The sequence below is a fragment of the Pseudactinotalea suaedae genome, from assembly GCF_009733815.1.
Lineage (GTDB): Bacteria > Actinomycetota > Actinomycetes > Actinomycetales > Beutenbergiaceae > Pseudactinotalea > Pseudactinotalea suaedae.
Genome location: NZ_WNXY01000010.1, coordinates 57,672 through 115,342 on the forward strand (window position 1 = coordinate 57,672; position 57,671 = coordinate 115,342).

At 71.3% G+C, this 57,671-nt stretch carries 48 protein-coding genes (1 of these 48 only partly in view); 23 read left to right on the forward strand and 25 right to left on the reverse strand.

The features are described from left to right. Positions 1–366: the 5' portion of a CoA-binding protein gene (locus GPA04_RS16495; protein WP_156225308.1), read on the reverse strand. Its footprint begins 51 nt before the window's first position; 366 of the gene's 417 nt are visible here — the first part of the coding sequence; the start codon lies at positions 364–366; its stop codon lies beyond the left edge, outside the window. A 43-nt stretch (positions 367–409) separates the two neighbouring features. Between GPA04_RS16495 and GPA04_RS16500 the strand changes: the two genes are divergently transcribed. Next, on the forward strand, positions 410–1,000 hold the full coding sequence (locus GPA04_RS16500; RefSeq protein WP_156225309.1) for a phosphotransferase-like protein: 591 nt from the start codon (positions 410–412) through the stop codon (positions 998–1,000). Here the strand turns inward: GPA04_RS16500 and GPA04_RS16505 are convergent. The 5 genes from GPA04_RS16505 to GPA04_RS16525 form a co-directional block, all read right to left on the reverse strand. Then, positions 990–1,691 carry a DUF624 domain-containing protein gene (locus GPA04_RS16505; RefSeq protein WP_156225310.1) on the reverse strand — a complete coding sequence of 234 codons (702 nt, stop codon included), beginning with the start codon at positions 1,689–1,691 and terminating at the stop codon, positions 990–992. The genes GPA04_RS16500 and GPA04_RS16505 overlap by 11 nt on opposite strands. Continuing rightward, positions 1,688–2,587, reverse strand: a complete 900-nt coding sequence (locus tag GPA04_RS16510; RefSeq protein WP_436277922.1) for a carbohydrate ABC transporter permease — start codon at positions 2,585–2,587, stop codon at positions 1,688–1,690. The genes GPA04_RS16505 and GPA04_RS16510 overlap by 4 nt, the downstream gene beginning before the upstream one ends. Further along, the gene (locus tag GPA04_RS16515) at positions 2,587–3,498 is read right to left on the reverse strand and encodes a carbohydrate ABC transporter permease (RefSeq protein WP_156225312.1); all 912 of its coding nucleotides are present in this window, start codon (positions 3,496–3,498) and stop codon (positions 2,587–2,589) included. Before GPA04_RS16515 ends, GPA04_RS16510 begins: the two co-directional genes overlap by 1 nt. A gap of 80 nt (positions 3,499–3,578) precedes the next feature. Next, positions 3,579–4,862 (reverse strand): ABC transporter substrate-binding protein, encoded by a 1,284-nt coding sequence (locus tag GPA04_RS16520; RefSeq protein WP_206674263.1) that lies wholly within the window; start codon positions 4,860–4,862, stop codon positions 3,579–3,581. A 112-nt stretch (positions 4,863–4,974) separates the two neighbouring features. Beyond that, entirely contained in the window at positions 4,975–5,982 is a 1,008-nt protein-coding gene (locus tag GPA04_RS16525) for a hydroxyacid dehydrogenase (protein WP_156225314.1), read from the reverse strand. Positions 5,983–6,152: 170 nt separating this feature from the next. Here GPA04_RS16525 and GPA04_RS16530 point away from each other — a divergent pair, with 170 nt between their 5' ends. After that, positions 6,153–7,277, forward strand: coding sequence for a substrate-binding domain-containing protein (locus GPA04_RS16530; RefSeq protein WP_156225315.1), 1,125 nt, complete (start codon positions 6,153–6,155; stop codon positions 7,275–7,277). On the opposite strand, the gene purE is transcribed toward GPA04_RS16530, so the two are convergent. Next, complete coding sequence (gene purE, locus GPA04_RS16535; RefSeq protein WP_156225316.1) at positions 7,267–7,803, reverse strand: 5-(carboxyamino)imidazole ribonucleotide mutase; 537 nt, start codon at positions 7,801–7,803, stop codon at positions 7,267–7,269. The two genes, GPA04_RS16530 and purE, sit on opposite strands and share 11 nt — an antisense overlap. Continuing rightward, entirely contained in the window at positions 7,800–8,939 is a 1,140-nt protein-coding gene (locus tag GPA04_RS16540; RefSeq protein ID WP_156225469.1) for a 5-(carboxyamino)imidazole ribonucleotide synthase, read from the reverse strand. The genes purE and GPA04_RS16540 overlap by 4 nt, the downstream gene beginning before the upstream one ends. 100 nt (positions 8,940–9,039) lie before the next feature. Between GPA04_RS16540 and GPA04_RS16545 the strand changes: the two genes are divergently transcribed. Beyond that, the gene (locus tag GPA04_RS16545; RefSeq protein ID WP_241680865.1) at positions 9,040–9,663 is read left to right on the forward strand and encodes a GtrA family protein; all 624 of its coding nucleotides are present in this window, start codon (positions 9,040–9,042) and stop codon (positions 9,661–9,663) included. Between the two features lie 468 nt (positions 9,664–10,131). Here GPA04_RS16545 and GPA04_RS16550 read toward each other — a convergent pair whose 3' ends face one another. The 4 genes from GPA04_RS16550 to GPA04_RS16565 are packed head-to-tail and all read right to left on the reverse strand — an operon-like array spanning position 10,132 to position 14,063. Next, positions 10,132–11,427, reverse strand: coding sequence for an ATP-binding protein (locus GPA04_RS16550; protein ID WP_366464871.1), 1,296 nt, complete (start codon positions 11,425–11,427; stop codon positions 10,132–10,134). 37 nt (positions 11,428–11,464) lie between these two features. Beyond that, positions 11,465–12,148 carry a response regulator transcription factor gene (locus GPA04_RS16555; protein WP_156225319.1) on the reverse strand — a complete coding sequence of 228 codons (684 nt, stop codon included), beginning with the start codon at positions 12,146–12,148 and terminating at the stop codon, positions 11,465–11,467. 37 nt (positions 12,149–12,185) lie between these two features. After that, positions 12,186–13,235 (reverse strand): adenylate/guanylate cyclase domain-containing protein, encoded by a 1,050-nt coding sequence (locus tag GPA04_RS16560; protein ID WP_156225320.1) that lies wholly within the window; start codon positions 13,233–13,235, stop codon positions 12,186–12,188. A 9-nt stretch (positions 13,236–13,244) separates the two neighbouring features. Further along, positions 13,245–14,063, reverse strand: coding sequence for a biotin--[acetyl-CoA-carboxylase] ligase (locus GPA04_RS16565; protein ID WP_156225321.1), 819 nt, complete (start codon positions 14,061–14,063; stop codon positions 13,245–13,247). Between the two features lie 121 nt (positions 14,064–14,184). On the opposite strand from GPA04_RS16565, the gene GPA04_RS16570 reads away from it, so the two are divergent. Genes GPA04_RS16570 through GPA04_RS16580 form a run of 3 tightly spaced genes read left to right on the forward strand, consistent with a single transcriptional unit; the run spans position 14,185 to position 17,766 of the window. Continuing rightward, positions 14,185–15,771, forward strand: coding sequence for an acyl-CoA carboxylase subunit beta (locus GPA04_RS16570; RefSeq protein ID WP_156225322.1), 1,587 nt, complete (start codon positions 14,185–14,187; stop codon positions 15,769–15,771). Beyond that, complete coding sequence (locus GPA04_RS16575; RefSeq protein ID WP_156225323.1) at positions 15,768–16,037, forward strand: acyl-CoA carboxylase subunit epsilon; 270 nt, start codon at positions 15,768–15,770, stop codon at positions 16,035–16,037. The genes GPA04_RS16570 and GPA04_RS16575 overlap by 4 nt, the downstream gene beginning before the upstream one ends. Before the next feature lie 49 nt (positions 16,038–16,086). Further along, a complete protein-coding gene (locus GPA04_RS16580; protein WP_156225324.1) occupies positions 16,087–17,766 on the forward strand; it encodes a DUF885 domain-containing protein in 1,680 nt (559 codons plus the stop codon). A 148-nt stretch (positions 17,767–17,914) separates the two neighbouring features. Here GPA04_RS16580 and GPA04_RS16585 read toward each other — a convergent pair whose 3' ends face one another. Further along, the gene (locus GPA04_RS16585) at positions 17,915–18,877 is read right to left on the reverse strand and encodes an NAD-dependent epimerase/dehydratase family protein (RefSeq protein ID WP_156225325.1); all 963 of its coding nucleotides are present in this window, start codon (positions 18,875–18,877) and stop codon (positions 17,915–17,917) included. A gap of 114 nt (positions 18,878–18,991) precedes the next feature. Here GPA04_RS16585 and GPA04_RS16590 point away from each other — a divergent pair, with 114 nt between their 5' ends. From GPA04_RS16590 to GPA04_RS16605, 4 genes are all read left to right on the forward strand, one after another. Next, positions 18,992–19,738 (forward strand): TetR/AcrR family transcriptional regulator, encoded by a 747-nt coding sequence (locus GPA04_RS16590; protein WP_156225326.1) that lies wholly within the window; start codon positions 18,992–18,994, stop codon positions 19,736–19,738. Beyond that, the gene (locus GPA04_RS16595) at positions 19,735–20,904 is read left to right on the forward strand and encodes a nucleotide sugar dehydrogenase (protein ID WP_241680866.1); all 1,170 of its coding nucleotides are present in this window, start codon (positions 19,735–19,737) and stop codon (positions 20,902–20,904) included. Before GPA04_RS16590 ends, GPA04_RS16595 begins: the two co-directional genes overlap by 4 nt. Positions 20,905–21,192: 288 nt before the next feature. Next, complete coding sequence (locus GPA04_RS16600; protein ID WP_206674264.1) at positions 21,193–21,828, forward strand: hypothetical protein; 636 nt, start codon at positions 21,193–21,195, stop codon at positions 21,826–21,828. Positions 21,829–21,831: 3 nt separating this feature from the next. Then, positions 21,832–22,242 (forward strand): hypothetical protein, encoded by a 411-nt coding sequence (locus GPA04_RS16605; RefSeq protein ID WP_156225328.1) that lies wholly within the window; start codon positions 21,832–21,834, stop codon positions 22,240–22,242. Between the two features lie 167 nt (positions 22,243–22,409). Here GPA04_RS16605 and GPA04_RS16610 read toward each other — a convergent pair whose 3' ends face one another. Then, positions 22,410–22,757, reverse strand: a complete 348-nt coding sequence (locus GPA04_RS16610) for a DUF4342 domain-containing protein (RefSeq protein WP_156225329.1) — start codon at positions 22,755–22,757, stop codon at positions 22,410–22,412. Positions 22,758–22,919: 162 nt separating this feature from the next. Here GPA04_RS16610 and GPA04_RS16615 point away from each other — a divergent pair, with 162 nt between their 5' ends. The 7 genes from GPA04_RS16615 (at position 22,920) to GPA04_RS16645 (ending at position 30,262) form a co-directional block, all read left to right on the forward strand. Next, positions 22,920–23,354, forward strand: coding sequence for a nitroreductase family deazaflavin-dependent oxidoreductase (locus tag GPA04_RS16615; RefSeq protein WP_156225330.1), 435 nt, complete (start codon positions 22,920–22,922; stop codon positions 23,352–23,354). Further along, complete coding sequence (locus GPA04_RS16620; RefSeq protein WP_156225331.1) at positions 23,354–23,980, forward strand: Maf family protein; 627 nt, start codon at positions 23,354–23,356, stop codon at positions 23,978–23,980. The genes GPA04_RS16615 and GPA04_RS16620 overlap by 1 nt, the downstream gene beginning before the upstream one ends. Positions 23,981–24,252: 272 nt before the next feature. Beyond that, positions 24,253–26,076 carry an acetyl/propionyl/methylcrotonyl-CoA carboxylase subunit alpha gene (locus GPA04_RS16625; RefSeq protein ID WP_156225332.1) on the forward strand — a complete coding sequence of 608 codons (1,824 nt, stop codon included), beginning with the start codon at positions 24,253–24,255 and terminating at the stop codon, positions 26,074–26,076. Between the two features lie 57 nt (positions 26,077–26,133). After that, complete coding sequence (locus tag GPA04_RS16630; protein ID WP_162458649.1) at positions 26,134–27,513, forward strand: serine hydrolase domain-containing protein; 1,380 nt, start codon at positions 26,134–26,136, stop codon at positions 27,511–27,513. A 25-nt stretch (positions 27,514–27,538) separates the two neighbouring features. Next, positions 27,539–28,432: an NUDIX hydrolase gene (locus GPA04_RS16635; protein ID WP_156225334.1), complete on the forward strand. Its 894-nt coding sequence runs from the start codon at positions 27,539–27,541 to the stop codon at positions 28,430–28,432. A 10-nt stretch (positions 28,433–28,442) separates the two neighbouring features. Next, positions 28,443–29,417 (forward strand): 2,3,4,5-tetrahydropyridine-2,6-dicarboxylate N-succinyltransferase, encoded by a 975-nt coding sequence (gene dapD, locus GPA04_RS16640; protein WP_156225335.1) that lies wholly within the window; start codon positions 28,443–28,445, stop codon positions 29,415–29,417. After that, complete coding sequence (locus GPA04_RS16645; RefSeq protein ID WP_156225336.1) at positions 29,414–30,262, forward strand: hypothetical protein; 849 nt, start codon at positions 29,414–29,416, stop codon at positions 30,260–30,262. The genes dapD and GPA04_RS16645 overlap by 4 nt, the downstream gene beginning before the upstream one ends. A 123-nt stretch (positions 30,263–30,385) precedes the next feature. Here GPA04_RS16645 and GPA04_RS16650 read toward each other — a convergent pair whose 3' ends face one another. After that, positions 30,386–31,684, reverse strand: a complete 1,299-nt coding sequence (locus GPA04_RS16650; RefSeq protein WP_156225337.1) for a citrate synthase — start codon at positions 31,682–31,684, stop codon at positions 30,386–30,388. A gap of 265 nt (positions 31,685–31,949) precedes the next feature. Between GPA04_RS16650 and GPA04_RS16655 the strand changes: the two genes are divergently transcribed. Together GPA04_RS16655 and GPA04_RS16660 are read left to right on the forward strand one after the other, a co-directional pair. Next, positions 31,950–37,517, forward strand: coding sequence for a glutamate synthase-related protein (locus GPA04_RS16655; RefSeq protein WP_156225338.1), 5,568 nt, complete (start codon positions 31,950–31,952; stop codon positions 37,515–37,517). Further along, a complete protein-coding gene (locus GPA04_RS16660; protein WP_156225339.1) occupies positions 37,514–39,262 on the forward strand; it encodes a diflavin oxidoreductase in 1,749 nt (582 codons plus the stop codon). The genes GPA04_RS16655 and GPA04_RS16660 overlap by 4 nt, the downstream gene beginning before the upstream one ends. A gap of 161 nt (positions 39,263–39,423) precedes the next feature. Here GPA04_RS16660 and dapC read toward each other — a convergent pair whose 3' ends face one another. After that, positions 39,424–40,545, reverse strand: coding sequence for a succinyldiaminopimelate transaminase (dapC, locus tag GPA04_RS16665; protein WP_194238967.1), 1,122 nt, complete (start codon positions 40,543–40,545; stop codon positions 39,424–39,426). Between the two features lie 27 nt (positions 40,546–40,572). Beyond that, a complete protein-coding gene (gene fdxA, locus GPA04_RS16670) occupies positions 40,573–40,893 on the reverse strand; it encodes a ferredoxin (protein WP_156225340.1) in 321 nt (106 codons plus the stop codon). 70 nt (positions 40,894–40,963) lie between these two features. Here fdxA and GPA04_RS16675 point away from each other — a divergent pair, with 70 nt between their 5' ends. Next, positions 40,964–41,176 carry a putative acetyltransferase gene (locus GPA04_RS16675; protein WP_156225341.1) on the forward strand — a complete coding sequence of 71 codons (213 nt, stop codon included), beginning with the start codon at positions 40,964–40,966 and terminating at the stop codon, positions 41,174–41,176. An 11-nt stretch (positions 41,177–41,187) separates the two neighbouring features. On the opposite strand, the gene GPA04_RS16680 is transcribed toward GPA04_RS16675, so the two are convergent. The 5 genes from GPA04_RS16680 to GPA04_RS16700 all read right to left on the reverse strand — a co-directional run bounded on the left by GPA04_RS16680 (position 41,188) and on the right by GPA04_RS16700 (position 49,015). Next, positions 41,188–43,257 (reverse strand): VanW family protein, encoded by a 2,070-nt coding sequence (locus GPA04_RS16680; protein WP_156225342.1) that lies wholly within the window; start codon positions 43,255–43,257, stop codon positions 41,188–41,190. An 81-nt stretch (positions 43,258–43,338) separates the two neighbouring features. Beyond that, positions 43,339–43,833 (reverse strand): flavin reductase family protein, encoded by a 495-nt coding sequence (locus tag GPA04_RS16685; RefSeq protein WP_156225343.1) that lies wholly within the window; start codon positions 43,831–43,833, stop codon positions 43,339–43,341. Then, positions 43,833–45,200 (reverse strand): PIG-L family deacetylase, encoded by a 1,368-nt coding sequence (locus GPA04_RS16690; protein ID WP_156225344.1) that lies wholly within the window; start codon positions 45,198–45,200, stop codon positions 43,833–43,835. Before GPA04_RS16690 ends, GPA04_RS16685 begins: the two co-directional genes overlap by 1 nt. Before the next feature lie 4 nt (positions 45,201–45,204). Further along, positions 45,205–47,127 carry a translational GTPase TypA gene (gene typA / locus GPA04_RS16695; protein WP_156225345.1) on the reverse strand — a complete coding sequence of 641 codons (1,923 nt, stop codon included), beginning with the start codon at positions 47,125–47,127 and terminating at the stop codon, positions 45,205–45,207. A 76-nt stretch (positions 47,128–47,203) separates the two neighbouring features. Next, positions 47,204–49,015, reverse strand: coding sequence for an ABC transporter ATP-binding protein (locus GPA04_RS16700; RefSeq protein ID WP_241680868.1), 1,812 nt, complete (start codon positions 49,013–49,015; stop codon positions 47,204–47,206). Positions 49,016–49,110: 95 nt separating this feature from the next. Here GPA04_RS16700 and GPA04_RS16705 point away from each other — a divergent pair, with 95 nt between their 5' ends. Continuing rightward, the gene (locus tag GPA04_RS16705) at positions 49,111–49,689 is read left to right on the forward strand and encodes a PH domain-containing protein (protein WP_156225346.1); all 579 of its coding nucleotides are present in this window, start codon (positions 49,111–49,113) and stop codon (positions 49,687–49,689) included. Positions 49,690–49,709: 20 nt separating this feature from the next. On the opposite strand, the gene GPA04_RS16710 is transcribed toward GPA04_RS16705, so the two are convergent. The 3 genes from GPA04_RS16710 to GPA04_RS16720 form a co-directional block, all read right to left on the reverse strand. Beyond that, positions 49,710–50,780 (reverse strand): ABC transporter permease, encoded by a 1,071-nt coding sequence (locus GPA04_RS16710; RefSeq protein WP_156225473.1) that lies wholly within the window; start codon positions 50,778–50,780, stop codon positions 49,710–49,712. Between the two features lie 65 nt (positions 50,781–50,845). Further along, a complete protein-coding gene (locus GPA04_RS16715; protein ID WP_156225347.1) occupies positions 50,846–52,387 on the reverse strand; it encodes an ABC transporter permease in 1,542 nt (513 codons plus the stop codon). A gap of 171 nt (positions 52,388–52,558) precedes the next feature. Next, entirely contained in the window at positions 52,559–54,472 is a 1,914-nt protein-coding gene (locus tag GPA04_RS16720; protein WP_156225348.1) for an ABC transporter family substrate-binding protein, read from the reverse strand. A gap of 289 nt (positions 54,473–54,761) precedes the next feature. On the opposite strand from GPA04_RS16720, the gene arfB reads away from it, so the two are divergent. Then, a complete protein-coding gene (arfB, locus tag GPA04_RS16725) occupies positions 54,762–55,211 on the forward strand; it encodes an alternative ribosome rescue aminoacyl-tRNA hydrolase ArfB (protein WP_156225349.1) in 450 nt (149 codons plus the stop codon). Between the two features lie 70 nt (positions 55,212–55,281). Then, the gene (locus GPA04_RS16730; RefSeq protein ID WP_156225350.1) at positions 55,282–57,618 is read left to right on the forward strand and encodes a glycoside hydrolase family 65 protein; all 2,337 of its coding nucleotides are present in this window, start codon (positions 55,282–55,284) and stop codon (positions 57,616–57,618) included. Positions 57,619–57,671: the final 53 nt, after the last annotated feature.

The following is a 57,671-nucleotide window of genomic DNA, read 5'->3' on the forward strand; positions in this document are numbered from 1 at the left end:
GACGTCGAGACCCGCGTCGAGCGCGCGCTGCGCCGCGGCGTGGTCGATGACGCCCAGCTGCAGCCACACCGCACGGGCGCCGCGGGCGATGGCCTCGTCCACGACAGCGCCGGCGAGGTCGGCGTTGACGAACACGTCGACGACCGCGATCTCGCCCGGCACGTCGGCGAGCGTGGCGTAGCCGGTCGCGCCGTGCACGGGCTCCGCCTTCGGGTGCACCGGCACGATCGTCTGTCCGATGGACTGCAGGTAGGCAGCCACGCGGAACGCGGCGCGCCGGGCGTTGGTGGACAGGCCCACCACCGCCCACGTGGCCGGGGTCCGGATGAGGCGCTCGATCACTGCCGGGTCGTTGATCTGGCTCATGTCGCCAGCCTAGGCCGGGCAGCCGCCGTCGTAGCCTCGGAGGGTGAGCCGACAGCCCGGGCAGGTCGTCATCCTCAACGGAGCGCCGCGTGCGGGGAAGTCGAGCACCGCGCGTGCCCTGCAGGCCGCGGTCGAGGGGTCGTGGATCCACCTCGGCGTCGATGCGGTGATGGCGTCGACCCCCGAGCACCTGCTCCCGGGGATCGGGCTCCGCCCCGGCGGCGAGCGTCCCGATCTGGAGCCCGTGGTCGCGACGATGACGACGGCGCTCTACGGCTCGGTCGCGGTGCACGCCCGGCTCGGGCTCGACGTCGTCGTCGACGCCGCCCACCACCGTGACTACGCGACGCCGTTGGACACCTTCGCCATCGCCCAGCACCAGCTGGGCGACCTGCCGGTGCTCGTCGTGGGCGTGCGCTGCCCGCTCGAGGTGATCCGCGAACGCCGCCGCGCGACCTGGGGCGGTCAGGGATACGTGGGCAGCACGACCCTGGAGGACCCGGTGGAACGCTGGCAGCGCGCCGTGCAGGTCCTGCGGTGCGACCTGGAGATCGACACCCATGCCATGACGCCGCCGGAGTGCACCCGCGTCATCGGCGAGGCGTTGGGCCGCACGGTCAGAGTCAGGTCGTGATGGTCGAGCCCACCGGCAGGATCGGGCCCAGCGTGAAACGGGCGTTGCTCCACAGCGCGTACAGCAGCGGTGTCGCCGACAGCCCGATCGCGAGCGCCGGATGGAGCGTGAACAGCGCGGCCTGCAGCCCGAGGATCACGAGCGCGGCGACGCTGAGGTACCAGCGCTTCACGGCGAGATAGAGGCACGCGCGGAGCACGTCGCGCAGCCGCGCATCCGGTCGCTCGACGCCCGCGACCAGGGCGAGCACCGCCGTCGAGACGGCAAGGGCGAGCACGACCATGAGGAGCCCGCCGAGGAGCACGGCCCAGCGGCTGGTGCCGAGCACGGCGAGGTCGACGACGATCACCACCGACAGCGCCACCACCCCCGCACCGATCGCGAGGGAGCGGCGCAACGTGCGCCACCAGCCGGACCAGAAGGCCACGACCACGCTGCCGCTGCGCGCCTCGGTCAGGTGCCGGAACACCGCGAACAGCGCAGGCAGCGCCGGGACCGCTGCGACGGCGGCGACCGCGAGCGCGGGCCAGGATCGGCGCGGGTCGGTGGTGATCAGCAGCACCAGCAGCGGCGCCGAGGCGATCGCCAGGCAGAAGTTCGCGACCAGCGCGCCGGCGACCGTGCTGAAGATCGACTCCCACGCGATGCCCGAGATCCGCAGCAGCGGGCGCCGCTCGGTGACCGCCGTCATCCCTTCACACCCGTGGTCGCGATGCCCTGCACGAAGTAGCGCTGCCCGAGCATGAAGATGATGGCGATCGGCAGCACCGAGAGCACCGATCCGGTCATGATCAGCGCGTACTCGGCGTTGTACTGCGACACCAGCGACTTCAACCCGATCTGGATGGTCCAGATCTCGGGTGACCGCAGGTAGATGAGCGGGCCGAGGTAGTCGTTCCACACGTTGACGAACGTCAGCAGCGACAGCGACGCCACCGCGGGTCCCGACAGCGGCAGCACCACGCGGCGCCAGATGCCGTACTCCGAGAGCCCGTCGATGCGGGCGGCCTCGGACAGCTCCTCGGGGATCGACTCGTAGTACTGCTTCATGAGGAACACGCCGAACGCCCCGAAGGCCTGCAGCGCGATCATCGCCCACAACGTGTTCGAGAGCTCGAACCGAGACATCAGGATGAACTGCGGGATCATGTACGCCTGCCACGGCACCGCGATCGTGCCGACGTACGCCAGGAACAGCACGTCCCGGCCGGGGAACCGGATCTTCGAGAAGCCGTAGGCCGCGAAGCTGCCGGTCAGCACCTGCAGGAACGTGATGACCACCGAGAGCAGCAGCGTGTTGCGCAACCACGTGGTCATGTTGGCCTTGGTCCAGATGTCCAGGTAGTTCTGCCAGACGACGGGGTCGGGCAGCCACTGGATCGGCACCGTGAAGACCTGGGTGTTGTTCTTCAGCGACGACGTGACCATCCACACGAACGGCACCAGGATCGCCGCGGCAGCGACCAGCATCACCGCATAGAGCAGCACCCGGCCGACCATGTGCAGACCGCTCCGCCGGCCTGCGCGGCCGCGGTTGACCGGGCTGCCGGTGTCGGTGCTCGGCGGGTCGAGTGTCAGGGTGGCCATCATCGGTCCCTTCGCTTGTTCACCAGGAACTGCAGCACCGTGACGCCGATGCAGATGAGGAACAGCACGATCGCCACCGTGGAGGCGTACCCGAAGTCCCGCTCCACGAAGCCGGTGTCGTAGATGTACTGCGACAGCACCAAGGTGGCTGTGCCCGGGCCGCCGTTGGTCATCACGAGGATCAGGTCGAAGACCTTGAAGCTGCCGATCGTGAGCATCACGGTGACGAAGAAGGTCGTCGGGCGCAGCCCGGGCATCGTGACGTTCCGGAACCGCTGCCAGGCGTTGGCGCCGTCGATGCGTGCGGCCTCGTACAGCTCGCTCGGGATCGCCTGCAGACCCGCGAGGAACAGCAACATGTAGTAGCCCATGTCGCGCCAGATCGAGACCAGGATGATCGCGGGCATCGCCCAGTCGGTCGAGGTGGTCCAGCCCGGCGGGTTCGCGATCCCGATCGCCTCGAGGAACTGGTTGACCGGCCCGGCCTCGGGCGAGAACAACATGTTCCAGACGACGGCGATCGCCACGATCGAGGTGATGTAAGGGAAGAAGGCGACCGTGCGGAAGAAGGCCACCCCGCGCAGCTTCTGGTTGAGCAGGACCGCCAGTCCCAGCGCCGCCCCGAGCGTGAGCGGGATGTGGAAGACCGCGTAATACAGGGTGTTGAGCAGCGCGGTGTGGAAGGTGCTGTCGGCCAGCAGTCGCTGGTAGTTCTCCAGGCCGGTGAACTCGGCCGCCCCGAAGGCGTTCCAGCTCGTGAACCCCAGGTACATGAGGATCAGCACCGGGACCAGCGTGAAGGTGGCGAACCCGAGGAAGTTCGGCAGGATGAAGGTCCAGCCCACCAGGGCGCGCCGGCGCCTCAGTCGCCTGCCGGGGGCGCGGGGGCGCTCGATGGTCGTCGCTGACATGCGTGCTCCTTGCAGCGTGTGGCGTGGTATGCCGATCGGGGTGGTGCCGGCAGGTGCCGGTCACCACCCCGACGGTCGGATCAGCCCAGGACCTCGTCCTGAGCGCGGGCGATGGCAGCGGCGATGCCCTCGGCCGGGCTGATGTTGCCGGTCATGATCTCCGAGTGAGCGTCGTCGAGGATCGTCTGCAGCGGCGGCGTGCCGGAGTTCACCGGGGCCTCGGGCACCGGCTGCTGCGAGGAGAACGCGGTGCGGGCCACGTCGTCGGTCGGAACACCCTCGAGCCCGAACATCACCTCGGCCACGGCCTCGGTGGTGTACGCGGGCATGATCCCGATGGCAGCCAGCTCGCTCGCTGCCTCCTCGGAGCCGATGTAGGCCAGGAACTCCTTGGCGGCGTCGAGCTTGTCCTCGTCGATCGCGGCGTTGATGCCGATCGCGGTCGGGTTGCCCTGCGTGATCGGGGCGTCGAGCGTGCTGTCGTCCAGCTGCGGCATCGGCGCGAAGCTCCAGCCGAAGGTGTCGGCGTCACCGCTCTCCTGCTGCGCGAGCAGCGTCGCCACGTACCACGAGCCCATCGGCATCATCGCGACCTTCTGCGTGCCGAACTGGCCCTGGTAGGTGAGCGAGTTGGTCGTCACGGTGCCGTAGCTCTCCTGCGCGCCCGCCTCCTGCAGCTCCATCGCACGCTCGTAGAACGGCACCATGTACTCCCAATCGGCGGCGAGGAACTCCTCGTCGGAGCCGGCCTGGGCGTTCGCGAAGCCGGTCACCAGGCTCGTCCAGCCGTGCTGGTACGTGGCCTTCGCCTCGGTGCCTGCCAGCCCCTCCTGCAGCGCCATCGACGCGGCCACGTAGTCGTCCCACGTCCACGTGCCGTCCGGGATCTCGACACCGGCCTGCTCGAAGAGGTCCACGTTGTAGTAGAGGAACCAGGCGTCCTGCCGGTACGGGATGGCGTAGGTGGCGCCATCCACGGCGTAGGCATCGACGCCCAGGATGTCGCCGCTCAGCTCGGACGCGACGTCGCTGACGTCGACCAGCTGGCCGCCCTCCTGGTAGGTGGGCAGCGTCGTCACCGTCTTGAGCGGGTACAGGTCCGGCGCCGAGCCGGCGGCGAGATCCGCCGTCAGCTGGGTGTCGTAGTTCGCCGCGTCGTACTCGAGCACCGAGATCGAGACCTCGGGGTTCTGCTCGGTGAAGCCGTCCACGAGCACCTGGAACTCCGGGGTCGTCGAGAGCGACCAGCCTGCGAGCACGAGGTCGGTCGAGCCGCCCTCACCGCCGCCGTTCGAGCCACCGGAGCCTCCGCCGTCGTCGGAGCAGCCCGCGAGCACGAGCATCGCTCCTGCCAGTACGGCCACGCCTGCCTTCGTCGTTCGCCTCATTGCGTTGTTTCCTCCTGCTGGGGTCGAGGCCCGCGGATCGGGCCTGCTGTGCGGGTCCCGAGCTGAGACAGCTCGGCCGTGGTGAAGCTCATGCGCTGACGCCGACGGTCTCGACGGACACGGCGCCGCGTACCGGTGCGCCCGCGACCAGATCCGCCAGCGCGTCGAGCGCGTGGTGGGCGAGCCGCCTGGTCTCCGAGCCCAGCGAGCCGGCGAGGTGCGGGGTGACCATGACGTTCGGCAGCGCGAGCAGACCGTGACCGCGCGGGAGCGGCTCGGGCTCGGTCACGTCCAGGATCGCGTCGATCCTGCCGGCGGCGCACTCGCGCAGCAGCGCGTCGTGGTCGACCAGCCCACCGCGCGCGGTGTTGATCAGGGTCGCGCCGTCCGGGAGCAGCGCGAGCTCGGCGGCGCCGATCATGCCCCGGGTCGCCTCGCCGAGCGGAGCGTGCAACGAGAGGATCTCGCTGCTGCGCAGCAGCGAGGGCAGCGACACGAGCTCGCCGCCCGCAGCGGCCACGTCGGCCGCCTGGGCGTAGGGGTCGGCCACGAGCACGCCTGCCGGCTGCAGCACCCGGTGGATGAGCTCCAGAGTGCGTCGCCCGATCCGTGAGAACCCGACGAGCCCGATCGTGCGGCCGAGGTTGGACAGCTCCCCGTCGCTCACCGCACCCCACGACACCGGCCGTTCGCGGTTCGCCGCCGCGAGGGGGACCGCCCGCTTGCCGGCCAGGATGATCGCGGCGAGCGCGAACTCGGCCACCGGGATCGCGTTGGCGTCGGCGCCGGAGACCACCGTGATGCCGCGCGCGTACGCCTCCGGCGGCACCAGCGACCGCACGCTCCCCGCGGCGTGCAGCACGGCGCGCAACCGCGGCGCCCCGTCCAGCACTTGCGTCGTGATCGGCGGGCATCCCCAGGAGGTGATGAGCACCTCGACGTCGGCGAGCCGCGCCATCGTGGCGTCATCGAACCGGTCCGACCATGCAGGGTCACCGAGCACGGCGAGCGCGCGGAGCCGCTCGAGCTCGGCGCGACCGAACAGCTGCTGGTGGACGCGCCCGTCCATCACCAGCAGAACCTGCGGGTCGTCCATGACTCGATCTCACTCACCGTCGAGGGCCAGATGTTCGTTCCTGATCGTTTACGTGCCTATGATGCGGCCTGACGGTAAGCGAACAGGTTCGATCGTGTCAACACGACATGATCGAACATCCCTGACCGGCGTGGTGGACGGCACACTGTGGGCACGAGGGAAGGTGAGCGATGAGCGAGGACGGCACCGCGTCGGCCGAGAGCCGGGCGCTCGGCGCGTCACGACGCTCCGAGGTCCTCGCCGCGGTGCGCCGCCACGGCACCGTCCGGGTCGCCGAGCTGGCGGCCCAGTTCGACGTGACCCCGGTGACCATCCGTCGCGACCTGGCCGACCTCGACGAGGCCGGGCTCGTCACGCGCGTGCACGGAGGCGCGATCGTGGCCGCCGAGGGACCCCGCGACGATGCTCCTGCAGCCCGCCGCATACCTCAGCCGGGCCGCGGTGACGGCGCGATCGGCCTGCTGGTGCCCTCACTCAGCGTCTACTGGCCCGACATCGCGCGCAGCGTCGAGAGCGAGGTCCGCCGGGCCGGCCTGCGGCTGCTGCTGCGCGAGTCCCGCTACCGCGCAGCCGACGAGCGGCCCGATCTCGACTGGCTCGTCGACTCCGGCTGCCTCGGCCTGCTGGCCGCTCCCACGATGGACGGCGTCGGCGGCGAGCGCGCACGGGAGTGGCTCCGCGACGCCCCGGTGCCGGTCGTGCTCGTCGAGCGCACCGCCGTCGTCGACGACTACCAGCGTGCGATCGAGTCGGTGGTCTCCGATCACGCCCTGGGTGGCGAGATGGCCACGCACCATCTGGCGAATCTCGGCCATCGGCGGATCGGCGCGGTGCTGTCGCGGACGTCGCCGCACTTCGAGGAGATCCGGCTCGGCTGGGACCGCGCTGTCGCGGAGCTGCGCCTGGCGAGCGACGTCACCGTCGACGAGGTGCCCGAGCGCGCGAGCGAGGACTTCGACCCCGCCCTGGAGGTCGCGGTCGACCACGCGGTCGCGAACGGCACCACCGGTCTGCTCGTCCACTCCGACCCCGAGGCCGTGCGGCTGGCCCAACTGGCCACCACGCGCGGCCTGCGCATCCCGGAGGACCTCTCGATCGTCTCCTACGACGACGAGGTCGCCGCGCTCGGCACCCCGCCGCTGACCGCGCTGCGACCGCCGCGCCAGGAGGTCGGTCGGACCGCCGTGACGATGCTGCTCGAGCGTCTCGCCGACCCGGATCGTCCGACGCATCGCGTCGCGATCAGCCCCACGCTCGTGGTGCGGGACTCGACCGGCGCGCCGGTCACGCGTTGAAGCCGGGCTTCTGCGCGCGTTGCGCGCGCAGCCTCACACCCTTCTCGACGGCGGTCTGACGCAGCTGTTCCTGGAACGTCGCCATCTGCTCGCGCAGGCCGGCGCCCAGGTCGTCACCGCCGGCGGCGAGGATCCGCACCGCCAGCAGCCCGGCGTTGCGGGCACCGCCCACGCTCACGGTGGCGACCGGCACCCCGGCGGGCATCTGCACGATCGAGAGCAGCGAGTCCATGCCGTCGAGGTGCTGCAGCGGCACCGGAACGCCGATCACCGGCAGCGGCGTCACGGCTGCCAGCATGCCGGGCAGGTGAGCGGCGCCGCCGGCGCCCGCGATGATGACGCGCAGCCCCCGCGCGGCGGCCTGCTCGCCGTAGAAGATCATCTCCTGCGGCATCCGGTGCGCGCTGACGACGTCCGCCTCGTAGGGCACGCCGAACTCCTCCAGCGCCTTGGTCGCCTGCTCCATCACGGGCCAGTCGGAGTCGGAGCCCATCACGACTCCGACCAGGGGTTGACCGTTCGTCATCCGGCTTCCTCTCGCTCGGTCGGGCTCTCGCCCCGCAGGATCGCGACGGCCGCGGTGGCGCGCTCGCGACAAACCTCTAGGTCGGCACCGGTCACGGTGACGTGGCCCAGCTTGCGGCCCGGCCGGACCGCCTTGCCGTACAGGTGGACCTTGGCCTCGGGACAGCGCGCCATCAGCGCGGGATAGGCGCTCGCGGGGTCCTCCAGCTCGGAGCCGAGCAGGTTGACCATCACCGCCCACGGCGCGGTCGGTGCGGTGTCGCCGAGCGGGAGGTCCAGCACGGCCCGCAGGTGCTGCTCGAACTGGCTGGTGACCGAGCCGTCGATCGAGAAGTGGCCCGAGTTGTGCGGCCGCATGGCGAGCTCGTTGACGAGCACGCCCTCCGCCGTCGCGAACAGCTCCACGGCGAGCACGCCGGTCACGCCCAGCCCCTCGGCGACGGTCCGGGCGATCTTCTCGGCCTCGCGCGCGAGCGCGGGGTCGAGGCCGGGCGCGGGTGAGAGCACCTCGGCGCAGACGCCGTCACGCTGGATCGTCTCGACGACCGGCCACGAGCGCATCTCGCCCGAAGGGCGCCGCGCGACGAGCGCGGCGAGCTCGCGCACGAACGGGACCTTCTCCTCGACCAGGAGCGGTCCGCCGTCGGCCATCCAGTCGGCGACCTCGACGGCGTGGCTCACCACGCGCACGCCCTTGCCGTCGTAGCCGCCCACCGGGGTCTTGACGATGACGGGGCGGCCGACGGTCTCGGCGAACTCCTCGAGCTCGGCCGCGGTGCTCACGCGTGCCCAGCGCGGGCACGGCACGCCGAGGGCGCCCAGCCGTTCGCGCATGTGGAGCTTGTCCTGGGCGCAGGCCAGCGCGTCGGGGCCGGGCTGGACGCTGACGCCCTCGGCCTGCAGCGCGCGCAGGTGGTCGCCGGGGATGTGCTCGTGCTCGAAGGTGAGCACGTCGGCGCCTGCGACGAGGGCGCGCAGGTCGGCCAGCTCCTTGGGGGTGCCCACCGGGCTGTCCGGGAGCACCTGGGCGGCAGCGCCGTCAGGGTCCTCCACCAGGGCTCGGAGCCTGATCTGCAGCGCAGCGGCAGGCTCGGCCATCATGCGGGCCAGCTGCCCGCCCCCCACCACAGCGACCACGGGACCCACGGGTGGCAAGCCTAGTGGTGTACGGGGGCTGGTCAGCACTCCCCGCGTCGCCGGACCGCGCCCCCCGGGCGGCGCATGCGATCCTCGTCCTGTGGAACGGCTCAGGCACTGGCTGCTGGTGCGGCACCGCAGCAACTGGATCCAGCTGTTCCGGTTCGCGCTCGTGGGCGGCTCCGGCGTGCTGGTCAACCTGCTCGTCGTGGTGATCTGCAACAGGCTGGGCGCGCACCCGGAGGCGATCGCGGTCGATCTGCCGCTCACGGAGTTCAACGTCCGCTGGTACCACGTGTTCTCCACGACCGCCTTCCTCGTGGCCAACCTGTGGAACTTCCAGCTGAACCGGTGGTGGACGTTCCGCAGCGCGAAGCACGCCGCCTGGTGGCGCGAGTACCCGCCGTTCCTCATGGTCGGGTTCGCCGCCCAGGTCGTGGGTCTGGGCATCCTCACCCTGCTGATGCACCCCCACTCCCCCTTGGGACTGCCGAACGAGATCTTCGACGACTCCACCGGCCTGCGCACCAAGGTCTACTGGGCGCAGCTGATCTCGGTGGTCCTCGTGACACCGGTCTCGTTCGTCCTCAACAAGATCTGGACCTTCCGCCGCGTCCGCACCCGCGACGGCCGCTCCCTCGCCGAGGCCGCCCACCTCAGCCCCGAGCCGGGGCCAGCTCCCGGCGCCTCGGACCCGAGCGAGAACGAAGCTCAGCGAACCTGACCGGCGATCACCAGGCCGACCGCGCCACGACGTTGCCCTTCACGCCCCGTGGTCACTTCCGCAACGCCCCGCCCACCGCGGCGTTGCCCTTTACGCCCCGCGGTCACTTCCGCAACGCCCCGCCCACCGCGGCGTTGCCCTTCACGCCCTGCGGTCACTTCCACAACACCCAGCCCGCCGTCGCGTTGCATCCCACGCCCCGTGGTCACCTCTGCAACGGGCCTGCCAGCCGTCCACGACCTCGGCCCGTGCCGACCACGCACTGGCGCCCGAAGCGTTTGCACGTCCCCTGACCTCCAGCCACCAGGAGGTGAGGCACCGACGCCGATGCGCGGGCTCGTGCGCGCGAGAATGGCTGGGTCTGGCGGGAGCACGTGAGGAACGAGCGTGCGGATGGTTCTTCTCGCGCGCACGAGGCCGCGGAGCGGCCCCACGGATCGGCGCGAGCCGATCCTCCGCGCAGAGCCGTCAGCGGCGCCGCCGCCGCCGCCCCACCACCACCATCGACCCCGGCGGCAGCACGTCCATGGACTCCAGCCGCTTGGGGACGGCGGCGAGGAAGATCGCGAACACCGGCGGCCGCCGTTGCGCGAGGTCGAGCCGGCCGCCGTCGGCCTTGACGAGGTCGCGGGCGAGGCCGAGACCGAGCCCGGTGCCCTTGCCGGAGGTGACGTGGCGCTCGAAGATGCGGGGCGCGAGCTCGTCGGAGACACCCTCGCCCTCGTCGGAGACCTCGATGATGACGCCGACGTCGGGGCCCGACTTGGAGGGACGGGCGGCGACCGTGGTGGTGCCGTCGCCGTACTTGAGCGAGTTCTCGAGCAGCGTCGACAGGGCCTGGGTGAGCGCACCGGGGGTGGCCAGCACCTTGATGCCGTCCGGGTCCTCGAACCGCAGTGGCCGCCCGGCGCGCCGGAACGTCGGCCCCCACTCGCGCTGCTGCTGGTCGAAGACCTCGGCGAGCTCCAGCGGTTCGGTGGTGCCGCCGTCGGTGCTGCGAGCCGAGGACAGCAGGTCGTCGACGACCCCGACGAGCCGCTCCACCTGCTCGAGCGAGATCCTGGCCTCCTCCGCGATGTGCGGGTCCTCGGCGGTCATCTCGATCTCTTCGAGCCGCATCGTCAACGCGGTCAGCGGCGTGCGGAGCTGGTGGCTGGCGTTCGCGGCGAACTCGCGCTCGGCGACCATGCGCGTGGCCATCCGCTCCCCCGAGCGGACCAGCTCGCTGGCCACCAGGTCGATCTCCTCGACGCCGGAGGTCATGATCGAGGGCTGCGCGCGCCCGGCGCCGAGCTGCTCGGCGCTCGCGGCGAGGTAGATCATCGGCGCCGCCAGCCGGCGCGCCTGCCGGCCCGCGACCAGCGCGCCCACGCCGAACGCGACCAGCGAGGCGACCACGACCAGGATGACCACCTGCGCACCGCGCCAGAACAGGCTGCTGGCGGGCACCTCGACGACAACCAGGGCACCGGACGCCGTGCCCTGCCGGACCTCGTAGGTGTTGCCGTCGAACTCGTCCCCGACCGTGACCTCGACGCCGTCAGGTGTCGTCACGGTCACCCGCATCGGGATGTTGACGGTCTCGTCGTCGGTCCATCGCCTGAGGGACTCGTCGGTGATCTCGAGGTCGAACGTCAGCCGGGTCTCCACGGCACGCGCGACGCTCTCGGTCCGCAGCCGCAGGTCGGAGAGCACCGAGTCCTGCACGAGCACGACGCCGAAGATCGCCATCGGCACGCCCAGAAGCAGCACCGCGACGGTCACCGCCGCGATCGTCGCGGTGAGAACCCGCCTCCGCAGCTCAGTGCTCCTCGGTCTCGAACCTGAAGCCCATGCCGCGCACCGTCGAGATGTACCGCGGCGAGTTCGCGTCGTCGCCGAGCTTGCGGCGCAGCCACGAGACGTGCATGTCGAGGGTCTTGGTGGAACCGGTGGGGTCGGAGGCCCAGACCTCGCGCATCAGCGACTCGCGGGAGACCACCGAGCCGCCCTCGCGCACCAGCACGCGGAGCAGCTCGAACTCCTTGGCGGTCAGCGAGAGCTCACGCTCGCCCTGGAACGCGCGGTGGGCTGCCACGTCGACCTTGACGTCCTGGGCCGCGATCTCCTCGTCCTCGTCGCCGTCGCTGCCGGCCCGCCGCAGCAGCGCCCGCACGCGGGCGAGCAGCTCAGCTAGCCGGAACGGCTTGGTGACGTAGTCGTCGGCGCCGGCGTCGAGCCCGACGACGAGGTCGACCTCGTCGGCGCGCGCGGTCAGCACCAGGATCGGCGTGGTCATCCCCTGGTTGCGCACCCAGCGGGCGACGTCGAGGCCGTCCATGTCGGGCAGGCCGAGGTCGAGCACCAGCAGATCGGCCGAGCCGGCCTGGTCGATGGCACCACCGCCGGTGCCGTGCACGGACACCTCGTAGCCCTCTCGCGACAGCGCGCGAGCCAATGGCTCGGCAATGGCAGGGTCATCCTCAGCTAATAGGACTCGGGTCACTCGGCCATGCTAGTGCCATGCGCTGGGGTGGCGAGCGTCAATCCAGCCGCGTCGCACCGCCGTCGACCTGGCGCGCCCGACCCAGCCGCACGGGTCGCACGACGCCCAGCCCCTGGACCGCGACCGGCGCCTCGGGCGCCAGCGCGACGCCCGGCTCGGTGGCCTCCAGCAGCGCGGCGCTGACGTCGTCGAGCACGATCGAGCCGGCGACGGCGACGTCCGCCAGCCGGGACGCGAGGTTCACGCTGGGCCCGAACACGTCCCCCGACAGCGAGAGCACCCGCCCCCACACCAGCCCGCCACGCACCTCGAAGCTCTTGCCGTGCATGGCCTCCAGCAGCTGCAACGACACCTCGGCACCGGTGCGCAGGTCGTCGGCGACGAACAGCACCGCGTCACCGATCGTCTTGACCACCCGGGCTCCGTTCCCGGCGATCGTGTCGCGCGCAGCGGTCTCGAAGCCCTGCACGAGGTCGGCGAGCTCGCCGGACGACAGCCCTGCGGTGCGCTCGGTGAAGGAGACCATGTCGAGGAAGCCGACCGCTCGCTCCAGCGGCAGCTCGCCGGAGCCGGGCAGCTGGGGCGCGTGCGCCTGCGCGATGTCCCGGTCGAGCCGCCCCATCAGCGCCACGAGCTGCCGCCGCCACGTGTGCACCATCTGCTGCTCGAGCACCGGGGCCAGCGCGGCCAGCCGGTCGAGCACCACGAGTCGGGCCGAGGTGTCGTCGAGCTCGTACCGCACCGAGGCGTCCTCGACCAGCGCCTCCAGCTGCCAGAGGGCGAGCCGGTCGGCGCTGTGGCCCTGGGCGCGCACGAGCGTCTGGGCTGCGGGCAGCCCGAGCGTGCCCGACTCGACGAGCTCGGCCATCAGCGCCAGCGCGGCGACGTCACCCTCGGTGAAGTGCGGGTCGTCGTCGGGCACGTCCGCGAACCCGAGCGAGCGCCAGAAGCCGCGCACGATCGTCAGGCTCAGCCCGGTGCGCTCGGCCACCTGATCTGTGGTCAGCAGCGGCTCGTCGCCGAGGAGCCCGAGCGCCAGCGCCCGATAGGTCGACCCGCCGGCTGCGGAACCCTCTTGCTCGACCACGCTGTGAAACTACCGCCCCTCGCCCGCCGCTGCCCGGAGATGCTCGACGTCCCCGGCCATGACGACCCGCTCGGTGCCGCCCGGCTCTCGGATCACGAGGCCACCGCCGTCGTCGATCGCCCGGGCGGTGCCGGTCACGCGAGCCCCGCCCGGCAGGTGCGCGACGACCTGCGCGCCGATGCTCACGCATCGCCGCTCGACGGCGGCCCTCCAGGTCAGCGGGTCGCTCACCAGGGCCTCGGCGAGGCGGGCACGCACGGCCTCGAGGAGGTCCGACGCGGCGACGTCGATGCCGTACGCCTGCAGCGTCGCCGCCCACGGGACCGGCGCGGACCCGGCGAGGTTGACGCCGATCCCCAGCAGCACGCCCTGCTGGCCGGGCAGCACCTCGGCGAGCAGGCCGCCGACCTTGCGCAGGTAGCCCCAGCCCTCGATCTCCGACGTCGCGGGCAGCACCACGTCGTTCGGCCACTTCACGCCGGCCGGGCCGTGCGGCGAGGGGTGCGGCGGCACGGCGTCGGGTGGCGGGCTGCGGAGCTCGTCGATCACGTCGGCCACGGCGCACCCGGCGAGCATCGGGATCCACGGCCACCGCTGCACCGGCAGCTCGGGCCGCAGCACCAGGCTCGCGGTCAGCGCGGTCAGCTCGCCGGTCTCCCAGGTGCGGTCGCCACGCCCCCGACCGGCGAGCTGGCGCACGGCGCGCAGCCCGGACAGGTGCGGCCAGCCGGGCGCGTCCGCCGCGAGCGCGCGCAGGTCCTCCTGGGTCGACCCGGTCTCCTCGACGGTCACCACCGCCGAGCGCCCCGGGGCCGGCATCTGAGTCATCCCGCCAGCGTGCCACGGAACAGGCTCCGCGCTCGATGTCTCGAAGGCGCCGGAGCAACCGGTTGCCACGCCGTCGGACGCGGCGGCTGTTCCACCATCGCGACCAGCGGCACCCTCTACCCTGCTGAGCGTGACCACTTCCTCCACCGCCGACAAGCTGGCCGATCTGGACCGACGCATCGCCGAGGGGCCGCAGGCCCTGGCGAGCGCCGCCGTCGAGAAGCAGGGCAAGCGCGGCAAGAAGTCCGCACGGGAGCGCATCGACGCGCTGCTGGACCCCGGCAGCTTCGTCGAGCTCGACGCGTTCGCCACGCACCGCTCGACCAACTTCGGGCTGGACAAGCGTCAGATCCCGGGCGACGGCGTCGTGGTGGGCTACGGCACGGTCGACGGGCACCAGGTGGCCATCTACAGCCAGGACTTCACCGTGTTCGGCGGCTCGCTCGGCGAGGTCCACGGTCAGAAGATCAGCAAGGTGATGGACCTCGCGCTCCGCACCGGGGTGCCGCTGATCGGGATCTCCGACGGCGGGGGCGCTCGCATCCAGGAGGGTGTCGCCGCGCTGACCCAGTTCGCGGAGATCTTCCGCCGCAACGTCGCTGCCTCCGGCGTGATCCCGCAGATCTCGCTGATCCTCGGCCCGAGCGCGGGCGGTGCGGTGTACTCCCCCGCGCTGACCGACTTCATCGTGATGGCCGACCAGACCTCGAACATGTTCATCACCGGACCGGACGTGATCCGCGCGGTCACCGGCGAGGACGTCGGCTTCGAGGAGCTGGGCGGCGGCCGCACGCACAACGAGCGCTCCGGCGTGGCGCACTACCTCGCTGCCGACGAGGACGACGCGTTCGACTACGTGCGCGCGCTGCTGCACTACCTGCCGGCCAACAACCTCACCGACCCCGAGACCTTCCCGACCGAGGTCGACCTCGAGAGCACCGACGTCGACATGGCGCTCGAGACCCTGATCCCGGACTCGGACAACCAGCCGTACGACATGCACGCGCTGATCGAGGCCGTGGTCGACGACGGCGAGTTCCTCGAGGTACAGGCGCTCTACGCCCGCAACGTCCTCATCGGGTTCGGGCACGTCGAGGGGCACCCCGTCGGGATCGTCGCCAACCAGCCGCAGACGATGGCCGGCACCCTCGACATCAACGCCGCCGAGAAGGCAGCCCGGTTCGTGCGCACGTGCGACGCCTTCAACATCCCGGTGCTGACCTTCGTCGACGTGCCGGGGTTCCTGCCCGGCACCGACCAGGAGTGGAACGGCATCATCCGCCGCGGCGCGAAGCTGATCTACGCCTACGCCGAGGCCACGGTGCCGCTGATCACGGTGATCACCCGCAAGGCCTACGGGGGCGCCTACATCGTCATGGGCTCCAAGCAGCTCGGTGCCGACCTCAACCTCGCCTGGCCCACCGCGCAGATCGCCGTCATGGGCTCGGGCGGCGCCGTCAACATCCTGCACCGCAGCACGCTCAAGCGCGTCGCGGAGGAGGGCGGCGACGTCGAGGCCGAACGGGCGCGCCTGACCAACGAGTACGAGGAGGCGATCGTCAACCCGTGGGACGCGGCGGCCAAGGGGTACGTCGACGCGGTGATCAAGCCTTCCGAGACCCGCTCGCAGATCGTCCGTGGGCTGCGCGCGCTGCGCACCAAGCGGGCGCAGCTGCCGGCGAAGAAGCACGGGAACATCCCGCTGTGAGCAACGGCAACGACGACGACGTCGCGGGCCTGCAGGGCGAGATCGGCGAGGTCGCAGGTCTGGTCCGCGTGGTGCGCGGCGAGGTCGACGAGGAGGAGCTCGCGGCACTGGTCGCGGGCATCGTCGCCGCCCGGATGGCATCCACGGGCGACGAGGTCGACGACGGCTCGCGGACCTCGATCTGGGCCGACCCGCGCCGTCGGTGGGGGGTGCCGCGAGGCACGCAGCGCGCGGCCTGGCGGTGGAGCACGCACCAGGCCTGGTGAGCTTCCCAGCGAGGCGGAGCAGCGCCGGCCGCGGAGTATCGTCTCGCCGATGAGCACGAACCCCCGCCCCGCCACCGCGGTCGACGCGATCGCCGACGCCTTCGTCGACGACCTGGTCCGCCTCAGCCCGATCAGCGCCACCGAGCTCGGCCTGCCCGGAGCCGAGACCGAGCTGGACGACTTCTCCCCCGACGGCCGGGCCGCCGTCGCCGACACCGTCCGGGGGACGCTCACGAAGCTGGCTGCCGCCGAGGTGGCCGACGACGTGGACCGCGTCACGGTGGCCGCGATGCAGGAACGGCTCGGTCTGCACCTCGAGCTGTACGAGGCGGGCGAGCAGCACGGCGCGCTCAACGTGATCCACTCGCCGCTGCAGGCGCCGCGCGAGATCTTCGACCTGATGCCCACGGCGACCGCCGCCGACTGGGAGCAGATCGCCGAGCGGATGCACGCGGTGCCCGGCGCGATCGAGAGCTACATCGCCTCCCTCCGCCACGCCGCCGACGCCGGTCACCTGTCGGCGCAGCGGCAGTTCGAGGAGTGCATCAAGCAGGCGGAGGAGCTGGCCGGGACCGAGTCGTTCTGGTCGACGCTGGCCGAGAACGCGCAGCCCGACGACGGCGCCCCCGCCGCGGCGCTCGCGGCTCACCTGGAGGAGGGTGCCGGGCAGGCCAAGGCCGCCTACGGCAGGCTGACCGAGGTGCTGCGCGAGCTCGCCCCGCGTGCGCCGCAGGCCGACGCGGTCGGGCGGGAGCGGTACAGCCTGTGGTCGCGGCAGTTCCTCGGCGCCACGATCGACCTCGACGAGACCTACGAGTGGGGGCTCGAGGAGCTCGCGCGGATCGTCGCCGAGCAGGAGGAGGTCGCGGAGCAGATCGGCGGGCCCGGCACCACGCCGGAGCGCGCCATGGAGCTCCTCGACGCCGACCCGGAGCGCCAGATCCACGGCACGGACGCGTTGAAGGAGTGGATGCAGAAGACCTCAGACGCCGCCGTGGCCGAGCTCGCCGGCACGCAGTTCGACATCCCGGAGCCGGTGCGCCGGCTCGAGTGCATGATCGCCCCGACCACCTCAGGCGGCATCTACTACACGGGTCCGAACAACGACTTCTCCCGACCGGGCCGGATGTGGTGGGCCGTACCCGAGGGCGTCACCGAGTTCGGGACCTGGCGCGAGACCACGACCGTCTACCACGAGGGTGTCCCCGGGCACCACCTGCAGATCGGTCAGACCGTCTACCGCGCCGAGCTGCTGAACACCTGGCGCCGGCTCTCGAGCTGGGTCAGCGGGCACGGCGAGGGCTGGGCGCTCTACGCCGAGCGGCTGATGGCCGATCTCGGCTACCTCGACGACCCGGGCGACCGCATGGGCATGCTCGACGGCCAGCGGCTGCGCGCGGCGCGTGTGGCGCTCGACATCGGCGTGCACCTCGGCAAGGACTGCCCCGAGCAGTGGGGTGGCGGCACGTGGGACGCCGAGAAGGCCTGGGGCTTCCTCGACGCCAACGCGAACATGGCCGAGGGCTTCCTGCGCTTCGAGCTCAACCGCTACCTCGGCTGGCCGGGCCAGGCGCCCTCGTACAAGGTCGGGCAGCGGCTGTGGGAGCAGATCCGTGACGAGACCCAGGCGCGCGAGGGCGCCGCGTTCGACCTCAAGGCGTTCCACCGCCGTGCGCTCGACGTCGGCTCGGTCGGGCTGGACGTGCTGCGCGAGGCGCTGCTGCCCTGACGCGTCCTTGGGTGGCGGGCCTCGCCTGACGCGACGCGACCATGCCCGGTCGAACCCGCCCACCGCCGTCGGGATTGAGGGGTGATGCCGAGACCGGGGCGTGCACGGCCCGGTCCCGGCGGTCGACCTCGGTCTCGGTCTCGGTGGGTCAGCGCACCGACGACGGCGACGCGGCCGGGTGCGTCGTCGCGGTCCTGGCAGCCGCGACGGTCGCGGCGATGACCTCGCGCCACGGGGTGGCGGCCACGCCGAGGAGCTCGGTGGTCTCGGAGCCGTCGGAGACGAACGGCTCGTCGTGCTGGTACAGGACCTCGCGCAGCCCCCGCATCATCGGGTCGACCAGCCCGAGCGCGCGCACGATCGCCCGGGGGTGCCGGCGCACGGTGGCGCGCGGCAGGCCCGCGACGTCCGCGAGGTCTCCCGCGACCTGGCGCAGCGAGCGCGGCGCAGCCGTGGGGACCACCCAGGCCCTGCCCCAGCCGTGCTCGGAGGCGATCGCCGCGGCGGTGGTCGCGGCGATGTCGCCGACGGCGGTCCAGCTGTGCGGCGCGTCGGGGTCGCCGATCACCCAGGCGGTGCGACCCGCCAGGAGCGGCATCACGAAGCGCTTGCCGAGGTGGGCGCTGTCGGTGCTGAGCGACTCGGGGCCGTAGTAGTCGGAGGCACGGATCTCGGTGACCCGCACGCGACCCGCACGATGCACCTCGGTCAGCTGCTCCCACATCCTGGCGCGGACGGCGCCCTTGCGGGTCGTCGGGCGCAGCGGGGTCGACGCCGTCATCGGTGAGGTGCCGGGCGCGTGGCCGTAGAGGTTGCCGATCAGCGCCAGGTCCGCGCCTGCAGCGGCGGCCGCGTCGATCGCGTTGGAGATCAATGGGGGCCACTCCTCCTCCCAGGACTGGTACGGCGGGTTCGTCGCGACGACGAGGCTCGCTGCGCCGTCGAGAACCTCGCGCAGGCGCGGGTCGGTGCCGGCGAGCCGGACGGCGGCGGCGCCGGGCACCTCGGTGCCCGAGCGGGTGGCGACCGTGACCTGGCCGCCGTCGGCGAGCAGTCGGCTGGTGACGGCGCGGCCGATCGGGCCGGCTCCGAGGACGACGTGACGGGACATGAGATGACCTTCCTGCTGATGGGGAGAACACCGTTCTCGGCGTTCGTGAACAGTGTTCTCTCGATGGTGCCCGTTTGTCAAGAACACTGTTCTCGGCTGTGGCATCCTGGGTGCATGACCGCCGCTGCCCCGCCGATGCTCACCGCCGTGCTCGATGTCGCGAGGCGCCAGCTCGGGGAGGTGGGGCCGGCGGCGCTGTCGCTGCGGGCGATCGCCCGCGAGGTCGGGGTGGTGCCGTCGGCGCTGTACCGGTATCTGCCAGGCAGGGAGGCGATCCTCACCGAGCTGATCCGGAGCGGGTACGAGCGGCTGGCCGGCGCGGTCACCGAGGCGGAGGCCGCGGTGCCCCGCGCGGACCACCTGACGCGGTGGCGGACCACCTGGCGAGCCACCCGCGAGTGGGCGGTGGCGCACCCCCATGAGTACGCGCTGCTCTACGGCACGCCCGTGGTGGGATACCGCGCCCCTACCGAGACGGTCGGTCCCGCCACCCGCGTGGTGCTGACCCTCGCGCAGGTCGCGGTGGACGCCCAGATCGCGGGGGCGCGCGCGCCGGCGTCCGAGGAGCTCGGACCGGAGGTCATGGCCGACGCGGAGGCGGTCCGAGCGCTGCTCCCCGAGCTCGGGCTGGCCGTCGAGGTGCCGATCGACCCTCGGCTGGTGATGCTGGTCATCGACGGCTGGACCACGCTGTTCGGCGCGATCTCGTTCGAGCTGTTCGGTCACTACGAGCGGTCGGTGACCGCGCGCGCCGAGCACCTGGACCTGCTCGCCCGGCGGCGAGCCGCGGCGCTCGGGATCGTCGCGCTGGGTGGTGCCACGGGGCGCGACCACGATGGTGAGGCACAATCGCAGGCGTGACGACGATCTCGGTAGCCGGGCTCGGCTACGTCGGCCTGTCCCTGGCGGTCCTGCTGGCTCGCCGCCACACCGTGCGGGGTCTGGATCTCGACACCGTCCGGCTGGAGATGCTGCGCCGCGGGGTGAGCCCGATCCACGACGACGACATCGCGCGCGCTCTGGGCGAGGAACAGCTGGACCTCAGCTACACCAGCAGCGCCGAGGAAGCCCACCGCGACGCCGAGTTCGTCATCATCGCCACGCCGACCAACTACGACCCGGTCACCAACTACTTCGACACCACCTCGGTCGAGGCGGTGATCGCCGACGTCACGCGCGTGAACCCGTCGGCCACGATGATCGTGAAGTCCACCGTCCCGGTGGGTTTCGTCCAGGATGCCCGCGCCCGGCTCGGCACCGACAACGTGATCTTCTCGCCGGAGTTCCTTCGCGAGGGCCGGGCGCTGCACGACAACCTGCACCCCTCGCGGATCGTGGTGGGCGAGGACTCCGAGCGGGCGCGCACCTTCGCCTCGCTGCTGGTCGAAGGCGCTGTCGACGACGACGTCCCGGTGATCTTCACCGAACCCACCGAGGCCGAGGCGATCAAGCTCTTCGCCAACACCTACCTCGCGATGCGGGTCGCCTACTTCAACGAGCTCGACTCCTTCGCGATGGCGCACGGCCTGGACACCCGGCAGATCATCGAGGGCGTCGGCCTGGACCCGCGGATCGGCACGCACTACAACAACCCCTCGTTCGGGTACGGCGGCTACTGCCTGCCCAAGGACACCAAGCAGCTGCTCGCCAACTACACCGACGTGCCGCAGACACTGATCAGCGCCATCGTCGACGCCAACAGCACCCGCAAGGACGTCGTGGCCTTCGACATCCTGGCCCGCAAGCCTCGCGTGGTGGGCGTGCACCGGCTGCTGATGAAGGCCGGCTCGGACAACTTCCGCGAGTCCTCGGTGCAGGGCATCATGAAGCGCATCAAGGCCAAGGGCGTGCCCGTGCTCCTCTACGAGCCGGAGCTAGGCGAGGAGGAGTTCTTCGGCTCCCCGGTGGTGCGTGACCTCGAGGAGTTCAAGGCCGCCGTCGACGTGATCGTCGCGAACCGCATGGTCCCAGAGCTCCACGACGTCGCCGACAAGGTCTACACCCGAGACCTCTTCGGCTCCGACTGACCAGGCGGGCCCGTGCCCGGCCCCTCCCGCAGCACCGGTGACTGAGCGCCCACCCTCCTGCAGCGCCGGTGACCTACCGCCCACCCACCCCCAGCGCCGGACTTACCGCCCACCCCCCAGCGCCGGTGACTTAGCGCCCACTTTCCGACCGCGTCGGTGACTTTGCGCCCACCGGGGGCCTCTGCGTGGGCACAAACTCACCGACGCTGCAGGGGTGTGGGCCCAGACGCACCGGCGGAGGGGTCGGGGACCGCCACCTGACCCCTGGCTGTCCACAGATGCGCGCTGATGCAGCGGTATCCACAGCAGGGGTCGGTGTTCCCGACGGACCTGGGCGCCTGGCGGGTGTGCTGGGGCATGCCTCGTCGACATGAGATCGCGCCACAGTTCTTGGCCGGCCCGTTCAGCACCGCAAAATTCGTCGAGCAGGGCTACTCGACGAAGATCCTGCGAGGTCAGCGGTTCCGCCGCGTGTACCCGCGCGTCTGGGTCGCCGCCGAGCACCCCATGACAGCGGCGGACACGATCGAGGCCGGCCGGCTGTGCATGCCGCCTCCCGCGCGGATGACCGACATCACCCGGATCCAGAGCCTCGGCCTGGTCCTGGGCTCGGTGACACCGCTGCACTTCGTGGTGGAGTCGGATCTGCACATCGACATCGCGGGCATCGTGCTGCACCGCACCGTCGCGATGCCTCCGACCGACGCGGTCGGGGTGACGCCGGCGGCCGCCTTCGTCGCGTTCTGCACGCATGCGAGCCTGATCGACGCGATCGCCGTCGGGGACTGGCTCCTTCACCGCGGCCACATGAGCAGGCACGAGCTGCACGAGCTGATCAGCGACCAACCCTGGCGTGCTGGCGCACGCGAGGTGAGGTACCTGTTCAACAAGCTGGTCCAACGCTCACGATCGATACCGGAGTGACAGGTGCGGATGCTGCTGCTGGCCGCCGGGATCGAGGGGCTGGAGGTGAACGCGCTGCTCGTCTCACCGGAGGGACGCCCGCTCGAGATCGACCTGCTCGCGCGTCGATGGAACTTGGCGATCGAGTACGAGGGCTCGCACCACCAGGAGGACCGCGGTCAATATCTGACGGACATCGAACGTCACGCCGCGCTGCGGGCGATGCACATGGAGTACACGCTGATCACCAAGGAGCATCTCCGCGACGCACAGGGACTGGTGCGCAGCGTCCACCGCCGGCTCCTGACCCTGGGCTACGACGGCGGCGAGCCCAGGTTCGGCGCCCGCTGGCGACGACTCTTCCGACCGGTGCGGGATCTCGTTCGCCGCACGAGCCGCGGCGGCACACCGCCCGCACGCCGCCAGAAACGGTGAGCTCGCACCCCACCCCACGGCGAGGAGCGGTGAGCCAGGGCCCACCGCGAGCCGCAGCGTGGGCCTTAACTCACCGCCACCGCAGGACCGTGGGCCCTAACCCACCGCCACCGCAGGGACGTGGGCACTAACTCACCGCCGCCTGCGGGCGGCTCGCGAGGGTGGGATCAGAGGGTGCCGGTGGGGGTTCCGAACGGGTCGCCATCCTCGACGGGAGCGTCCTCGACCGGGGTTTCGGTCGGCTCGCCGCGGCGCTCGACGCCGAGGGTCGCCTGGGTCAGCAGCGCCGCAACGGCACCGACCGCCACGAGCACCGGTGCGACGGCCGCGGTGATGGCGGTGATGGCCACCCCGGCGGTCAGCGGGATCTCCAGCACGCTGTCGCCGTCGCTGTTCTTGATGATCACCCGGCGGACGTTGCCCTCCCGGATCAGCTGCTTCACCTTCTCCAGTAGCTCCGACCCGGAGACGGTGATCTCCTCGTACCAGGTCTTGCCCTCGTCGTGCTCGGTCATGCTTGCGCTCCTTCACCGGACTCGCCTGCGGCCGTCGAGCCGCGCCTCCAGCGAGAACCTGTGCTCACCACTGTGCCGCACGGTCCGGGCACCGGCCACCCCGCCAACCCCCGCCCCCAGCCCGGGTCCGCCCCCGGGGTGCACGGGACCTAAGGTGCAGGCATGAGTGAGGAGCGTCAGTACCGACCACCCGCCAGCGAGTGGGTCCGCGACCAGGTGAAGACGATCGAGGCCACCGGCGACACCACGGGTGTGCTGGTGCAGGGTCGACCGGTCGTCGTCGTCGAGATCCTCGGCGCGCGGTCCGGGCTGTGGCGCAAGGTCCCGCTGATGCGGGTGGAGCACGACGGCGTGTACGTCGCCGTCGCGAGCAAGGGTGGGGCGCCGGAGCACCCGGCGTGGTTCCACAGCCTCACGGTGAACCCGGACGTCACCATCCAGGACGGCACCGAGTTCCACGAGGCACGTGCGCGCCTGGTCACCGGTGCGGAGCGTGCGGAGTGGTGGCCGCGCTGCGTCGAGGCCTTCCCGTCCTACGCCAGCTACCAGTCCAAGACCGAGCGCGAGATCCCGGTCTTCCTGCTCGAACCCCGGTGATGCGCCTGCTCCTGGCCTCCTCCTCGCCGGCGCGTGCTGCCACGCTGCGCGCCGCGGGTATCGAGCCGCTGCTGCAGCCAGCCGATCTCGACGAGGACGCGCTGCTGCGCGACGCTGCCGCAGCAAGCGGTTCGCTGACCGTGACCGACGCCGTGCTGCTGCTCGCCCGTGCCAAGGCCGAGGCCGTGGCGGCGACCGCCGCCGGCCGGAGCGCCGACGTCCTGGTGGGCTGCGACTCCCTGCTCGATCTCGACGGCGACCCGATGGGCAAGCCCGGGACGGCGGACCGCGCCCGCGCGCGGTGGCTGCGGATGCGTGGGCGGTCTGGGGTGCTGCGCACCGGGCACTGGGTGCGCACGCGCGACGGGCGCACCGCCGGCGCGGTCTCCGCCACCACCGTGCACTTCGCCGACGTCACGCCCGAGGAGATCGACGCCTACGTCGCGACCGGCGAGCCCCTGCAGGTCGCCGGCGCGTTCACGCTCGACGGTCTGGGTGGTGCGTTCGTCACCGGTGTGGACGGCGACCCGCACGGAGTCGTCGGGATCAGCCTCCCGCTGCTGCGGGAGCTGCTGATCACGCTCGGCGTGCGGTGGACCGACCTCTGGCACCCGGTCCGGCCTTGACCCTCTCATTGTCCGCCATCGACAATCTGGCCGGCAGACGGCCCTGAACCTACGGCACCGTTTGTGTGGTTCGCACAATTCGCGGCACCTAGCGTTGCCTCCCCTCACAGACTTCCTCCAGGCGGTGCGGCGTGGCACTGCGGTCCCTGAGACGGGTACTAGCGTGGGCCGACAGACCTCGCGGCGTCGCGCGCCCGGGCAGCCGCCCACCGTGACCGCCTCCCGCCGTGAACCCGACCCGACCGGCCCGCTGGACTGACTGGAGCAACTGGATGACGAGCACGATCCCTCCGGCACGGCCGTTGCGGAAGGTGCTCATCGCCAACCGGGGCGAGATCGCGATCAGGGTCGCCCGCGCGTGCCGCGACGCCGGCATCGCCTCGGTGGGTGTCTATGCCGACCCGGACCGCACCGCGCAGCACGTGGCGCTCGTCGACGAGGCCTACGCCCTCGGCGGTGCGCGCGCCGCCGACACCTATCTCGACGCCGCGAAGATCCTCGACATCGCGCGCCGCTCCGGAGCCGACTCGATCCACCCCGGCTACGGCTTCCTGTCGGAGAACGCCGCGTTCGCCCAGTCCGTGATCGAGGCCGGCCTGGTCTGGATCGGTCCGCCACCGGCCGCGATCGACGCTCTCGGCGACAAGGTCAGCGCCCGCCACATCGCCCAGCGCGCCGGCGCGCCGCTGGTCGCCGGCACCCCCGAGCCGGTCGCGGACGCCTCCGAGGTGGAGGCATTCGCGGCCGATCACGGCCTGCCGATCGCGATCAAGGCAGCGTTCGGAGGCGGCGGCCGCGGCCTCAAGGTCGCCCGCACCGTCGAGGAGATCCCCGAGCTGTACGCCTCCGCGGTCCGTGAGGCCACCGCAGCCTTCGGCCGCGGCGAGTGCTTCGTCGAGCGGTTCCTCGACCGCCCCCGGCACGTCGAGACCCAGTGCCTGGCCGACGCGCACGGCACCGTGGTGGTCGTCTCCACCCGCGACTGCACCCTCCAGCGCCGCCACCAGAAGCTCGTGGAGGAGGCGCCTGCGCCGTTCCTGACGCCCGAGCAGGATGCCGAGCTGCGCCGCGCCTCGATCGCCATCCTCACCGAGGCCGGCTACCAGGGTGCCGGGACCTGCGAGTTCCTTCTCGCCGTCGACGGCACCATCTCCTTCCTCGAGGTCAACACCCGGCTCCAGGTCGAGCACCCCGTGACCGAGGAGATCAGCGGCATCGACCTCGTGCGCGAGCAGCTACGGATCGCGGCCGGTGAGCCGCTGGGCTACGACGCGGTCGCCACCCGAGGTCACTCCATCGAGTTCCGCATCAACGGTGAGGACCCCTCGGCGAACTTCCTCCCGGCGCCCGGCACGATCGAGACGCTGCGCTGGCCCAGCGGTCCCGGAGTCCGTGTCGACTCGGGCGTGGTCGCGGGCGACACCGTCTCCGGCGCCTTCGACTCGATGCTCGCCAAGATCATCGTCACCGGCGCCACCCGCACCGAGGCGCTCCAGCGCGCCCGCCGCGCCCTCGCTGAGACCGAGGTCGCCGGGATGCCGACCGTGCTGCCGTTCCACCGCGCCGTCCTCGACGACCCGGCTTTCGCCGCCGACGACGCCGAGGCCTTCACGGTCTACACGACCTGGATCGAGTCGGAGCTCCTCGGACGGCTCGAGGTGCCCGCGGCCCGGCCGCCCGCACCCGCCGCCGACTCACCCGAGGAGCCGGAGATGGAGCGGGTCGTCGTCGAGGTGGGGGGCAAGCGGCTCGAGGTCGTGCTGCCTGCCGGTCTGGGGCTCGGGCTCGGCAAGCGCCGCCCGGCGAAGCGCCCCGTCCGCCGGTCCGCCGCGCGACTGGGTGCCCGCGCCACCGGCAACGCCCTCGCCTCCCCCATGCAGGGCACGATCGTCAAGGTTGCGGTCGCCGATGGTGACGTGATCGCTGAAGGTGATCTCGTCGTCGTGCTCGAGGCGATGAAGATGGAGCAGCCGCTGGTGGCCCATCGTGCCGGCAAGGTGCACGGCCTGGTCGCGACCGTGGGCCAGACCGTGAGCTCGGGCAGCGTGATCTGCCAGATCGACGAGGTCGACCAGGTCGATCAGGCCACCGCGTAGGTACCGCGGGCCGGACGCCCTTCCGTAGCGCTGCGCGCCGGGGCTAGGGTCGCGAGCGTGCCTCTGCCGACGACGGACCCCAGCCAGGTCGATCTCGACGCCCAGGGCGTCCTCGACTTCCTCGACGCCGCCGCGCACCTCGACCTCCACAGCATCGCGATCGCGCGTGGCGGCCGCGCGGTCGTGCGCGGCTGGTGGGTGCCCTATGCCCCCGAGCGCCGGCACCTGCTCTACTCGGTGTCCAAGAGCGTGACGGCGACGACGGTCGCCACGCTCGCGGCCGAGGGTCTCCTCGGTCTCGACGACCCGGTCCTGACGCACCTCCCGCCGGCCGCCCTCGCGGGCGTGCCCGAGATCGCCGACGTCTGGCACCGCGTCACCGTGCGGCACTGCCTGACGATGACCGTGGGGCACACCGCCGAGGCCTGGTCGGCTCCCCTCCGCGACGCCGACGAGCCGCTCCACGCCATCCTCGCGAGCCCTCCGGATGCCGGGCCTGGCACCGTGTTCGCCTACAACCAGGTGGCCACGTACCTGCTCTCGCGCGCGGCCGAGCACCGCGGCGGGGCCCCGCTCGACGTGCTCGCCCGCGAGCGCGTGCTCGCCCCGCTGGGCGCCTCGGACCTGGTGTGGGAGACCGACCGTGCGGGGCACCCGTGGGGATTCAGCGGCGCCCGGATGCGCACCGACGACCTGCTCTCCCTCACCCAGCTGTGGCTCGACGGCGGCCGGTCCGGGGATCGTCAGGTGGTGCCGGCCGCGTGGGTCGAGGAGGCCAGCGCCCCGTACCTGCCGGTCGAGGCGGACGAGGACTCGGACTGGGCGCAGGGATACGGTCAGAGCTTCTGGAACGCCCGGCACGGCTATCGCGCGGACGGCGCGTACGGCCAGTACGGGATCGTGCTTCCCGAGCACGGGCTCGCGGTCGCGATCACCTCCGAGATCAGCGAGATGCAGGAGGTCCTGGACCTTCTCTGGCAGCACCTGCTGCCCGCCGTCGGCCGCGCCGGTGCTCCGGGAGCGGACGAGCGGCTCCGCACCCGGCTCGCCGCGCTGAGCATCCCGCCGCTGGGCGTCACCGCCGACGCGCCCCAGCCGCGCGGCAGCCTCGCGATCGACCCCGCCTCCGACGTCACCGGTGTGCACGGCGTGCAGATCGACGCGGACGGCGCCACGCTCACACTGGTCCGAGACGGCGAACCGATCCAGGTCGAGGTGGGCGACGGCACCTGGCTCACCGCCACCCCCACCGTGGACGGGCGCAGCCTGCCGGTCGCCGCCAGCGGGGGCTGGACCGAGAGCGGCTATGTCGCCGAGATCCGCATGGTCGAGACCCCGCACTCGTTCCGGGTGGCGACCGGGCCATCGGGTGCGCTGCTGAGCTGGCGGCTGGCACCGCTGGGAGGCGGCGACCCGCTGGTGTGCGCGACCCCGTGAGCCTCCCCCACCCGGACCGAGCACCGTGACCGAGAGCGCTGACGGCTGGGTGGAGTGCCGGTGCGGCGCGCGCCACTGGGGCCGCAGCGGCGCAGCGGGTCTGCTGCTGACCGACGGCGCGCGCGTGGTGCTGCAGCACCGTGCGGAGTGGAGCCACCAGGGCGGGACGTGGGGGCTGCCGGGCGGCGCGCTGCACGCCGAGGAGACCGCGGTGGCCGGAGCGCTGCGCGAGGCGGCCGAGGAGGCCGGCATCGACGCCGGCCGGGTGCGTCCGGTCGCTACCTCGGTGCTCAGCCACCCCGACTGGAGCTACACCACGGTGCTCGCGCGCACCGATCCTGGGCTGCACGTCGAGGCCACCGACGCCGAGAGCCTGGAGATCCGCTGGGTGCCGATGGCCGACGTCGCCGACCGCCGGCTGCTGCCCGCGTTCGGCGACGCCTGGCCGGACCTGCGGGCGATGCTCGACGTCGACCTGCAGGTCGTGGTCGACGCCGCCAACGTGGTCGGCAGCCGCCCGGACGGCTGGTGGCGCGACCGCCGCGGCGCCGCCGAACGGCTCCTCGGCAGCCTCGAGACCCTCGCGGCGACCGGCGTCCCTGCCGCCTTCGCAGGCCTGCCAGGTGAGCGGTGGTGGCCTGCCTGGCACGTCGTGGTCGAGGGCGCCGCCCGCGGTGCCGAGACCAGCGGCACCGGCCGCTCCGCCGTCGAGGTGGTTCGTGCCTCCGGCTCGGGCGACGACACGATCGTCGAGGTGACGACCGGCCTGGTCCAGGGCGGTGCCCGCGCGATCGTCGTCACCGCCGACCGCGAGCTGGCGGTGCGGTGCGGGACGGCGGGAGCGACCGTCGTCGGCCCGGGGAGCCTGCTCGCTCTGGTCGCGCCGCCCAGCCCGGGTGCGCCCAGCCCGCTCGCGTAGGCTTCGCGCCATGGCAGCGCAGAACTCCGACCGACGGGCCTGGGGAGTCGGGCTCGCCACCTCCACCCATGACGGCCGCGTGCTCGACACCTGGTACCCGCGGCTCGGCCTGGGCGCGGCGCCGGACGACGTCCGCGGCCCCTACGGCACCCCGGCCGACCTGGCCGCGCTCGCGACCGAGTCGCCCGCGCGCCGCACCCGGTCGGTGGTCGTGCACGCCGAGATCGACCTCGACGCCGCCCCGGCGGACGCCTCCGACGCCTACCTGCGGCTCCACCTGCTCTCGCACCGCCTCGTCCTGCCCAACTCGGTCAACCTCGACGGGCTGTTCGGGGTGCTGCAGAACGTCGTGTGGACCTCGGAAGGGCCGTGCGCACCGGAGGACTTCGAGGAGGTCCGGCTCGCGCTGCTGGCCGGCTCGCACGGTCGACCGGTCACCGTGCACGGCGTCGACAAGTTCCCCCGCATGACCGACTACGTGGTCCCTGCCGGCGTGCGCATCGCCGACGCCGACCGGGTCCGCCTCGGCGCCTACCTCGCCGAGGGCACGACCGTCATGCACGAGGGCTTCGTCAACTTCAACGCCGGCACGCTGGGCTCCTCCATGGTCGAGGGGCGGATCAGCCAGGGTGTCGTGGTCGGCGCGGGCAGCGACATCGGCGGCGGCGCCTCGATCATGGGCACCTTGTCCGGCGGCGGCTCGCACCGGGTCTCGATCGGCACCGGTTGCCTGCTGGGCGCCAATTCCGGCATCGGCATCTCGCTGGGTGACGACTGCGTGATCGAGGCCGGCCTGTACGTGACCGCCGGGACCAAGGTGACGATCCGCACCTCCGCCGCGCCGCACCCCCAGATCGTCAGCGCCCGCGAGCTGTCCGGCGTCGACAACCTGCTGTTCCGCCGCAACTCGACCACCGGCGTGGTCGAGGCCATCGAGCGCAGCGGCTCCGGCGTCACGCTGAACGCGGCCCTGCACGCCCAGTGAGCGCACGCCGCGGTCGCCGCTTTCTCGGGGCGCTGGTGGGACTGACGTTGCTGCTGGCGGTGGCCGTCGGCGGCGTGGTGCTGCTGCTGCGCACCATCGACGTGCGAGGGCCGCTGGTCTCGCAGTGCACCGCGAGCGCCGACGGCGGCTCCGCGACCCTGTCCCCCGAGCAGGCGGCCAACGCTGCGCTGATCGCCGTGATCGCCGTCGAGCGCGGGTTGCCGGCCCGGGCGGCGACCATCGGCATCGCGACCGCGATGCAGGAGTCCCGGCTGGAGAACATCGACTACGGCGACCGCGACTCGATCGGGCTGTTCCAGCAGCGTCCTTCGCAGGGGTGGGGGACGATCGAGGAGATCATGGACCCGGTCTACTCGACCAACATTTTCTACGACGCGCTGGTGCAGGTCGAGGGGTATGAGGACATGGAGATCACGGACGCCGCGCAGGCTGTCCAGCGGTCCGGGTTCCCAGAGGCCTATGCCCAGCACGAGCAGATGGCGCGGCTGTTCGCCTCGGCGCTGACGGGCTGGTCGGAGGCCTCGCTGACCTGCCGACTGACCGCCGAGGACCCGACGGCGAGCTACGCCGTCGTCGATCTCCTCGCCCGCGACCTCGGCACCGCGACGGCCGAGCCCTCGGGCGACCTCACCCACCTCCGCCTCGACGGCGACCCGGGCCGTTCCGCCTGGGTGCTCGCCCACTGGGCCGTGGCGACGGCGGAGCTCACCGGGGTCCAAGAGGTCACGATCGGGGACCTCACCTGGTCACGCACCGACGGCAGCGACGCCGCCTGGGCGACGGCCGAGACCGCCGCTCCCGCAGGCACCGTCACCGTCCGCTGACCACCGACCGCTTTCAACACGATCTCGTCCACGGACAGGTTTCAACACGATTTCGTCCACGGACAGGTTTCAACACGATTCCGTTCGTGCACGGAATCGTGTTGAAAGCTGGGGTGAGGCGGCTCAGCGCTGCTCGAGCGGCACGTACTGGCGCTCGGGCTCACCGGTGTAGACCTGGCGCGGGCGGCCGATCTTGGTGGAGGGATCGGTGATCATCTCGCGGTACTGCGCGATCCAGCCGGGGAGCCGGCCGAGCGCGAACAGCGGTGTGAACATCTGCGTCGGGAAGCCGATCGCCTTGTAGAGCAGCCCGGTGTAGAAGTCGACGTTCGGGTAGAGCTTGCGCTCCACGAAGTAGTCGTCGGACAGCGCGATCTCCTCGAGGCGCATCGCGATGTCGAGCATCGGGTCCGACTTGCCGAGCTTCTCGAGGATCGTGTGCGCGTACTTCTTGACGATCGCCGCACGCGGGTCGTAGTTCTTGTAGACGCGGTGGCCGAACCCCATCAGGCGGACGCCGGCCTCCTTGTTCTTGACCTTGGTCATGAACGTGTCGACGTCGTCGTCGGAGCCGTGGATCTCGTCGAGCATCTTGAGCACGGCCTCGTTGGCGCCGCCGTGCGAGGGGCCGGAGAGGGCTCCGATGCCGGCGGAGACCGACGCGAACAGGTTCGCCTGCGCCGACCCGACGATCCGCACGGTCGAGGTCGAGCAGTTCTGCTCGTGGTCGGCGTGCAGGATCAGCAGCATGTCGAGGGCGTCGACGATGTCCTGGTCCGGCGTGTGGTCCTGGTACGGCAGCCCGAACGTCATCTTGAGGAAGTCCTCGACGTACCCCATGTTGCTGTCGGGGTAGAGCTGCGGCATGCCCTTGGAGCGCTTCGCGATGTTCGCGATCATCGTCGGCATCTTCGCCAGCAGCAGCACCGCGGCGAGGTCGAGCTGCTCGGCGTCGAACGGGTCGAGGGTGTGCTCGTAGTAGGTCGCGAGGCCCGCGATGCCCGCCTGCAGCACCGACATCGGGTGCGCGCTCAGCGGGAACGCCGTGAAGAACTTCTGGAAGTTCTCGTGCAGCAGCGAGTGCTTCTTGACCCGTGCGGCGAACGCGTCGAGCTCGCCGCCGGAGGGCAGCTCGCCGTAGATGAGCAGGTAGGCGACCTCGAGGAAGTTCGAGCCCTCGGCGAGCTGGTCGATCGGGTAGCCGCGGTACCGCAGGATCCCGGCGTCGCCGTCGATGTAGGTGATCTGCGACTCGCAGTTCGCCGTGTTCATGAAGCCCGGGTCGAGCGTGACGAGCCCGGTGTCTTTGAGGAGGTTCGGGATCAGCACGCCGTCGTTGCCCTCCACGGCTTCGACGCGGGGGAAGGAGAGCTCCTTCCCATCCACGCTGAACGTGGCAGGGCTAAGGGTGGCGTCCGACATCGGTGACCTTTCTGAACGTGGCGCAGATCAGCCTGGTGAGTCTATCTCGCCGTCACGGCGTCATCATCCGGCGGTCCACCCAGCCGCCGGTCCACGATCCGAGACGCTGACCCCTTGAAGGTTGTCATGGCTCCAGGTTGACCGTATCTTTGCTTCGTTGCGCGTGAGGCGGCCGATCCGTGCGCCGATCGCAGCGAGAGCTCCAGCGTGGCAGCGCTCGTCCCACAGCCCGTAGCAGGCGGGAAGACGAACGGCAGGACCACACATGGACCTCAGGCGAGCCACCCTCTACGACCCCTCCCTCGAGCACAGCGACTGCGGCGTCGGCTTCATCACGCGCAAGGACGGCCGCCCCTCCCACGACGTCATCAGCAAGGGCGACGAGGCGCTGTGCGCGATCCCCCACCGCGGTGGCCGGTCCTCGGAGGGCGTCGGCGACGGCGCGGGGGTCAGCGTGGACCTGTCGGTCGAGCTCTTCTCCGCCATCACGGGCCAGGCGCTGCAGGCCGGGCGTTTCGGTGTCGGCAACTTCTTCATGCCCACCGACGAGCAGGCCTGGCCGGCGGCTCGCCAGCTGGTCGACGACGTGCTCGCGACGGTGGGCGTCGAGGTGCTCGCCGTCCGCGACGTGCCGGTCGAGCGCAGCGTGCTGCGGCCGGCCGCGCTCGCCTACCAGCTGCCGATCGTGCAGTGGGTGTTCCGCGCCGCACCCGGTTGGGACCGCACCGACCTCGACCGAGCCACCAACGCCGCGCTGCTGCGCATCGAGTCGGCCGCCTTCGCCGACCCGGCGCTCGCCGGCCTCTACCCGCTCTCCCTCAGCGCCCGCACGCAGGTCCTCAAGGGGCGTCTGAACTCCGGTGAGGTGATCGCCTACTTCACCGACCTGACCGACGAGCGCCACTCCGTGCGCACGCTGTACTTCCACACGCGCTTCTCCACCAACACCGAGCCGCATCCGAGCATGGCGCAGCCGTTCCGCATGATGGCGCACAACGGCGAGCTCAACACCGACCGCAAGAACCGTCTCTCGGACGAGGCGCTCGCGAGCTCGCGCCACCGCAGCATCGTCCGGCCGCCCGGTCAGTCCGACTCCAGCCGCCTCGACCAGACCCTGCAGAGTCGAGTGTTCGACGACGGCCTGGGACTTCTCGAGGCGGTCGTCTCGTTGATGCCGCCCGCCTGGGAGAACGACCGCACGCTGCCCGCCAACGTGCGCGACATGCTCGAGTACTTCTCGCTGTACGAGGAGAAGAACGACGGCCCCGCAGCGGTGATCTTCAGCGACGGCGACATCGTCGGCGCGCGCCTGGACCGGCTCGGGCTGCGCCCGCTGCGCACGGTCGAGACCGACACCTACCTGATGGTCTCCTCCGAAGCGGGGCAGGTCGACTTCCCCGCCGAGGAGGTCACCGGCCGCGGCCGCATCGAGGCCGGCGGCATGCTCTACCTCGACCACCGCACCGGGATCATCCACCGCACCTCCGAGGCGCTGGCGGTGCTGGCCGCGCGCCGCGACTACGGCGCGCTGCTCACGCGCGCGCGGGTCAAGCTCGAGGACCTGGAGCTGCCGGGTCGCCTCGAGCGTGGCAGCACCACCCTGGGGTACGACGGCGACCTGCCGCTGCCTGCTCGGTATGTCGCCTACGCCCTCAACTCCGAGAGCTTCCGGTTCATGATGGACCCGATGCTCGCCTCGGGAGCCGAGCGCATCTCGGCGATGGGGTACGGGAACGCGATCAACGCGCTCTCCGACACCGAGGGCGGCATGGCGAAGTACTTCTCGCAGCGCTTCGCCCAGGTGACCAACCCCTCGCTCGACAGCATCCGCGAGGCCGACGGGATGAGCATGCACGTCGCGCTCGGCGCCAAGCCGGGCAGCGGCGCCGACATGACGCAGATCGTCGTGCCCTCGCCGATCCTGGGCCACCTGGAGATGCTGCGGCTGCGCGAGCAGCAGGTGACGCCGCTGCAGCGGTTCGACATGCTCTACACCCCGGCGCCGGGCGACGCCGAGGCGAACGCCGCGGCGATGCGCACGGCGCTGACCACGCTCTGTGACGAGCTCGAGCAGTTCGCGCTGTCCTCGGGAGGCATCGCCGTGGTCAGCGACCGCGCCATCTCGAGCACCCGCGCGCCGCTGCCGCTGCCGCTCGCCCTCGCCGCCGTGAACCGGCGCCTGATCGAGACCGGGCTGCGGCTGCGGGTCTCGGTGGTGGCCGAGAGCGGTCAGCTGCCTTCCTCCCACCACATCGCGGTGGCGCTGGGCTTCGGCGCGTCCGCGGTCTACAGCATCTCCGCGCGGCTGCGCGCCGAGCAGAAGTACCCGGCGCCGGCCGCTCCTGCCGAGACCGTCACCGAGACGGACCTCGCCGTCGAGAAGTACCGCAAGGCGGCCCTGAAGTCGCTCGCGAAGACCATGGGCCGGGTCGGCCTGTGCACGGTCGAGAGCTACATCGGCGGCGAGTTCTTCGAGCCCAACTACCTCGACACCCGTGACGAGGTGCTCGCCCAGTGCTTCCCGCACATGGACGCCCCCGTGGGCGGCGTCGGTTTCGAGCGCATCGCGGGTGCGGCGACCGCGTGGCACAGCCGCGCCCTGGAGGTCACCGAGGAGAGCCAGATCCCGCTGCTCGGCCTGTTCAAGGAGCGCGCCGAGGGGGCCGGCCACTCCTACGGGACGGTCGTGGTGCGCGGCTTCGGCGACATGACCGAGGAGCAGGTCAGCTTCGCGCCGCCGCAGACCGATCCCGCCCTCCGGCTGCAGACCCTCCACGGTCTCGGGGACGCGTTCGGGCTCACCGACGAGGCGTACACCTACGCCGGTTTCGACGCGCTCACCGACGCCGAGATCGACGCCTTCACGATCACGCCGGGCTACCGCGACTTCGTGTCGCAGACCCGCGCGGAGCGGGCGACCCGGCCCTCCGCGCTGCGTGACGTCCTCACGTTCCCGGCGGACGTCACCGGGCTGCGCACGGCGACCGAGTTCGCCACCGAGCTCGACCGGTTCGCGCTCGAGGGCAACGACAGCATCCTGGTGCGCGGTCTCGACATCGTGGAGACGCCGGACGCCGGAGGCGCGAGCGGGACCGACGCCGATGCGGCAGCGGTCACCCGGACCTTCCGGCTGCGGTTCACCGATGTCTCGGGACCGCAGCCCGCACGCTACGAGGCGCTGGTCGGCGCCCTGGAGAGCACCTACCCGCAGGACGTCCACGAGCACCACCTCGCCGGTGACGAGCTCGTGCTGACGGTCTCCGGCCGGACCGCGCGGTTCCTGCGGTTGCTGCGTCCCGCGCCCGCACCGGTCCCGCTCCCGCTGGTGCAGCCCGCGCACGAGATCACCCGCAGCCTCACCTCGGGGGCGATGAGCCACGGCGCCCTGGTCGCCACCGCCCACGAGGCGGTCGCGCACGGCACCAACATGGCCGGCGGGCTGTCGAACTGCGGTGAGGGCGGCGAGCACCTCTCGCGCTACGGCACGATCCGCGGCTCCCGCATCAAGCAGTTCGCCTCGGGGCGGTTCGGCATCTGGGCCGGCTACCTGGCCGACCCGATGCTGCAGGAGCTCGAGATCAAGATCGGTCAGGGCGCCAAGCCCGGCGAGGGCGGCCAGCTCCCCGCGCCGAAGGTGACCGTCGAGATCGCCGCGGCGCGCGGCGGCACGCCCGGCGTCGAGCTCGTCTCGCCGCCGCCGCACCACGACACCTACTCGATCGAGGACCTCGCCCAGCTGATCCACGACTGCAAGGCGGCGCGCGTCCGCGTGATCGTCAAGCTCGTCTCCTCCGAGGGGATCGGCACGATCGCCGTCGGGGTGGCCAAGGCCGGTGCGGACGTCATCAACGTCGCCGGCAACACCGGCGGCACCGGTGCGGCCCCGGTGACGAGCCTCAAGTACGCCGGCCGGTCCGCGGAGATCGGCGTGGCCGAGGTGCACCAGGCGCTCACCGCGAACGGGCTGCGCCAGAAGGTGACGCTGCGCTGCTCCGGCGCGCACCAGACCGGACGCGACGTGGTGATCTCGGCCCTGCTCGGCGCCGACAGCTTCGAGTTCGGCACCACCGCGCTGATGATGCTCAAGTGCGTGATGGCGAAGAACTGCAACATCAAGTGCCCCGCCGGCCTCACCACCAACCCTGAGGCGTTCGACGGCGACCCGCGCGCGCTCGCGCAGTTCCTGCTCAACATCGCCCACGACGTCCGCGAGCTGCTGGCCCGGCTGGGCCTGTCCTCGCTGCGCGAGGCGCGCGGCCGGGGTGACCTGCTGCAGCTGCTCGAGCACCCGGCTGCGGTCGGCAAGCTCGACGTGCGACGCATGCTTGCGGCCGTCCCCGAGAAGGTCGTGACCGACCCGGTCTACCTCGAGAAGGACTTCGCCACCGACGACGCTCTCATCGACCAGGTGCGGGCTGCGCTCGTGCTGGGCCGCCAGGAGCAGGTCAGCATCGACGCCGGGCAGCTGCGCAACTCCGACAAGACCGTCGGCGGGCAGCTGTCGATCGACGTCGAGCGGCTGCTCAACCACGAGCTGGAGCAGGACGTCCTCGCCGCGATGCCTGCCGTCGCGGCAGACGAGCGCGGCCGCAGCTACCTGCTCCCCGACTCGGTGCTGGTCACCACGACCGGCTCGGCCGGGCAGTCCTTCGGCGCGTTCTGCAACGACGGCATCTCGCTGACGCACATCGGCACGGCGAACGACGGCGTCGGGAAGTCGGCCTCGGGCGGCCAGATCACGGTCCGCACGCCGGGCGGGGGCAACCCCGGGCTGCCCGGCGGCAACGTGCTGATCGGCAACTTCGCGCTGTTCGGAGCGACCGGTGGCCGGCTCTTCGTCCAGGGCGAGGCCGGTGACAGGTTCGCCGTGCGGAACTCGGGGGCGACCGCCGTCGTCGAGGGTCTCGGCGAGTTCGGGTGCGAGTACATGACCAACGGCGCCGTGCTCAACCTCGGTGGTGCCGGCAAGGGGCTGGGCAACGGCATGAGCGGCGGGTTCGTCTACCAGTACGACCCGGCCGGCACGATCGCGGGCCGGGTGAGCGAGGACTCGCTGCTGGTGCTGCCCCTCATCGACTCCGAGCACGGGCCCTTCCACGAGCTCGCGGTCCGCACGATGCTGCAGTGGCACCTCGAGGCGACCGGTTCGCCGCTCGCCGAGCGGCTGCTCGAGGACTGGTCCACGGCGCGCGAGCACATGGTCGTCGGCATGCCACGCGCGCTCCTGCTGTACCAGGACGCCGACGCGATCGCCGCCCACAAGTCGCGCAAGGAGCTGCTGGAGGAGCTCAACACGGCGATCGCCGCCGACAAGCTGCGCGAGTTCAAGGAGCACTACCGCGACGGGACCCCGATCGCCGGTGGCCGGGTGCCGGTGATCGGCGGCACCGACGCCGGCGACATGTACGGCCTGCTCAGCTCCTACACGGTGCTGAGCGCGGCTCAGGAGATCGCGCTCGACCGCGTGGGCGGTGGCGCGGCGATCGACGACCCCCGGGTCGTCGAGACCGCACGCACCCTCGTGCTGACCGAGGACTTCTTCGTGATGCAGCGGCTCGTCAAGTACATCCGTGGGCACCTCGAGGTCTTCGAGGACCATGAGCTCGCGACGCTCGTCGCAGCCAAGCGGCTCGACGACTACCGGCGTTCGTTGCAGCTGCGCAACGTCCGCGGCATCGACGCGCCCGGCACGTACGGGTGGATCCTGTACCAGCAGAGCAAGAACAGCCGCCGCGCGCGTGCGGCCCGGTTCGACGAGATGCTCGCGACGGCGGCGCTCGACGACCTGGCCTCGCTCGCCGGTGCGCTCACCTCGAAGGTGGTGGCTCCATGACAGCCCTGTTCATCCCACCGGACGCACCGTTCAGCACCGCTCAGCAGAGCTGGCTCGGTGGCTTCTTGGCCGGGCTGGCCTCGGCCCACCGCGACGTCCCCGCCGGTCCGGCGCCCTCGCTCACGGTGACCGTGCTCTACGGCAGCCAGACCGGGAACTGCGAGCTGCTGGCCGAGGACCTCGCCGCGGCGTCGCGGGAACGCGGCGTGCTGGCGCAGGTGCGCCCGCTCGACTCGGCGACACCCGAGACGCTGGCCGAGACCGGGCATCTGCTGATCATCACCTCGACCTACGGCGAGGGCGACATGCCCGACAACGCCGAGCTGTTCTGGGATGCGCTGAACGACGAGAACGCGCCGCGGCTGGAGTCGCTGCAGTTCTCCGTGCTGGGCCTGGGCGACACCGGCTACGACAACTTCTGCGAGGCCGGGAAGCTCTTCGACATGCGGCTGGAGCAGCTCGGCGCGCAGCGGCTCGCTCCGCGCGTCGACTGCGACGTCTCCTACGAGGACGACGCCGCCGCGTGGATCGCGACCGCCGTCGACGCGCTGGCCAAGCAAGCCCCGGGAGGGGCGAGCGGACCGGCCGAGGGTGCGGCTGCGCCGTCGAGAACCCGCTCGAGGTGGAGCCGGAAGACGCCGTTCCCGGCCGCGCTGGTGGCGAACCGCGTGCTGTCCGGCCCGAGCAGCGCCAAGGAGATCCGGCACCTCGAGCTGGCGCTGGGCGACTCCGGGATCGAGTACGCCGCCGGTGACGCGCTGGCCGTGATGCCGCGCAACGACCCGGCTCTCGCGGAAGCGCTGGTCGCGCGGCTCGGGCACGACGCCGCGGCCGCGGTCGCCGGCACGAGCCTCGAGGACGCGCTGCTGCACGCCTGGGAGATCCGGACGCCGTCCAGAGACCTGATCGGTGCGCTCGCCGAGCGCAACCCCGACGGCGAGCTGGCCGCTCTCGTTCAGCGCGAGGACCGTGCGCCGCTCGAGAACTGGCTGTACGGCAAGGACACGCTGGACCTGCTCGACCTCAACCCGTCGCACTCCTTCGAGCTGGAGGAGCTGGCGCGGTTTTTCCGGCCGCTGCGGCACCGGGCCTACTCGATCTCCTCCAGCCCGCTCGCCAGCCCGGACCGGATCCACCTGACCGTGGCGTCGGTGCGCCACGGTGCCGACCGCGTGCGGGGTGGCGTGTGCTCGACGTTCCTCGCCGACCGCATCGGTGAGGGCGACGTCGCCGGCATCTTCCTGCAGCCCAACCAGGCGTTCCGGCTACCGGAGGAGGGCGACCGTCCGGTGATCATGATCGGTCCCGGGACCGGGGTGGCGCCGTTCCGGGCCTTCCTGCAGGAGCGCGCCGCGACGGGCGCTCGTGGCAAGAATTGGCTGTTCTTCGGGGACCAGCACCGCGGCAGCGACTTCATCTACTCCGACGAGCTCGAGGCGCACGCCTCCGCAGGGCTGCTGACCCGCCTCGACCTCGCGTTCTCACGCGACCAGGCGCAGAAGGTGTACGTGCAGACGCGCATGCGCGAGCAGGCCGCCGAGCTGTTCGCCTGGCTCGAGGAGGGCGCCTACCTCTACGTCTGCGGCGACGCCACCCGCATGGCGAAGGACGTCGACGCCGCCCTCCACGAGATCGTGGCGAGCCAGCTCGGCGCCGGCCCGGACGGGACCGACAGGTCTGAGCGTGCCGCCGAGTACGTCAACGACCTCAAGCGCGCCAAGCGCTACGTCCGCGACGTCTACTGACCCCCGGTTTCAACACGATTCCGTTCACGCCCGCAACCTCGGTTTCAACACGATTCCGTGCACCGGCGCCGCCCGGGGTGAGTGAACGGAATCGTGTTGAAACCGGAGAGCGGACGGAATCGTGTTGAAACCGGAGAGCGGACGGAATCGTGTTGAAACCGTCAGCGGGCGGTGAGGCGGGAGGCGGCGGCGGCGATGCGGTCGTCCGGGGCGGTGAGGGCGAAGCGCACGTGGTGCTCGCTGCCCGGTCCGTAGAACTCCCCCGCGCCGGCGAGGATGCCGAGATCGGCGAGGCGATCGAGGGTGGCCCAGCAGTCGCCGCCGTCGAGCGAGCGCGCCCACAGGTACAGGCCGGCCTCGGAGTGGTCGATCGTGAAGCCGGCGGCCTGCAGCGCCGGCAGCAGGACTGCGCGGCGGCGGCGGTAGACCTCGCGCTGCGCCGCGACGTGCGCGTCGTCACCGAGGGCCACGGCCATCGCGACCTGCACCGGGTACGGCAGCATCAGACCCAGGTGACGACGCATCAGGATGATCCGTGCCATCAGGTCGGCGTCGCCAGCCAGCAGCCCGGCACGGTAGCCCGCGAGGTTCGACTGCTTCGACAGCGAGTAGGCGGCCAGCAACCCGCTGTGCGAGCCTCCGGCGACACGGGGGTCCAAGACGCACGGGACGCCGTCGGAGCTCCAGGGCTCCTCCCAGGCCAGCTCGGCGTAGCACTCGTCGCTCGCGACGACGGCCCCGAGCGCGCGGGCGTTCTCGACGACCTCGCGGAGCCGGTCCACCGAGGCGACGGCGCCCGTCGGGTTCCCGGGTGAGTTCACCCAGACGAGCCGGACCCGGGCATCGCCGGCCCAGTCGGCCACGTCATCGGTCGCCAGCACCTCGGCGCCGGCGGCGCGGGCGCCGACCTCGTAGGTCGGGTACGCGGCTGCGGGCACGACCACGACGTCGCCGGCTCCGATGCCCAGCAGCGAGGGCAGCAATCCCACGAGCTCCTTGGAGCCGATCGTCGCCATCACGCCTGCCGTGGTGAGACCGTGGACGCCGCGGCGCCGGGTGAACCAGTCGACCATCGCCTCCCGCAGCGCGGGGGTGCCGACCACCGTGGGATACCCGGGCGCGTCAGCGGCCGCCGCGAGCGCCTCCTGGACGGCGGGCGGGGTGGGGTCGACCGGGGTGCCGATCGAGAGGTCCACGATCCCGTCGGGATGCTGCTTGGCCCGATCGGCGTACGGCGTCAGCCGGTCCCACGGGTAGTCCTCGGTGATGGCGATGAAGCCCATGTCAGCAGCCGCGCTGCCCCGCGCGGCCTACTCGCCCTGCGGCGGCAGCGCGGCGATGATCGGGTGGTCCTTGGCGATCATGCCCATCTTCGCCGCACCACCCGGTGAGCCGAGGTCGTTGAAGAAGTCCACGTTGGCCGTGTAGTACTCCGCCCACTGCTCGGGGACGTCGTCCTCGTAGTAGATCGCCTCGACGGGACAGACGGGCTCGCAGGCCCCGCAGTCGACGCACTCGTCCGGGTGGATGTAGAGCGAGCGTTCACCCTCGTAGATGCAGTCGACGGGGCACTCGTCGATGCAGGCCTTGTCCTTGACATCGACGCAGGGGAGCGCGATCACGTACGTCACCGGTTGGTTCTCCTCACGGTCTCCGCCGGGTTCAGCGGTTCAGCTTGTCCTGCGCCCTAGTATCGCAGGCATGACGTTCTGGCGAGCCTGGGAGCCCGGCATGCGCGTCGTCGTGAGATACCGCAACGACGAGGGCAGCTTCTCCGACGCCCTGGGCGAGCTCGTCCGGGTCGACGACGACGGCGTCGAGGTCGCCACCAAGCACGGCCCGGTCGCGCTCGCGGCCGGCGTCATCGCGCTCGGCAAACGCGTGCCGCCCGCCCCCGCGCCGCGGCGCCGCTGAGGCTGGTCGCCTCAGCCCTCGTCGGTCTCCGCCTCGGTCTCGGCCTCGTCGTCGGCCGACGGCGGTGCGCCGCAGACCACCCGGTTCCACGGGGAGTACTTCCAGGAGTAGTCCCGCGAGTACTCGGTGTTGACCTCGCCGTCGAGCGAGATCGTGCGGCTGATGTCGATCGAGAACCCCGAGGCGCCGCCGGACTCCGGCTTGCAGGTGTCCGACTCGTTGTAGACGGTGCGCGGCGAGGTGAAGGCGTACTTCTCGCTCGAACGGATGTCGACGTCCCAGTACTTCGTGCTCCACAGCCGCACGTGCACCCGGCCGTCGTCGCCGACCCACGCCTGCACCAGCGCGCCGTAGGGAGTGTTGTTGCCCCACTTCATGTCGAGCGAGGGGGCATACATCGTCGCCTCGCGCCCCGGTGGGTAGCGCTCGAACCAGCGCGAGTGCGGCTTGTGCTCGATGTCCTCCATGCCGGCCTCGAAGGCGGCGTTGAAGGTGGTCGTGGAGACCTGGGAGAGACCGCCGCCCATGGCGTCGGTGACGAACCCGCCCTCGACGACGCTCGAGCTGACGTAGCCGTTCTCCCGCGTGATCGGTCCGAGCGCCTCGATCAGCGAGAAGACCTCGCCGGGCCGGACCAGGGTGCCGTTGATGTGGGCGGTGCCGTTGACCAGGTTCTGGGTGCGCACCGGGTCGTAGGGGTAGGGCGTGGAGTACTCCCCCACGATCTCGACGACGCCCAGCGCCTCGGCGTCCGCCGTCGTGAACTCGGGTTCGGTCGCCGCGAGCTCGGCCACCGCCACGCGCGCGTCACCGGTGGCCACCGCGGCCTGGCTGACCACGCTCGCCAGCTGTTCGGGGTCGAGCCCGGTGCCGGTGACGGCGGGGATGATGGCGGGCGCGCCCTCCTGCAGCACGATCTGCGCGTCCTTCGCGGTCTCCCCCACCGACGGCACGGTCTCGGTGATGTGGTCGGCGAGGATCTGGCCGTCGATGGCGAGCGAGAGCCCCGAGGCGTCCGGGGTGAGCGTCGCGGCAGCGGCAAGCAGGACGGGCTCGAGGCTGGCCTCGGCGTCGTTGAGCTGGACCGTCACGGGGGCGGACAGCAGCGGCTCGACGATGTCGGTCATGGCGGCGGCGATGGCGGCGTCGTCGATCTGCGGCGTCGTCGTGGTCGACGGCAGCTCGAACGGCCGCTCGCCCGTGAGCCACTCCGCGGCGATCATCTCCGCGGCGGCCGGGACGTCGACCTCCATCCCGTCGGCGGGCTCGGTCGTCACGCTCGCGGCGCCGTCGGCGAACGCGATCACCCCGTCGACCGGCGCGAGGTTGAGATCGGTGGCCGCGGTCTCCACCGCCGCCACCAGGGCGTCGTCGTCGACGGTCACGACCGGCTCTCGCGCCCCCAGACCGAACACGTGCCCGAGCACCACCTGCGGCTCGAGTGTGAACCCGGTGAACCGGTCGACGGTCGCGGCGGCGTCGAACGTCAGCCCTGCCTCGGCGGGATCGATGCTCGAGCTGGTCTCGCCCATCCCGATCGGGATCGGGCCGCCGACGACGTCGGCCAGCTGGGTGTCGAGGACCTCGACCGCCTCGTCGGCGGTCAGTCCCGAGACGTCCACACCGGCGACCGTGGTGCTCTGCGGCACCTTGTCCCCCAGGTACCAGGCCGCGCCGACGTAGGCGCCCGCGAGCACGAGCACGCCGATCCCCACCCCGAGCAGCACCTTGCGTCCGCGCCGGCGCTTCTTGACGGGCATCGGCTCCGGCTCCTCGGTGATCTCCACCTCGGCGGGATCCTCGGCAGGTCCCCGGACGACGGTGGCCTCGGGGTCTGACTCGGTCTCGGCCGTCGACGGCGCACCGACGACGGCGGTCTCGTCCGCGCCCGTCCCGGGCGCCGGGCCCTGGGTCGCCTCGGGCTCGACGACGGCGGTCTCGTCCTCCGGGGCGGCGGTGGGCTGGTCGGGCGCGGGTCGCACCTCGGTGGCGTCGTCATCGGGGGTCGTCGACACCTCGTCGGCGCCGATCCCCTCATCGGGAGACTCGGCGCGGTCGTTGACTGATCGACGGAAGATCATGGGCCTCGGAAACTCTGTCGACGAGACCACGGGCGTGGCCCCCCTGCGGGCGATTCTAACGGCGGCGTGGCAGCAGGCCGTTCAGCCGTCCCAGCTCTCCATGCGCCCGTAGCCGTGGAGGATCGCGCCCTGGTTCTGGGCGCGCACGCCGGTGGCGACGACCTCGCCGCCGACCACGTCGTGGGTGCCGGCCTCGACCACCCAGAGGGTGCGTGCCTCCAGCCACGCGGTCGCCACGTCGAGGATGGCTGCCCCGCTGTGCTCGCCCGGATGGTTCGGGATCCTCGTCAGCTGGTCGAGCAACGGCCGCCCCGGGTCGCTGAGCCAGCGGGCCGCGGCGCCGCCGTCCGATCCCAGGATGCTGACGGCCCACGACGCCCCCACCTCGACCGCGTCGCGCAGCCGGCCGTCACGGTGCACCGTGAAGAGCACGACCGGCGGCTCGAGGGAGACCGAGACCAGCGAGCTCACGGTCGCGGCGACGTCGTGCCGCCCCGAGCGCGCGGTGATCACGGAGACGCCGGAGACCAGCCGCGACATCGTGCGGCGCAGGTCGTCGGGGCTGACGTCACCCATCAGGACTCGGCGAACCAGCGCCGGGGCAGCAAGGCCGGCAGCAGCAGAGCCGCCGGGATCGAGCCGATGAGCCAGGCGAGCCCGATCGGCTCACCCGTGACGAGCACGTCCCCACCCGGCCGGACGTACGTCATCACGAACACCATGACGACCGCCGCGACGCCGAACCCGACCTGCCCGACCCGGTCGACGAACGTGCGAGCGAGCACGCCGCCCGCGGCCAGTGCCGCGAACGCGGCCAGCAGCCCCCACGGCGGCTGCACCCGGTGGAACGTGGTTCCCACCGCGGCCACCATCGCACCGAGGACCAGCGAGAACACGATCATGGTCGGCCGGAACCACCGGCCACCCTCGACCCGCTGGGGCGAGCCCAGCAGGCGCCCGACGGCGGAACGCAGCTGGTCCGGATCGCCCCATCCGGGCGCGAGCCTGAGCCAGGCGGAGGAGTGGATCGGCTGCAGCAGCCCGTTGCTGAGGGCGTACCAGCCGGCGGCAGGCTCGCGCTCGCCGTGCGTGACGAGCTGCGGCACCTGGACCTGGCTGCGGTGGGCGCGCAGGGCGTCGAACAACCTCGGCAGCTGCTGGGTGACGTCGATCTCGACGTCGACCTGCGAGTCCGGCACCACGATCGAGGGCAGCAACCCCTCCGGCTCGGGCAGGCTCAGCGCGGCGCCGTCCACGCCTGCGCTCGGCAGGTCCGAGCGACTGCGCAGCCACTGCTGGGCCGCCCGGACGGCACTCTCGGGCCGCACCACCCACGCGACGAGGGCCGGACGATGCGTCGCCGTGGCCGCCGCCGCCATCGTCACCTCGTGGGTGCGGCGGTGGTCGGGGTGGCCGTAGCCGCCGCCCGGCTCGTCAAGGAGCACGAGGTCCGGCTGGACCCGGTCGATCACCCCGGCCAGCGCAGCGACGGCGCGCTCGGGTGCGGCCACGCTGAACGCGTCCGGCCCGGCGTCCGGCGAGGGAGCCGCCCGGATCAGCGGGGCGCCCTCCTCCCAGCGCATGCCGGAGTCCACGAGGCGAGGGCCGCCGTCGAGCGTGTCCAGGAAGAGGTGGTCGACGACGCCCAGCGCCGTGAGCGCCCGCTCGAGCTCGCCGACCCGGTACCCGGCGAGCTCGGCCGGGTCCTCGAGCAGGTGAGCCAGGTCGCTGCCGATCATCTCGCCACGCTCGCCGCGCGTGCACGTCACCAGAGTCACCTGGCACCGGCTCGCCAGCGCAGCGACCAGGGCACCGGCGGTGAGCGTCTCGTCGTCCGGGTGCGGTGCCACCACGAGCACCCGCCGGATCTCCACCTCGGGAGCCGGGGCTGCCTCGCCGCCGGCGACCGGCAGCGGGGTCATCTGGTGCTCGTCGGCGGTCACCGAATCACGCCCGTCGTGCGCGTGAGGCCGCCTTGCTGCGCTCGTTCTGGTCGAGGATCACCTTGCGGATGCGCACCGACTCCGGCGTGACCTCCACGCACTCGTCGTCACGCGCGAACTCCAGCGACTCCTCGAGCGTCAGCAGCCGCGGCGGGGTCAGGTTCTCGAACGACTCGGAGGTGGCGGACCGGATGTTGTTGAGCTTCTTCTCCTTGGTGATGTTGACGTCCATGTCCTCACCGCGAGAGTTCTCGCCGACGACCTGGCCCTCGTAGACCTCGGAGGTCGGCTGGATGAAGAACTGGCCGCGATCCTCCAGCGCGAGCATCGCGAACGGCGTCGCCGTACCGGCCCGGTCGGCGACCAGCGAGCCGGAGGTGCGGAACTCGATGGTGCCGGCCCAGGGCTCGTAGCCCTCGGAGATCGAGGACGCGATGCCGGTGCCGCGGGTGTCGGTGAGGAAGCGGGTGCGGAACCCGATCAGCCCGCGGGAGGGCACGAGGAACTCCATGCGGACCCAGCCGGTGCCGTGGTTGCTCATCGTCTCCATGCGTCCGCGACGCTGCGCCAGCAGCTGCGTGACCGCACCGAGGTGCTCCTCGGGGACGTCGATCGTCATGCGCTCGACGGGCTCGTGGATCTTGCCGTCGATCTCGCGGGTGACGACCTGCGGCTTGCCGACGGTCAGCTCGAAGCCCTCGCGGCGCATCTGCTCCACGAGGATCGCCAGCGCCAGCTCGCCACGCCCCTGGACCTCCCAGGCATCCGGCCGCTCGGTGGGCAGCACACGGATCGAGACGTTGCCGATCAGCTCGCGGTCCAGGCGGTCCTTGACCTGCCGCGCCGTGACCTTCGCGCCCTTGACGCGACCGGCCAGCGGCGAGGTGTTGATACCGACCGTCATCGAGATCGCCGGGTCGTCCACGGTGATCAGCGGCAGCGGGCGCGGGTCGGCGGGGTCGGTGAGCGACTCACCGATCGTGATGTCCTCGATACCGGCGACGGCGACGATGTCGCCGGGCCCGGCCTCGTCGGTCGGGACCCGGTCGAGCGCCTCGGTGCGCAGCAGCTCGGTGATCTTGACGTTCCTCATGGTGCCGTCGCGACGCGCCCAGGCGACGGTCTGCCCCTTGCGCAGGGTGCCGTTGAACACCCGCAGCAGCGCGAGCCGGCCGAGGAACGGCGACGCGTCGAGGTTGGTGACGTGCGCCTGCAGCGGCGCGCCCTCGTCGTAGGTGGGCGCCGGGATCCGCTCGAGGATGGTGGCGAAGAGCGGCTCCAGGTCGGGCGAGTCCGGGAGCTCGCCGTCGGCCGGCTGGGTCAGCGAGGCGCGACCCGCACGAGCCGAGGCGTAGACCACGGGAAGGTCGAGCACGGCGTCGAGGTCGATCGGCTCCTGACCGGGCTCGACCTCTTCCTCGAGAAGATCGGAGGCCAGTCCGAGCAGCAGGTCGGTGCTCTCGGCGACGACCTCGCTGATGCGGGCGTCGGCGCGGTCGACCTTGTTGACCACGAGCACCACCGGCAGCCGCGCCTGCAGCGCCTTGCGGAGCACGAAGCGCGTCTGCGGCAGCGGACCCTCGGAGGAGTCGACGAGCAGGACCACGCCGTCGACCATCGACAGGCCGCGCTCGACCTCGCCGCCGAAGTCGGCGTGACCGGGGGTGTCGATGACGTTGATCGTGATGCCCTCGGGGTGACCCGCGACCGCCGCGGCAGGCCCGGAGTAGGCCACCGTGGTGTTCTTGGCGAGGATCGTGATCCCCTTCTCGCGCTCCAGGTCGCCGGAGTCCATCGCACGCTCAGCGACGTCGGCGTGACCTCCGAACGCACCGGACTGCCACAGCATGGCGTCCACAAGGGTGGTCTTGCCGTGGTCAACGTGCGCGACGATCGCGACGTTGCGCAGGTCGGTGCGCGAGCTCATACAGGTCCTTTGGGGTCAGGGGCGAGGGCAGGGGCAAGCGTCCCACGTCGCACGGACCCCAACGAGATCTTACAGGTCAGAAGCCGGCAGGCCCGCCCTGGGTCGGACGTTCGCCGGGCTGGACGTTCAGCTGCTGCGCCTCGAGCTCCTCGTCCGCCTCGATCTCGGCCGCCGCCTGCATGAGCAGCGCGTCGCGCCGCTCCCGGCGGATCTTCTGCTCGTCCGGGTTCGGCACGGGCACCGCAGCGATCAGCCGCTGGGTGTAGGGGTCCTTCGGGCTCTGCACCACCTGCGCGGCCGAACCGAGCTCGACCAGCTTGCCGTGGTGCATCACCGCGATCCGGCTCGAGAGCATCTCGACGACCGCGAGGTCGTGGCTGATGAACAGGCACGCGAACCCGTGCTCGCGCTGCAGGTCGGTGAACAGCTCCAGCACGTGGGCCTGCACCGAGACGTCGAGCGCCGAGGTCGGCTCGTCCGCGACCAGCAGCTTCGGCTCGAGGCTGAGCGCACGAGCGATGCCGACGCGCTGCCGCTGCCCGCCCGAGAGCTCGTGCGGATAGCGGTTGCGCATCGAGCGGGGCAGCTCGACCTGGTCGAGCAGGGACTCGACGCGCTTGTCGAGCTCGGAGCCCTTGATGCCGGTGTGCAGCATCAGCGGCTCGCCGATCGACTCACCGATCGGCAGCCGCGGGTTGAGCGAGCTGCCCGGGTCCTGGAACACGATGCCGATCTGCTTGCGCAGCGGCATCAGGTCCTTGTGCGTGGCGCCGACCATGTCGAACCCGGCGATCTCGAGCTTGCCCTCGGTCACCGGCAGAAGACCGACGACCGCGCGTCCGATCGTGGTCTTTCCCGAGCCGGACTCCCCCACCAGCCCGACGACCTCGCCGGCGTTGATGGTCAGCGAGACGCCGTCGACGGCCCGGAACGCAGGCGTGCGGCCGCGCTTGGGGTACTCGATGACCATGTTCTCGGCCACCATGACCGGCTGTCCCAGCGGGGTGTCGCCGCCGTGGTCGCGCTCGTGCTCGGAGATCTCGATCGTGCTGTGCGCACCGAGGTGCGGCACGGCCGCGAGCAGCTCCTGGGTGTAGGGGTGCTGCGGGTTCGCGAAGATCTGCTTGGCGTCGCCGCTCTCGACGATCCGGCCCCGACGCATCACGACGATGCGGTCCGCCATGTCGGCGACCACGCCCATGTCGTGGGTGATGAGCACGATGCCGGAGTCGATCCGGTTCCGCAGGTCACGCATGAGCTTGAGGATCTCGGCCTGCACGGTCACGTCGAGCGCCGTGGTGGGCTCGTCGGCGATCAGCAGGCGCGGGTCGCACGAGAGCGACTGAGCGATCATCGCGCGCTGCCGCTGACCACCGGAGAGCTGGTGCGGGTAGGCGTGGAACCGCGTCTCGGGATCGGGCATCTCGACGAGCCGGAGCAGCTCGAGCGCGCGCTCCTTCGCCGCCGCCGGGCCGAGGTCGAAGTGGTTGCGGAGCGTCTCGACGATCTGGAAGCCGATGCTGTACACCGGGTTCAGAGCCGTCATCGGCTCCTGGAAGATCACCGCGATGTCGTTGCCGCGGACCCGGCGCAGCCGGTTGCTCGACATCCCGATCAGCTCGTTGCCGTCGAGCTTGGCGCTGCCGGTGGCGCGCCCGTTCGCGGGCAGCAGCCCGAGCAGCGACATCGAGGACTGGCTCTTGCCGGAGCCGGACTCGCCCACGACGGCGAGCACCTCGCCGGGGCGCACGTCGTAGGTGACGTCGATCGCGGCGGGGAACCACTCGCCCTCGACGTAGAAGTCCACGCAGAGGTCACGGACCTGCAGGATCGGCTCACGGCCGTCGAAGGAGCCGGGCTCGTCGGTGATGGGTGCGGGTGCGCTCACAGCTGCTCACCTTCCGTTCGGGAGGTTGCCCGCGCCGTGCTCGTCGGCGTGGGGTGGACGATCGCCTCGGCGATCGCGGATGGGACGATGCGGGGATGGACAGCTCCGAGACGTTCCGGTCCCGCCTCGCGCAGGGCCTCGCCGTCCTCACGGCCCTGGTTGCGGTCGCCGCGCTCGTCGCCTTCGTGGGCGAGGAGGGCCCGACGGCGTTGCTCAGCACGCTCGCGCCCGTCGCCCTGGTCGTGGCGGCGGGTTGGGCGCTGCTGTGGAACCCGCGGGTCGAGCTGACGGCCGAGGGCATCACGATCGTCAACGTCTGGCGCACCGTGCGGGTGCCGTGGCGGCGCTTCAGGCACGCCGACACCCGCTGGGCGCTGTCGGTGACGACCGACCAGGACGTCACCTACACCTCGTGGGCGGTGCCCGCGGGGAGCGGCTTCGGCGCCCGGCTGGTGCCGCAGCGCCAGCAGCACGGCGAGTGGGCCCCCGCGCAGCGCAAGCTCGGCTCCAGCGGCACCGCCGAGGCCGCCGCGATGGCGATCGCCGACCGGGTGCCCCGGCGCCCGGGCGCCGACGAGCGCAGCGCCGAGGTCACCGTGACCCCGAACACCCGGGTGCTCGCCGTGCTGGGCGGGCTGGCGGTGCTCGCCGCTCTGAGCGTGACGTTGGGCTGAGGAGGACCTGACCAGCACGATCACGCCGAGGCCCTGGCGGCCTGACGGGCCGCCCGCTGGTCGGCGCGCGCCATCTTGCGCGGCGACGGGATCTTCTTCTGGCGAGGGTCGAACGCGTCGCGAAGACCGTCACCGACGAAGTTCACGCACAGGGCGATCAGGATGATGAACAGGCCCGGCCACCAGAACAGCCACGGCCGCGTGTTGAACGCGCCCTGGTACTCGTTGATCATCTGGCCGAGCGAGACGTTCGGGGGCGTGATGCCGAACCCGAGGTAGGACAGCGCGGTCTCGAGCAGGATCGCCGAGCTCATCAGCAGCGTGACGCTGACGATGATGACGCCGACCGCGTTCGGCAGCATGTGCTTGAAGATGATCCGGCGCGTGCTGGCGCCGGCCACCCGAGCGGCGTCGACGAACTCCCGTTCGCGCAGCGACAGGAAGTCACCACGGACCAGGCGAGCGAGCCCGGTCCAGGAGATCGCGCCGAGCGCGAGAGCCAGCGGGATCGGGTCCGCCGAGCCGAGCTTCTTGCCGAGCACGGCCCCGATGACGATCACCGGCAGGGTGATGATCAGGTCGGTGAACCGCATCAGGACGGTGTCGGTCTTGCCGCGGAAGAACCCGGAGAAGGCGCCGATCAGGGTGCCGATCAGGGTGGCGACCGCACCGATCACGGCCATCACCACGAGCGAGGTCTGCACGCCCTTCATGGTGCGAGCGAAGATGTCGCGACCGATCTCGTCCTGGCCGAACGGGTGCTGGCCGATCACGAAGCCGCCCTCGCTCCACGGCATCTGCATCGTCGGGCCACCACGCGGGTTGACGATGTCGTTCAGCTGGCTGTGGTTGTACTGCCACCAGCCGGGGATCGTGACGGGTCCGAGCGTGAACCCGATCGAGGTGATCGCCATGATCGCGATGAGGATCATGACGACGAGACCGACCATCGCACCGGTGTGCCGGAAGAACCGGCGGCGCACGATCTGGCCCTGCGACATCCCCTCGACCTCGCGCAGCTCGATGGCGTTCTCGAGCTGGGGGCCGTCGTCGACGACCTCGCTCCTGTCGGTCGTGGCGGCGGCGGTCATCGCCGGGTCGAGCGACCCGGAGCCGGTCTCGCCGGCCTCGAACGGGTCGTCCTTGCGGTCGTTGCTCATGCGTTCACCCGGATCCTGGGGTCGAGGGCGGCGTACAGGAGATCGGCGACGATGTTCGCCAGGATCGCCAGGAACGCCACGATCACGAGATAGGCCATCACTGGATCGATGTCGTTCATGTTGAGGTTCGCGATGAAGAGCTGACCCATGCCGGGGCGGCTGAAGATGCGCTCCGTGATCAGCGCTCCGCCGATCAGACCGATGATGTCGACGGGGATGATCGAGGCCAGCGGGATCAGGGAGTTGCGGAACCCGTGCCGCATCACCACGGTGCGCTCGTTGATGCCCTTGGCGCGTGCGGTGCGGATGTAGTCCTGGTTCATCACCTCCAGCATGCTGCCGCGCGAGAACCGCGTGTAGCCGGCGAAGGAGATCAGCATCAGCGCCAGCGTCGGCAGGATCAGGTGGGTGTACTGGTCGAGCAGCTGCACCCAGAAGTTGCCGCCGAGGTTCGGCGCGCGGTCACCGATCGTCTGGATCGGGCGGTTGTTGATCGCCGGGGCCGCCATGTAGGCGGGCCAGTAGCTCATGACCTTGTCGAGGAAGATCACACCGGCGATCAGGAACGCCGAGATCGCGCCGGTCCGGGCGGACTGCTTCCAGTCCGGTCCCCGCCATGCCACACCGACGAGCGCGCCGACCAGGATCGCCGCCAGACCGAGCAGCAGCACGATGCCGTAGTTCATGTACGGCGTGAGCATCGAGTTGCTGAAGAGGTAGTAACGCACCGGGAAGTACAGGACCAGCCCGAGCGCCACGCAGCTCAGCGCGGTGTAGAGCGAGCGCCGGTTGCGCAGGCCTGTCGACAGCGTGGTGACCGTCAGCGCGATACCGAGCGAGGTCACCGTGAGGAGCACCCAGTCGAGCCTGGGCTGCAGCCACCAGTCGGTGATCTGCATGTAGCCCAGCACGAGGGCGACGGCGAGGGCCGCGAGGGCCCCGTGGATCAGCCGGCGCCGGAGGGTGCCGCCGACCGCGAGCTGCCAGAAGACGCCGGCGGCGAGCGAGATGCCCGCGATCAGCATCGGTGCGATCACCGGGTCGACGAGGAAGTCGTTGAACCCGATGGCACCCCACTGCTTGAGCAGCACTGCCACCCAGAACGAGGGCAGCGAGAACATCAGGAAGGCGAAGAACGTGATCAGGTAGTCAAAGCTCGAGTACTGGCGCAGGGCCGAGACGATGCCCACCGCCACACCGAGCACGATCGCCGCCACCGTGGCGAACGAGACCAGCTGCAGCGTCGAGATGATCGCGCTGCCGAGCAGGTCGGACACCGAGCGGCCGGTGTTCCACGACACGCCGGGGTCGCCGGTGACGAAGGCTCCGAGCCAGTCGAAGTACCGCTCCCACGGGGGCGCGTTCAGGTTCAGCTGCTCGGTGCGCTGCTCCATCTGGAGCGCGGCGCTCGGGTCGGTGCTGGTGCGCAGGTCCTCCAGCGGGTCGATGGTGAAGTCGACCAGCATGTACATCAGGAACGACGACACCAGCAGCAGTGCCAGCCCCATCAGGACGCGGCGAATGACAAAGATCAACATGGCGGGCTACCTCGCAGTCCACGGTGACAGGCCCGATCGGGAGTGTAGGCGAGATCCGCGGAGGCGGTCGCCGCTCACACGTTCGGGCGGTGGGCGAGTTCACGACAAGGGGGGCGCCGGAAGTCCGGCGCCCCCGCTCGTCGCTCACTCAGACTCGTGAGCTGAGCTGACTCAGCCCTCGGAGTCCTCTGCCTCCTCCGAGGTCGGGTCACCAGCGGTGTCACCGCTGGTGCTCCACTCCCAGAAGCCGTAGAAGACGGTCGGCGAGATGGTGATCGGGCTGATGCCGCTCACCGTGTTGCGGTAGGCCGTGACCGAGGGGAACTGGAAGATGGTGACGCCGAAGGCGTCGTTCACCAGGTGTGCCTCGATCTCGCCCAGCAGACGCTCCTGCTCGGCGGGGTCGGTCGTCACGCTCAGCTCGTCCTGCAGGGCGTCAACCTCGGGGTTGCTGTACCCGTAGAAGTTGTTGATCTCGCCGGTGCCGAAGTTGGCGTTACCGGCGGTCACAGCCGTGCTGGTGGACTGCCAGCCGAACAGCGCCGCGTCGTACTGGTCGGTGTTGGCCGACAGCATGCTGCCCCAGTCGTCGCTACCGGCGTCGACGAGGTTGAACAGACCGGTCGGGTTGATCGTCTCCGACATGATCGCGAACTCCGCCTGACGGCGGGCGTTGCTCGCGCCGTACAGGACGCGGACGTCGATCGGGGTCTCGACCCCGGCCTCCGCCATGAGCGCCTCGGCACCCGCGACGTCGTTCTCCAGCGGGAAGGCCTCCGTCTGGCCGTTGGCGGCCACCACGCCGTCGTACATCGGCGAGCCGGGCACGACGTTGTAGGACTGACGAACCTCAGCCTCGGGGTTCAGCGGGATGATCAGCTTGTCGACGATCTCCTGGCGCGGGATGAGCTTGAGGAACGCCTGGCGAACCATGAGCGCGGTCTCGGCGTCGCCACCGTAGGTCGCGGGGTCGAACGGACCACCGTTGGTGACCTGGAGGTCGACGTGCTCGTAGGTGCCGTCGATCCCGGTCTCGACCGTGTAGTCGTCGCCGAGGTCCTCGAGCGCGGTGACGAGGTCGGCGGTGGCCTGCGGGGCCATCACGTCGATCTCACCGTTCTCGAGTGCGAGCACGTGCTGCATCGGGTCCTCGTTGTAGCGGACCGTGATGCGCTCCACCGAGGCGGCGTGCTCACCGGTGAAGTCGGGGTTCGCCTCGAGGGTCACGTACTGACCGGCGACGAGCTCCGTGAGCAGGTAGGCGCCGTTGGACAGGTACAGGGACTTGTCCTCCGGGAGGGTGTCGCCGAACGCGAAGCCCTCGTTCCAGAACTTCGAGATCTTGGCGAGCGCCTCGGTGTCGTTGCTCTCGATCGCGTCCTTGACGGCCTGCTTGGCCTCGGCTGCGTCGTCGATCTCGAGGGCATGCATCCCCACGACGTGCGCCGGGACGGCCGCACCCATGAGGTTGACCTCCCAGTCGGCGTAGTTGCGGTCGTAGGTGGCCGTCAGGGTCTTGTTGTCGTCGGAGACCTCGACCTCGGTGATGTAGCCGACCGTGGCGCTGGTGCCGTTGAAGTAGACGTTGGCGTCGACCTCGTCCTCGTTGACGACGTTGCCCTCTTCGTCGTACTCGATGTCCTCGTCCGCGAGGGTGTTGAGGTTGCCGCTCGTGGCGCCCCACTGCAGCAGCAGGTCGACCGCGTCGACGGCGGTGCCGTCGGACCAGGCGTTGTCGTCCGCGAAGGTGTACTCGACCGTGAGCGGGTCCTCGTTGACGATCTCGTAGGAGCCGAAGTCCTCGTTGGGGACGAGGTTCAGCTCCTCGTCGTAGTAGTTGAAGGACTCCTGCATCAGGTACAGGATGTTGGCGTTCGCCGTGGCGTTACCGGTGGCGGAGCTGGTGTTGTACTCGTAGAACGGCTGGTTCCAGCCCACGGTGACCGCGGTACCGGTCGCGATGCCGCCGTCGTCACCGCCGCCCGTGCCGCCGTCTCCACCCTCATCGGGCGGGGTGCACGCCGTGATGGCCAACGCCGCCGCTGCGGCACCCGCAACGATGGCGGTAAGGCGCCTGATCTTCAATGTTCCTCCTAGGAACGGCCTGGATGCTGCCCGTCCCGGACTCGTCCGGAATGGCCTGATGGGCCCTGGAAAGGCACGTAGTCGTGCCTGGGACACGGGCAGCATAGGCACGGGTGAGGTGGCTCACAGCGTCCCAGGGCGTGAGATCGGACGCATCGTTACCGAGTTGATACCGGAACAGGGTGCTCCGCAACATGGATGTAACCAAGTGAGCACTCGGGCAACCCGAGCCTCGACCTCGGCTGCGCGCACGGTGTCGTGCTGGCCGGCGAGCGCCATAGTGGTGGGCATGGACGACCTGCGTGTGGCGCCAGGGCCGGGGGCACCGGCGGGCCTGACGGTGCCCGCCCGGGAGCTGGTCGAGCAGTTCTCCCACGCCTCGGGTCCGGGTGGGCAGGGTGTCAACACCACCGACTCGCGCGTCCAGCTGAGCCTCGACCTCGCCACCACCTCGGCGCTGACCGACGTCCAGCGTTCACGCGTGCTGGCACGGCTCGCACCCCAGCTGAACGGCACGGTCCTCACGCTCACGGCATCCGAGCACCGGTCGCAGCGCAAGAACCGCACGGCCGCTCGCGAGCGCCTCGCGGCGGTGCTGCGCGCCGCCGTCGTACCCGCACCCGTGCGGCGGGCGACGCGGCCCACGCGAGGCTCGCAACGCCGTCGTCTCGCCGCCAAGCGGGAGCGGTCGGAGACCAAGCAGGCGCGACGACGCCCCCAGCCCGGCGGTCACGACTGACGCTCATCGGCCGGGCGATCTGCCAGCCCTACACTGACCACAGGCGCCCTGCGCCACGGACGGAGGGCAGATGGCGTCGACCCCGGATCTCGAGATCGATCCCTGGCAGGTGCGCGAGCCTGCGGTCTCGGCGGAGTCGTTGCCGGTGACCGAGTCGTTGCTCAGCCTGTCCAACGGCTACCTCGGGATCCGCGGGACGCTCGACGAGGTCGAGCCGCACGGTGCGCGCGGGACGTTCCTCGCCGGTGTGCACGAGACGCATCCGCTCTCCTACCCCGAGGAGGGGTACGGGCACCCCGAGGAGGGGCAGGCGATGATCGCCGTCGCCGATGCCACGCCGTTGCGGCTCGTCGTCGACGGCACCCCCCTCGACATCCGCACGATCGAGCCGGAGTCCCACCACCGGACGCTCGACCTGCGCACGGGGATCCTCGAACGGGTGCTGGTGTGGCGCACGCTCGCCGGCGCCCGGCTCGAGCTGCGGTCGCAGCGGCTGGTGTCGCTGCGGGAGCGTTCGCTGGCCGCCATCCGTTACCGGGTGCGGGTGCTCGACGGCGCAGCTCACGTCGTCGTGCGCTCGCAGCTCGTGCTCGGGGCCAGCCCGCCCGAGGTCGACAGCGACGACCCGCGCGTGGCCGATGTCCTCGACCACCCGTTCGAGCAGCTCGCGCTCAGCCACGGCGACGACGGCGGTGCGCTGAGTGCCGTGACCCGCCGCACCGGGATGACGGTCGCGGCCGCGGTCCGCCACGTCGTCGACGGCGCGGACGACATCGACACCCACGCCGCGGCCGACGACCACGTGGTCACGACGATCACCGCCGCGCTCACGGCCGGCCACGCGCTGGAGATCATCAAGACGTTCGGGCACGTGTGGTCGACGAGCACCACCGCAGCCTCGGAGCTCGAGGCAGCCCGCGCCGTCGTCGACTCGGGTGTGGACCGGGGCTGGGACGGCTTGGTCGCCGCCCAGCGCGAGGAGCTCGACGGGCTGTGGGCGGTGGCCGACGTCGAGGTCGAGGGCGACGACGAGCTCCAGCAGGCTCTGCGCTTCAGCATCTTCACGCTGCTGACCGGCACCGCGTGCACCGAGGGCGCGCCGGTGGGCGCCAAGGGACTGACCGGGCTGGGGTACAGCGGTCACACCTTCTGGGACATCGAAGGCTTCGTGATCCCGACGCTGTCGCTGCTGGTGCCCGACGCGGCCTCCCGGCTGCTCGCATGGCGCGCCTCGACGCTGGACGCGGCGCGCGAGCGCGCGCGGGTGCTCGGGCTGCAGGGCGCGTCGTTCGCGTGGCGCACGATCGACGGCCGCGAGACCTCGGCGTACTGGCCGGCCAGCACCGCCGCGATGCACGTCAACGCCGACGTCTCCCGGGCGTTCTGGCTGCACGGGCACGTCACCGGCACCGGCCCGGTGCCGTTGGGCGGACTCGCGGTGCTGGTGGAGACGGCACGGCTGTGGCTCTCGCTCGGGCATCACGACCTCGACGGCGTCTGGCACCTGTTCGGGATGACGGGGCCGGACGAGTACACCGGCGTCGTCGACGACAACCTCTTCACGAACCTGATGGCTCGACGCAACCTGGTGCGCGCCGCCGAGGTGTGCGAGCAGCTCTCGCAGGAGGCGGCAGAGCTCGGGGTGACACCTGAGGAGACACAGCGCTGGCGGGCGGCCGCGACCGCCGTCCACGTGCCCTGGGACGAGCGGCGCCAGGTCCACGCCGCGAACACCGGCTTCACGTCCTACCAGGAGTGGGACTTCGAGGAGAACGGTCACTACCCGGTGCAGGAGCACCACCACTACTCGACGATCTACCGGCACCAGATCCTCAAGCAGGCCGACACCGAGCTGGCGCTGTGGTGGTGCCGGGAGGACTTCACCGACGAGCAGATCGCGCGCGACGTCGACTACTACGAGGCGCGCACCGTGCGCGACTCCTCGCTCTCGGCCGGCGCGCAGGCGGTCGCATGCGCCAAGGCGCAGCACCCCGACCTGGCCTACCGGTACCTGCGCGAGTGCGCGCTCGTCGACCTCCGCGACCTGCAAGGAGACACCGAGGAGGGCCTGCACCTGGCATCGGTGGGCGGCACGTGGCTCGCGCTCACCGCAGGTCTGGGTGGCCTGCGCGAGGACCACGAGGACCTCGAGCTGGCGCCGCTGCTGCCCTCACAGCTGACGCGGATGTGTTACCGGGTCACGTGGCGCGGGCGGCTGCTGCAGGTGGAGACCACGCGGGCGGGCACGACCGTGACGATGCTGCGGGGCGAGCACCCCGTGGGCGTCGTGATCGACGGCGAACCGATGGAGGTCGCACCGGGCGCGCCGGCCAGCGCACCGTTGCGCGAGCCGACCCCGTTGCTCCCCGAGCCGAACCAGCCGACCGGGCGCGCACCACGGGCCTGAGCCTGGCGTGCGAGATGGCCGCGCTGCTGTGCGACGCCGACCTGCGGTAGCCC

What these genes read in the sequence shown, in the direction of transcription:
- dapC (WP_194238967.1), bottom strand. Translation starts at nt 40,545, where the DNA reads ATGGGCTTCATCGCCATCACCGAGGACTACCCGTGGGACCGGCTGACG.
- GPA04_RS16715 (WP_156225347.1), bottom strand. Translation starts at nt 52,387, where the DNA reads ATGTTGATCTTTGTCATTCGCCGCGTCCTGATGGGGCTGGCACTGCTG.
- GPA04_RS16675 (WP_156225341.1), top strand. Translation starts at nt 40,964, where the DNA reads ATGACGTTCTGGCGAGCCTGGGAGCCCGGCATGCGCGTCGTCGTGAGA.
- GPA04_RS16530 (WP_156225315.1), top strand. Translation starts at nt 6,153, where the DNA reads ATGAGCGAGGACGGCACCGCGTCGGCCGAGAGCCGGGCGCTCGGCGCG.
- GPA04_RS16510 (WP_436277922.1), bottom strand. Translation starts at nt 2,587, where the DNA reads ATGGCCACCCTGACACTCGACCCGCCGAGCACCGACACCGGCAGCCCG.
- GPA04_RS16680 (WP_156225342.1), bottom strand. Translation starts at nt 43,257, where the DNA reads ATGATCTTCCGTCGATCAGTCAACGACCGCGCCGAGTCTCCCGATGAG.
- GPA04_RS16685 (WP_156225343.1), bottom strand. Translation starts at nt 43,833, where the DNA reads ATGGGTGACGTCAGCCCCGACGACCTGCGCCGCACGATGTCGCGGCTG.
- GPA04_RS16615 (WP_156225330.1), top strand. Translation starts at nt 22,920, where the DNA reads ATGAGTGAGGAGCGTCAGTACCGACCACCCGCCAGCGAGTGGGTCCGC.
- GPA04_RS16660 (WP_156225339.1), top strand. Translation starts at nt 37,514, where the DNA reads ATGACAGCCCTGTTCATCCCACCGGACGCACCGTTCAGCACCGCTCAG.
- GPA04_RS16525 (WP_156225314.1), bottom strand. Translation starts at nt 5,982, where the DNA reads ATGGACGACCCGCAGGTTCTGCTGGTGATGGACGGGCGCGTCCACCAG.
- GPA04_RS16580 (WP_156225324.1), top strand. Translation starts at nt 16,087, where the DNA reads ATGAGCACGAACCCCCGCCCCGCCACCGCGGTCGACGCGATCGCCGAC.
- GPA04_RS16585 (WP_156225325.1), bottom strand. Translation starts at nt 18,877, where the DNA reads ATGTCCCGTCACGTCGTCCTCGGAGCCGGCCCGATCGGCCGCGCCGTC.
- GPA04_RS16565 (WP_156225321.1), bottom strand. Translation starts at nt 14,063, where the DNA reads ATGACTCAGATGCCGGCCCCGGGGCGCTCGGCGGTGGTGACCGTCGAG.
- typA (WP_156225345.1), bottom strand. Translation starts at nt 47,127, where the DNA reads ATGAGCTCGCGCACCGACCTGCGCAACGTCGCGATCGTCGCGCACGTT.
- purE (WP_156225316.1), bottom strand. Translation starts at nt 7,803, where the DNA reads ATGACGAACGGTCAACCCCTGGTCGGAGTCGTGATGGGCTCCGACTCC.
- GPA04_RS16655 (WP_156225338.1), top strand. Translation starts at nt 31,950, where the DNA reads ATGGACCTCAGGCGAGCCACCCTCTACGACCCCTCCCTCGAGCACAGC.
- GPA04_RS16620 (WP_156225331.1), top strand. Translation starts at nt 23,354, where the DNA reads ATGCGCCTGCTCCTGGCCTCCTCCTCGCCGGCGCGTGCTGCCACGCTG.
- GPA04_RS16610 (WP_156225329.1), bottom strand. Translation starts at nt 22,757, where the DNA reads ATGACCGAGCACGACGAGGGCAAGACCTGGTACGAGGAGATCACCGTC.
- GPA04_RS16590 (WP_156225326.1), top strand. Translation starts at nt 18,992, where the DNA reads ATGACCGCCGCTGCCCCGCCGATGCTCACCGCCGTGCTCGATGTCGCG.
- GPA04_RS16650 (WP_156225337.1), bottom strand. Translation starts at nt 31,684, where the DNA reads ATGTCGGACGCCACCCTTAGCCCTGCCACGTTCAGCGTGGATGGGAAG.
- GPA04_RS16515 (WP_156225312.1), bottom strand. Translation starts at nt 3,498, where the DNA reads ATGTCAGCGACGACCATCGAGCGCCCCCGCGCCCCCGGCAGGCGACTG.
- GPA04_RS16705 (WP_156225346.1), top strand. Translation starts at nt 49,111, where the DNA reads ATGGACAGCTCCGAGACGTTCCGGTCCCGCCTCGCGCAGGGCCTCGCC.
- GPA04_RS16600 (WP_206674264.1), top strand. Translation starts at nt 21,193, where the DNA reads ATGCAGCGGTATCCACAGCAGGGGTCGGTGTTCCCGACGGACCTGGGC.
- GPA04_RS16505 (WP_156225310.1), bottom strand. Translation starts at nt 1,691, where the DNA reads ATGACGGCGGTCACCGAGCGGCGCCCGCTGCTGCGGATCTCGGGCATC.
- GPA04_RS16730 (WP_156225350.1), top strand. Translation starts at nt 55,282, where the DNA reads ATGGCGTCGACCCCGGATCTCGAGATCGATCCCTGGCAGGTGCGCGAG.
- dapD (WP_156225335.1), top strand. Translation starts at nt 28,443, where the DNA reads ATGGCAGCGCAGAACTCCGACCGACGGGCCTGGGGAGTCGGGCTCGCC.
- GPA04_RS16625 (WP_156225332.1), top strand. Translation starts at nt 24,253, where the DNA reads ATGACGAGCACGATCCCTCCGGCACGGCCGTTGCGGAAGGTGCTCATC.
- GPA04_RS16710 (WP_156225473.1), bottom strand. Translation starts at nt 50,780, where the DNA reads ATGACCGCCGCCGCCACGACCGACAGGAGCGAGGTCGTCGACGACGGC.
- arfB (WP_156225349.1), top strand. Translation starts at nt 54,762, where the DNA reads ATGGACGACCTGCGTGTGGCGCCAGGGCCGGGGGCACCGGCGGGCCTG.